A 41,027-nucleotide genomic window follows, 5' to 3' on the forward strand; every position below is an offset into this window, starting at 1 on the left:
TACAAACAAACCCCTCTCCAAACCTCTCCCCTAAGCGGGGAGAGGCTTTGAAACCCCCCTTCCCAGCCTTCGGCACGCTGCGCTAACGTAGGGAAGGGGGGCTGGGGGGTTAGGTTTTTGGAGATTATCGGTTTCATCTAATACTTTTCAAACAACCTCTTAGAGATCCCGCAGGGCAGACACAAAGTTTGAAATTGCTGATTTTTCAAGTTTATCTTCCAATTCAGCAACTCCACAAACAGTTAAATTAAGAATCTAAAGATTCAGTTATAATGGGACGATAATAAATTAGAAAAAATCCTCACAACAGGGAGTTAGAGTTATGGTGGCTACTCCAATCTCAACTGCTCCACAACTATCAACAATAGCAATCTCTTGGGAAGCATTACCCGAAGATTTTATCCTAGAAGAAGAACCTGTGGAAAACACTGCACAACCATTAATTGCTGGGGCATTACGAGAAAGTCTGGAACTAAGTGGATATATTGAATCCACCATGCTGATAGCTGCCAATTTAGGCATATGTGCCACAATGAATGACAAACTTGTTGTTAAAGCCCCAGATTGGTTTTTTGTGCAGACGGTTTTACCCTTGTCTGGGACAACAGATAGACGCAGTTATACACCTCATCTGGAAGGAGAAATTCCCCGCGTTGTCATGGAATTTTGTTCAGATACAGACGGGAAAGAATACTCAGCTAGACGCGCCTTCCCCCCCGGAAAATGGTTTTTTTATGAACAAATTCTCCAAGTCCCTACCTATGTAATTTTTGATCCCCTGACGGTTGAATTGGAAGTTCATCAAATTGAGTCAGGACAGTATAAATTACAGCCAACAGACGAGAATAATCGCTACTGGATTACAGATATGGGATTATTTTTGGGATTGTGGGAAGGAGAAAAAGAGGGGCGTATAGGTTACTGGCTAAGATGGTGGGATCAAGCAGGTAATCTGTTACCCTGGGCAGTCGAAAAGGTAGAACAAGAACAGCAACGGACTGAACAGGAACGCCAACGGGCTGAACAGGAAAGTCAACGGGCTGAACAGGAACGCCAACGGGCTGAACAAGAAAGTCAACGGGCTGAACAGGAACGCCAACGGGCTGAAAGATTGGCAGAACAATTACGCGCACTGGGTATTGATCCAATTGATTAAATGTGCGTTTTCTAAAATTGTTGTAGAGATGTTTCATGGAACGTCTCTACTTTTTTCACCAGATGTCTAATCAATCCCAATTGGCAAATTCATCACTAATATTGCGAAGTAGGGCAGTGATTTGAGTGCGTCGGGTTTCAAAGTTAGCAGCAATGTAAATTAACAAAATACCAACTAATAAACCAACAATCCATTTTAAGAAAGAATAACTCAGACTGAAAATTACTAATTGGTAAATGCTAGTAATTAAAAAAGTACCTGTACCAACATAAAGAAAAGCGCGGACTTTTAAACCTAAGCCAGCGAAAATAGTAATCAGACTAAAAACACCAGGGATAAAAGGCAGATTTTCATAAAACAAAATTGTCCAACCGCAAATTAAACCACTTCCTAACATTCGCAAACTGTGACGGAGAGGTTTGGTTGTTGATAATTTTAGTTGTTCATCTATTTGGGCAATATATAGTAAAGATAAACCAATTGGTATAACGTACCAAAGAGAATCTCTGAAGTTTAAATCATTAAACCAAGTAAATAATGCCCAATCAATTAATATTAAACTGATATATGTAAACCGGATTTGTGTGGCAGCGTTAGCTAAAAAGACGTAGTAAGCAGCAACGATAATTAAAGTAATAGGATAGGTTGTTAGTCCCGTTGTTCCTACAATAATTAATGGGAGAATGTATGCTGTGCGTTGCCAAGGCGTTTTTGACCAACCTAATCTTTGCCAAGGTAGAATATATAGGAAGTAGGCAAATAGGCAGGATATCGCTCCATTCCAAGGTAGTAATTGCTCAAATATTAATCTCCCTATTGGTAAATTTCGTAAATAAATACCAATAATTCCTACTTCTATTAAACCTAAATAAACCCAGATTTCTTGATTTGTTTCTTGGGAATTTTCTTTTCCTTGCCAAATCGCATAGCGAACTAAAAATAATCCTGTTCCTAATACGATAGACGAGTTAATTTGGATAGGTAAAGTCATAGCAAAAAGGAATAAAATACTACTCCAAACCCAATGAAGATGGGCAATATTTTTTAATTCTTGAGAATTTAAACCCAGATAACTAATCAGCCAGGGTGTGAGGATACGGTAAGCATACATGATGCTAGTACCAAGGGCTGACATGGCAATTAAACCATCACCTAAAGCCTCTCCTTTAGATAGGGACATTTGATAAAATAGGAGTTCGTAGGCGGAAATTGATAGGCCGATAATACCAAAATAAAGGAGGGGTTTAAATGCTTCCCGTCGTCTTCCTACTCCAATGAGAATTAAGGCTACACCCAGGGAACAAAAACCTGTAAAATTGGCAAAGGTATTTAATCGCAAAATGACGCTAAATGCACCATAAATAAGGGGGAGAATATGAAAACTATTGGGTAATGTTTGTAATTGATGTTTGCGTCGCCACCATTCACCAAATAGCTGAGTTGTTAAACCGAGAATGATGTTTGCTATGGCGATTCTAATGATTGAATGTTCGCCAAATCCTAAGATTTCTGCTGTTAATAATTCTAAACACCAACCGATTCCATAAAATGCTGCTTCTTTAGATTGTCCCCAACTGCGATAGACAATTGCCCCTAAAATTATGGCTGTGGTGATAATATAGAAATATTCGGTTTTGATAGTTCCTTGATAAATTAAGCTGGAGTGCAAAGTTAGGGCTGATAGTTCTATTGTACATAATGCGATCGCCCATTTATCACTTGCGGCTGCATAAATTATTGCCAATTCTGTACCTTTGCGTAAAAGTACACCACGCCATAGCCATAAACTCAGTATTGTTAATGCAGTAACGACAAACCAACCTGATATTTTTAATTGGATTAAACCAAATACACCTTCACCTAATAATGCAGTCAGGAAACTTAATCCAAAACCAATAATTATTCCTGCATATATTTGGTTTCTTGAATAGCGAGTATGGACTAACATTACCGCTATACCCACACCCAAACCGATTAATCTTATTCCTGGTAATGGTAAAGTTAATAATTGAGAAATCCCTACAGCGAAGACACTTAAAAACCTGTTATTGGTGCGAGTTGGTTCAGTGTTACGAATAGCTAAACCTGTTAATGCTAAAGGTGTAATTAACCAAATTACGCCTAAAGAGTTTTGATTTTGCCAATTACCAGCCCAATAATTTTGAGCATTTACCCATAATAGAGAAAAACTGATTGCAGCTAATACTAAACCAATATACCATGCACTCCGTCGCGTTATGCCTTCACCAAGACTAAATCCCCATTCAGCTATCATGATAGCTAATAAGATACCAGCCCAAATTTCTTGATTTAAACTCGGTAAAAACCAATTAATGCTAGAAATTAGCGTCAATACTCCCATACCATGAGTTAAGTATATCAAGGGAGGATAAAAAGCTGCACGACGTTGGATAAATGTGGCTAGAGTAATAGTAGATAATAAAAAATTAGCCGTTCTTAATGTCGGATTTACTAAGCTAATTATTGTTAAACAAATCCCTAAAAATAAAGTTAGATATTCTCCAAAATCTGCCAATTCTTGATTTTCTTGATCATGTAATTTATCTGTTAACCATAACATTAATATGATGTAGGGAAATAAAGCAATACTCAATAATACCCAAGGGTGATTTTGAGTATTGGTTAAATGGGTAGCGGTGCTAATTAGTAATGTTTTTAATTCATTAGGAATTAATCTCCAACCTAGCCAAATTGTCTGTAACCCAATTAAGAAAATAGCTAAAAAATCTTTTTGTAAATTATATTTTTGTAAACGACGACTAAAAACCCACAAACTTAAAATGCTGACTATTATAGCTTGGACTGGTTCTGTTATGACTGAAACTAACCAACCTAATAAAAGTAAACTTCTTCCTAATTTTCCCCAAAGGATAGAAGGATTTGTAGAAGAATTTTTTTCTGATAACCAAATTACTAAACCACCGCAAATCCCAATTGCTAAACCTAATTGAGTAATATTAACTCCAGCTATAAAAATAGCCCTTGTCAGTAAAGTTAATAAAGCGTAAATCAGGAAAGTAAAATATAAACTAATTCCCCATTGTGGAGTTTCTGTATTTGTATTTTCTTGGGGTTGGGTGAATTGATTGTAAACAGTAATAGTAGTTGTGCCTATCATTGCTAAATAAACAGCAATTAGGGGAAAAACTGATAACTTCCAACCCCAATGTAAATAACTCAAACCGATAATATTGATTAAAGGTAATTTACTACTGGGAAAATTAGTAATAATATTGCGGTTTTGACAAAGTTGATTAGTAATAAATGTGAGAGTCAGAGATGCAATTCCTATCACAATTAAATTCAATGGATTTTGCCACAAACTAAAGCTATCCATTGCCCAAAAGTTGATAGGCACTAATAACAATGTGACTATTAATAATGTCTGTGCAGTTAACCTTAAATTGCTTTGTTTACCCGCCCAAAATGTAAATCCACAAAAACTCAAAGTATACGCAAATAAAACCCCATACTGTCCAACTGCGGGGAATCTTTCCCACTGACTTGCAGCGAGAACACCGGAGGAAAGCACTACTAAAAATATACCCAAAAACAGCAACCACCGCACACTTAATTCTTCACCAAAAGATTGCAGCATCGAATTAACAAAGCTGGGTTTTTTAGGTACTGTTGGTATGGGAGGTAAAGTCGCAATTAATGGTTTTCGTGGGGGTGTGCTAGGGGTGAAAATTTCCTCTGGTTCTGATGCAGTTTGAGGTGTAAATACTACAGTGCAAGTGAGATATTGACGGGATATTTGTTTAACTTGATCATCAGATATTAAACCGAGATTTAATAAATCATCTAATCCTAATAATAAGTCAGGATGATTAGATGGTAGTTTAATGGGAATTTTCTGGGATGGTTCAAAAGGTGATGTCATAATCTGCAACCCTGTAAATGTATATCAGAAATAGCCCTTTTAAGATGACTGGATAATTTAAAATATTTCAGTCACATTAATACTGACATCAGGAAAAGCTAAAATTGATAAAGTCTGATTTTTTACTAACTTCTGTATATCTTGATAAACTCCCTGGAGAGGATTTCGATATACTTCTATAACTTCCTGATTAACATCTATTAACCAAACTTCAGGAATATTTGCTTCTGCATATAAAGGAATTTTTACTTCTCTGTCATATTTTATCGTTGTGTCGGCAACTTCTATTAACAAAAATATATCTTCTGGTTGGGGGTGTGCAGTTCTATAAAAATCTGCACGGGGTTTTAATAATGCTATATCTGGTTGAGGTTCAGAAGTTTCATCTAATTCTACTGGGTTTTGGACATTAATTAAGGCCAGACCTCCTAATAGCAACGCTAGTAAGTTACTTAAAAATAAAACACAACCTGAGTGTCTTGTACCAATAGGGGACATATCAATCATTTCTCCGCGAATTAATTCTAATCTTTCATTTTCTGACAAAATACCAGATTCAGCCATTTGGTGAAATTGCTTAACTGTAAATTGGTGTCTGAGTAATTGTAAAACCATTGTCGCCTCTATGGGAATTTTAATTAATAGGGGTGAAACTAGGGAATCTATTAAATATTCTACATTTATTTTAGATCTTTTTTATCTGTGATGTAAATACCACATACAGTATAAACGAGATATTTCAATTGCTTCTCTCAAAATATGCGATAAACTAATTGCCCAAGTATCAAAATATTGATTTTTATCTTTAAGAATATGTTCCGTATCAGTAGTTATTAAAAGAATATCACTATAGGAAATATCTACATTATCTTTAAACTCCTCAAAAGCTTGGATAATTGTACCACATATACTATCTCTTAGTTCTACTGCTATTTTATTGGGTAAGTAATACCCTTCAGGATTTTTGCGACAGGCATTTTTGTATTTTTGAACATGATCAAAAATGTTTTTTCTAATCAGTGGAATAATATCAAATTTGACATTTTCTGATATTTCTTCTAATAAAATACATTCAACAATTTTTCCAAACACTTTATAGTCAGTTAGCCCGTCTCCAACAATTCCCACATTGATATTATTCATGATATTTTACCCAATTGTCCCTGTGTACCAAAGTTCTGCTAACTGATATTTTGGTATTTTTATTAACTTTTTATTTGTGTCTTCTTCAATTTCATATTCTACTTCATCATCTTTAATTGCTCCAATTCCTACAAGGGTATCAAGTGCAGTATTTAAGTTTCTCACATCGCTTTGACGACTACGTTTATCTAAACGAACTGTATAAACATGATCAGGATGTTGATTAAATTCTCTCAAAACTGAAGGGCTGTGAGAAGTTAAAATAAATTGTGTTTTTACAAAACCATCTTGACTAGGTGATGTTGCTTGCCAAATCCAATTCATCAATTGTTGTATATTCCCTGGATTAATACCATTTTCTATTTCTTCCAGCATAATAATAGCAGGTGGTCTTCTCAATGATGCAAGCAAACTTATTGCCGCAATTTTCATAAAGCCGTCTGATACAACTTCTGGCATAAATTCTTCTACAGAACCTTTACGTCCTAAATCGAATTCCCAGATTAAACTGGAACGATTTGGATCATAACGAACTCCAATAAAACTTGTATCAACAGTTCTCATTTTAGCAATAAATGATGAAAATATACGTTGTTCTTTTTCTTTTACATGGCGTAGAAATGACTGAAAGTTACTTCCTGTTTCTCCTAAATATTCTGGTATTCTCCTTTGTTCTATTTCAAGACTGTTATTAAATTCATTGTGTTGTTCTTCATCTATATCCTGATTGTTTTTTTGTTTGAGGAATGCAGGTTGAAAATGATAATTAAATGTATTAGTAAAATAAAGAAAAAATAACTCACATAGTGCTTTTTCTTTTTCATCTAAAAATGTATCTGATTGTATTTTTTCTCTTAATTCTAGTATATTTGTTGGTTGATTATAGCCACTGTCAACTTCTTTGGGTGTTGGATTATTAAGTAATTTGACAGTTATTTTCTCTTGACAACTAGCATTACTTGTAAATTTATGGCTTTCATATATTTCTATTTTATAATTAATTTCTCCGTGTTCATGATTCCATGAAATTTCAAAAGACATCGGTTCATCATCTTTAGCAAGTCTGTATTTATATGGATATAAATCTATTCCAGTGACATTTCTATATTTATTATCAGGGTTTCCTTTTTTGACAAGATTACAAAAATGTTGTATTCCTGCTAAAAAATTTGTTTTACCAGAATTGTTATTACCAATTAACAAAGTTACTGGATATAATTCTATAGTTGTTGATTTATGAGTTCTAAAATTCTCTAAAGTAACTTGTTTAAACATCGTAACCTCCCAAAAATATCATTATTTTACCTTGCTCGTTATCTTAAGATTTTACACTATAATTTCAGGAATATATGAAAAATGGTGGGCATTGCCCACCCTACACTTAAGGAGTTTCAGAAATTGCCCCTTGCATTTTTACAAAAGTATCTATTAAAGTCTGCAATTGTTGGTCTGCTTTAAACACTCCTAAACCTCTCGCTGTTACCTTCCCAGGAGAATAAACAAACCTTGCTTTCATTGTGGGAGTGAGGTTTTCTGCTAAGAGATTCCAAGCTGGTTCTTCCATTGGTGTTTCTAAAACAATGTGCTGTTTATTCTCTGGTTTAATGCGGCTAAATCCCAGATTTTTAGCTAATTGTTTGAGTTCCATAACTCGTAATAACTGACTAGCTGGAACTGGAATAGTCCCATATCTATCAGTCCATTCAGCAGCAATTTGTTTTAATTCATATTTTGATTTTACTGTAGCTACAGCCCGATAAGCACTCATTTTTTGATCAAGGTCAGTAATGTAAGTTGCCGGAATAAATGCGGTGAGATTAAGGTCAACTTGGGTATCTTCAACTTTGGGTATTTCTTGACCTCTAATTTCTCGAATTGCTTCTTCTAACATTTCCATGTATAAGTCAAAGCCAATTACATCCATTTGACCAGATTGTTCTGCACCTAGCAAATTTCCCACACCGCGAATTTCCATATCTCGCATTGCTAATTGATATCCAGAACCGAGTTGAGTAAATTCTTGAATTGCTCTTAATCTTTGTCTAGCAGCATCAGATAATTCTCGTTGTTTGGGGTAAAATAACCATGCGTGAGCTTGAATTCCTGCCCGTCCTACCCGACCTCGCAATTGATATAATTGAGATAACCCAAAACGGTGAGCATCTTCAATTAAAATTGTGTTAACTCGCGGAATATCCAAACCAGATTCAATAATTGTCGTACAAACAAGAATATCAGCATCATTATTGCCAAAAGTCAGCATAGTTGATTCTAACTCGCTTTCGTCCATTTGACCATGAGCGATCGCAAATCTGCCTCCAGGAACCATTTCTCGCAATTTTGTCGTGGTTTCTTCAATTCCGTCTACTCGCGGAACTACATAAAATACTTGTCCACCTCGATCTAATTCTTGTCGAATTGCACTTCTAATAACATCGGAGTTGAGCGGTGAAAGATGGGTTTGAATTGGTCTTCTGGTGGGAGGTGGTGTGGTAATTAAACTCATTTCCCGAATTCCCGACAATGACATATATAAGGTTCTGGGAATGGGAGTTGCAGAAAGAGTTAAAACATCAACTTGAGTTTTTAAGCTTTTGATTTTTTCCTTTTGATTAACTCCAAATCTTTGTTCTTCGTCAATTACTAAAAGTCCTAGATCTTTAAATTGGACACTTTTACCTAATAATTGATGCGTCCCCACAACTATATCTAATTCTCCTGTAGCCAGTCGTTTTTGAATATTACGTTTTTCTTCCGCACTGCGAAACCGATTCAGTAAACCCACATTTATAGGATAAGGGGCAAAACGTTCTTTAATTGTGTGATAATGTTGTTGAGTTAAAATTGTTGTTGGGGCTAAAAGTGCAACTTGCTTTCCTGCGGTAACAGCTTTAAAAATCGCCCGAATTGCTACTTCTGTTTTCCCAAAACCCACATCTCCACATACTAACCTATCCATCGGTCTTTCGCTTTCCATATCCCGTTTCACATCTTGTACCGCTTTGAGTTGATCTGTGGTAGGTTGGTAAGGGAAAGAATCTTCCATTTCTTCTTGCCAAGGCATATCATGAGGATAGGAAAAACCTTGTTGTTGAGAACGGGCTGCATACAATTTTAATAAATCTACCGCTAATTTCTTAATGGCTTTGCGAACTTTACTCTTCGTATTTTCCCAAGCTTTTCCGCTCATTTTATGTAATTCTGGGGCTTGATCTCCACCAGTGCGGAAACGAGATAAAGAACCAACTTGGTCAGCCGCAACTCTTAACAAACCATCTGCATATTGAACAACTAAATAATCACGGGTTTCATCATTAATTGTCAGACTTTCTAATTTGACAAATTTACCAATTCCATGACTACGATGAACTACATAATCTCCCTGACGTAATTTGTTAGGATCAACTTGTTTAGATGTCGCTTGACGACGTTTGCGGACATAGCCAAAATTAGCTAAGGAATGTTGTCCATAAAATTCTCTATCGGTGACAATAACCAACCGATAAGAAGGTAAAATACAACCTTCTAATTCTGCTAAACCGGAATATTTAAGAGCAATTGGAATATGATTAATTTGCAGTTTATCAATAGCTTGATAATCACGAGGATTGGGAATAAACTGCGCGGGACAATCATGTTCTTGCAGAAGAGAAACAGAACGGGAAGGTTGAGCCGAAAGTATCCAAACTGCAAAATTGCGTTCGCGTTCTTTTCTAATTGTTTCCCCTAATTTTGCAAATTGATGAGGTGTAACAGGTAAAGGTCTACTAGCTAAATTCAGTCCACTATTTTCTTCTGATAATTCCGATAAATATAACTTTCTAAAATTGCCAATTTCCGCTATACACTCATCAAAGTTTCGATGAATTTTCGGTAATGCAACTGACAACTGTACCGGCGAAGCATTTGGAAGATAAATTATCGGTGGTTGCAAAAAATGGTCTTCTAAATGTTTCGCCCCTACTGACCACTGACTATTAGCATTTTCCACCCAGCGATCGCTATGAGCATAACATTGTTCTAGTTCATCAATGGCGACAAGAGTATTTTCAGATAAATAATCTAATAATGAAGCGGGTTTTGCAAAAGCCAACCCCAAAAACCGCCGACTTCCTTCTAATGTTCCTAACTCTGAAGAAATTCCCTGGAACGTCTCTACATTTGGTAAATCTTTCAGTGCATCTGAAATAATAGGTGCAAAACTTGTAGGGGTGAGAGTAATTTTTTCCACCTTATCCAAGGCAGAACGTTGGGTAGCGGGGTCAAATTCTCGAATTTGTTCAATTTCGTCGCCAAACCATTCCAAGCGCACAGGCAACTCTGAGGACACCGGAAACACATCCACAATATCCCCCCGTCTACTCCATTGTCCCTCAGTTTCCACCAGAGGAACTCGTTCATATCCCAAAAGAGTGATTTTTTCCCCAAACCCATCTAAATCAAATTCCATCCCTTTTTCTAAGGTTACACAAAATGATTTAAACGCTTCCGGAGGTGGCAAATGTGGCTGTAATGCCCCCACAGTGGCAATTATGGCAGTTTTTTGCTTTTGCAACTGACCATTTACCAAATCCGCTAAAACCTGCATTTGACCCCAACTTAACTCATTTTCAGGGTCAAAAGGTTCATAGGGAGAAGCTTCAGAAGTTGGGTAAAAATGCACAGTTTTCCAGCCCATTGCTTCCATTTGGGCGAAAACTCGGCCAGCTTCCTCTAGGGTGGCACAGACCACACACAAATCCTGATCTTCATAGTTTGCTAATGCTGAAGCTACCAGTCCCTTAGGTAGCCGAGAAATCCCATTTAACCGCAATTCCCGTTGTTTGTTGAGTTTGGTAATTAGTTCGGCGGTAAGAGGCGATCGCGCCAAAGCACGCACAATAGAAGAAAAGGCCATATATTTCAAATATCTTACGCTAAAAAAGGAAGTCGCTGCTGATGTCAAAATCTAAAAGCAGTTTATATTAGCTATTTTAAAAGTTTTCATGGCACTCTAGAGGATGATTCCCAAAGAATCAAGCTTAACTACTAATAGATAGAAGAAATATAGCTACTACTTTGTGTATAGTCAAATTATTCAGAGAATTACCTAAAATAATGGATACTAATAAAATGTCTAAATAAACTGGATTTCTCATCCTGTGTATACTTTTACTCTTTATACCAGCAATTTTAAAAATGTCTTCCTTCACGTTTGAAATTTTAACGATTTTAGTGCTAATTTTCGCTAATGGTGTATTTTCCATGTCGGAAATGGCCGTAGTCTCAGCCCGGAAAGTTAGACTACAGCAGTTAGCCAATCAAGGAGATATCAACGCAAGGGCTGCATTAAAACTCGCAGAATCTCCCAACCATTTTTTATCTATTGTCCAAGTAGGGATTACACTCATTAATATCCTTAATGGTGTCTTCGGTGGTGCTACCATTGCCAAAAGACTGGAAGAGTATGTCAAATTAGTCCCAGTTTTAGCGAATTATAGCAATGCGATCGCCTTTGGGGTAGTGGTATTACTAATTACCTATTTTTCCCTGATTGTCGGTGAACTCGTCCCCAAACGTCTGGCTTTAAATAACCCTGAAAAAATCGCGGCTTTAGTAGCTATCCCCATGGGGACTTTAGCAAAAATAGCTTCACCTATAGTGAAAATTTTGAGTGCTTCTACGGATTTGGTATTGCGAATTTTGGGAATTACACCCTCTGCTGAACCGCAGGTTACAGAGGAAGAAATTAAAATACTCATAGAACAAGGGACAGAAGCGGGGACATTTGAAGAAGCCGAACAGGACATGGTAGAGAGAGTTTTCCGGTTAGGCGATCGCGCCGTCACCTCTTTTATGACACCCCGTCCTGATATAGTTTGGTTAGACTTAGACGACTCTCCTGAAGAAAATCGCCACAAAATGGTGGAAAACGGCTATTCTCGCTATCCAATTTGTCAAGAAGGATTAGATAACGTCCTGGGAATTATTCCTGTCACCGACTTATTAGCGAGAAGTTTACGGAATGAACCCTTTGACTTAACACTAGGATTACGTCAACCCGTATTTGTCCCGGAAAGCACCCGCGGTTTAAAAGTTTTAGAATTATTCAAACAAACCGTCACACACATGGCTTTAGTTGTAGATGAATATGGCGTAATTCAAGGCTTAGTCACTCTTAACGACATTATGAGTGAAATCGTCGGTGATGTTCCCGCAGAACCAGGACAAGAAGAACCCCAAGCTGTACAACGGGAAGATGGTTCTTGGTTAGTAGATGGAATGTTAGGAATAGAAGAGTTTTTAGAACTATTTGATCTGGAAGAATTAGAAACTGAAGAAAGAGGAAATTATCAAACTTTAGGCGGTTTTGTGATCACCCATTTAGGACGGATTCCCGCAGCCGCAGATCATTTTGAATGGGATAATATGCGGTTTGAAGTTATGGATATGGACGGAAATCGGGTTGATAAAGTGCTAGTTGTCCCGAAAGGAATGGGAAATGGGTAATTGGTTTATCTTTAATTCTGAAGATGCTTCCAATTCAGTATAAAATAGAATAGATTGTCAATAAATCAATCAGAGTCAAACATGGAATTAAAAAGTTTTTCATACTTAGAAGTTACCCAAATCAATAGAAAATTGATATTAACTAAATTGCCAGCAGGTATACTGGTTAATATTTTTAATCCTATCACTGAGCCTACTAAAAGAATAGAAATTTAATTTAAGTGACTCATCAAGCACAAAAATACATCACTCAAACAATATTTTCTGGTAATCTTTCAATTGCAACAGTTGAACAACATTCCCTCAATAAATCACAAGCATCTGGCTTATCTAGATGTTTAAAGAATGATGCTATTAGTTATCTATACTCATCTATAGTTTCTGTAGGTGATGCGACTTCTAGTATCAATAGAAATTTTTTAACATGGGCTACTGTTAAGTTATATTATGCTACTTTTTATGCACTTAGATCTCTTTTATCTCTAAATGGTATTTGTATATTTTATGTGCGAAGTTCCCCTAGTAAAAATACACCATTTATTGTGAATGTACAAGCATCAGTAATTCCTAAGAAAGCTAAAATACCAGGAACACATAAACTGGTAATTGATACATTTAAAAAAAATAATATAGAACCTATTTTAATTTCTCAGCCGATTGAATTCCAAGAGCCATTAGAATGGTTAATGGAAAAACGAGAACAAGCAAATTATAAAATTGCTAAATTTTCTGAACCTCACGTACCTGAACACTTTAGAGGATGTTTTAAAAGTTTTTAATGTGTAAACAGACCCCTCTCCAAACCTCTCCCCTACCAGGGGAGAGGCTTTAAAACCCCCATTCCCTTGTAGGGAAGGGGGGGAGGGGGGTTAGGTTTTTGGAGATTATGGGTTTCATATAATACTTTTCAAACAACCTCTTAAAAAAATTATCAACTCGGGATTGAGAAGAGTAATCCATGAATATTTAAATGACTCTGTAAATTTATATTTATTTGATCCAGATCATGCCATTCTTGCATATCCTCTCAAAACTATCCAAATTACAGACAATAAAATTCTAGCAACAGGAAATATGGCTTTTGTTGAAGATGAAATTAAATATTTATGTCGATTATTTCATGATGACAAAGGACAAATTTCTGATATGTACAACTTCCTTATGAATAAAAAATAACCCCCTCTACTATAAGTATGAGGGGGGTTTACAAAACTTAATATCCGCCTTCTTCTTCGTATTCCACCTGTCGTTCCTTGACCTTTTTGGGAATATTCACAGGCTTAGGGGCATCATCCCAAGCATCAGTTTCGAGATCATCATCATAGTCATCATACTGGTCAGCGTAGGTCTTTTTAGCAGGCTTGGCTGCGGATCTGGGTGCTTCCTGATAACTATCTCTGACTGTTTCGTCACTCCAGTTATCTTCTTCATCTTCATCATACTGAATTGACTCGTAGGAACGGGCTTTCATGACTTGCCGCTGGGGTCTTTCTTCCTCTACGTAGTCTTCCGTCCATTCCTCCTCCTGGGCTATAGGTTCAGGAATGCGAACTTTTGGCCGGGGTGCTTGGAGGGGTACACCGCTAGGTAATTGATTGCTGGGGGCAACTGTGCGGGGGGCAGTATAGCCAAATTCCTCTTCTGCATCTCGTTCCCAAGGGGCTTTACCAATTCCCAGCCGTTCTAAAACGCCTACGGTTAATTGGTTTACTCTTTCTTCAGCACCTTCAAACACAATTAAGCGACTCGGACCAGTGCTGACAACTTCATCTATGGACAGTTCATAGGTACTCAAAAACTGGTCAGGAATTTGGGGTAATCCCAAAGAAGCAATGACGATAGAGTATATTTTACCCGTTTCGCCATTAAATTTAAAGCCTCTCACCTTGCCTAATACTTCACCTGTTTCCGTGATAACTTCCCAGTTCATCAGGTTACTGAGAATCTCTACTTCCACATCTTCGATGACATCCTCGTTATCAACTAAGATAACATCACCGATTTGGTTGATGGTGTTGAGATACATATTGCGAGGCAAACTAGAAATAGAGATGAGGCTGTCTCGCAGACTAAGTGCCACAACCTCTCTTTGATCAATATCAACCCAGATTTGACTCACGATACCTAACCGCTTACCGTTGTCGCGGGTGATTACCTGAGTGTTTAATATATCTGAACGTCTAACTATTTGTTCTGAAGTCATTCTATAGTTCTTCCTGTTCGCGTAGCGTGCCGTAGGCAATCTCGAATCCGGTTTATGTATATCACTATTTTTAACAGAAATTTGTCATTGGTCAGTTGTCAGTTGTCAGTTGTCATTGGTAAACTTTTTTCCTGTTTCCTGTTTTCTGTTCCCTGTTCCCTGTTCCCTGTCACCTAACTTAATACCCAAAACTTGAGTATATGCACCTCTGGCTGGAATTACGCCAATTGTGCGCTGTGTTGATTTTATCATCGGATGGCGCAAACTCACAACTATAAAGCTTGTTCCGCCTGTCGTTTGATCATTCTAGCTAATCATTCCACCTTTGTCCCATTTAAAAACATATCAACTTCGTAATTGTAGCTGGATATCCTGATAATACATTTCCACCAGAACAGCCGGATTTATTGATATTAATATCTTTCTTTAGAAGGAAGAAGTAAAAAATTTTATTTTTAAAATTATAAGTATAGCTGTTTGGAGCTAAACGAATATGGCTTTATACAAAATTGAAGACTTCACTCCTGACTCTAACTATGATAGTCCAGGGTTGGATGACAGTGAAGTTGAAAAGATTAAGCATTTTGATGTCTATTCAGACATAGATGATGATAAAGTTGGCACTATTAAATACATATTAGTAGATGATTCAGGGCGTTTGCGTTATTTAGTTGTGGACACAGGGTTTTGGTTTTTTGGTAGACAAGTATTATTACCAATTGGACGTTCCCGAATTGACTATGATAAACGTCGGGTGTACGCGAATAAGCTGACAAAGCAGCAGGTAGAAAATTTACCAGATTTTAAAGATTTGCAAGAAATTGATTACGACTATGAGGAACGGGTGCGGGGTGTTTATCGTCCACCAATAGCACAAGAACCTTTAGAGTCATCAACACCGCTAGAGTCACCGATAGCTGTAGATTCTCCACTAGTTTCTCATGAGCGCACAATAGTTACTCCTGCTGTTCCTGTTGAACGGAATACATATAGGTATGAGGAAGAACCAAATCTTTACAATGTGAATGAGCAGGATCACCAAAACCTGAAACTATATGAAGAACGTTTAGTAGCTAATAAATCTCGTGTGAAGACAGGAGAAGTAACTGTTAGTAAGCAATCATATACTGAAATGGTAACAGTTTCTGTACCTGTGCAAAGAGAACGTATAGTCATTGAACACACTGATGCAGAAACGGGTGTTAAAAATGTATCACTAACTGAAGCTGATTTAGGTGAAGGAGGAGTAAAAATCAAGAAAATAGTTGAACAGGATACAGTTGAAGCGGAAGATACTATTCGTCGTCAAGAATTAGACGTGACTCGGAATGATCAACGAGTAACTGAGAGAAGAAACTAAGAAACCTCGAAACAGCAGTTCTGCGTCTTGGGAAAATGGCTCTCACGGAGCGCTTCGCTATCGCCTATAAATTTCTTGATTTTGCGATAGCTTCGCTCGCCGCAGGCATCGCACTCAACTCAATACCAAAATATCACAATATTATCCGCTCCAATGATTCGTTAGGCTGTGTATGTGTCTTATTTCTAGCCAGTTAAATTTCTGCTTTGACTGCTTTTTCTAAACGATTAGTTTCATCTTTTGCATCTTTGAGTAAGTCATTCCAATTATCTGGAGGATGACCACTTTCCAGCATTTTCTTAAAAACTCTATAAGCGTCTGTGTTACTGTCATAGGATCGCTTAGAGTTCTCATCGTTAACCCAGGCGAAAACAATTATTTTGCTCTCTTGATGATATCGAAAAAACAGTCGGTACTGCTGAAAAAATTTAGCTCTAAACCAGTGCTTGTAATCGTCAACAAGCGTATTGCCTTGGCGATAATCACTACGTGTTGGGTCTTGAGGAATAACATCAAATGCCAGCTTTGCTATGGCAGATAGACGCTTTGTGGCGTTTTTTTTCTTGTATTCTTGAGGATACTTTTGACGCAAATGTTCAACCTGGGTCAGAAGTTCTTCAAACTGGTTAAGGAAGAGAGGATGAGCAAATATGTTCCACTCATTAATCACTAGCGGTTGATTTACAGACAAACTTATTCATCCTCATCAGAGAGTGGTGCATCAAGATCAAGATCGACTTCAGCAACCAAGGACTGAACACGGCTGACTAAATCAGAGCTAATGGCTTGTAAGTGCTGAGGATTCTTCTCGATATCTCTTGCAATAAAATTTAAAAACCGCTTCGCTATCGCACTTTATCAATCCAAACTACAAGCGATTCCTGCGGAGCGCTTCGCTATCGCACTGATAGCTGTAATGCTTACAGTTAAAAGATTACAAAATATCTATTTCCCAGTCTTCCAATTGTAGTTGGGGAATGCGTGAAAATTCTTTAGTATTATGGGTAACTAATATCAAATTATTCGCTAAAGCAATAGCCGCAATTTGTAAATCGTAAGCTCCAATAAGTGTTCCGTTAGCAGCAAGTTGGGCGCGAATTTTGCCAAAAATTCTAGCAGACTGGTCATCAAAAGGCAAAGACACAAATTGACTCAAAAATCCTTGCTGTAACGTCAGATTACGCTCTGGGTTAGCACTACGAATTGATCCGTAAAATAATTCACCCTTCACAACTGAACAAACAGCAATTTCTGAAAGTGGGATATTATCCAGCTTTTGTTTTAAATGAATGTTTTTGCCCTTGAGATAAATAATACAGGCATTAGTGTCTAGCAGATAAATCATCAAAATAGCTCTCTTTCTGCTTGTTCTGGCTGTGGATGTCTGATAAATGTTTCATCTTGAATACAACCATAAAAATCACTCAATTTTGTTGTTGTTTTTGTTGGTGATGCTGATTCATAAACAAGAATAATATCTAATTCCGTTCCTTCTGTTGTTTCGGGTAATTGAATTTGTAAAAGTCCATTTTTACCAATTAGCGATCGCACTCTCATACTGTGCATAACTATTTACCTCTTTTGAATATCTGTTCTTTAAGTTCTTGTAACAACATAGATAGCTCCTATGCTGGAGTCGTTGTCTAATATATGTTGTCTATTCAGTATATTATAAACGATCTTGCTTTATAAGTCTAATTTGAGCGATTCCTAGGTCGCGCTTCGCTATCGCACTTCATCAATCTAACCTATGAGCGATTCCTGCGGAGCGCTTCGCTATCGCACTTTATCAATCTAACCTGTGAGCGATTCCTGCGGAGCGCTTCGCTATCGCAATTTATCAATCTAACCTGTGAGCGATCGCCCTCAACTCAAAACCAAAACATCACAATATGTGCATATCAAAAAAGACTTGGTTGAAAAACAATCTCATTGATTCTACCTTGTGCCATTTGCTGATAACTTTCTACAAGCTCACATCCTATAAATCTTCTACCATTTCTCAGCGCAACTACGCCAGTTGTGCCAGATCCTACAAATGGATCAAAAACAAAATCTCCTATTTTTGTGGATGCTAATAAACATATTTCAACTAGGAGTTCAGGGTAAACAGCAAAATGAACATCTCTAAACTTTCCTAGAGGAATTTCCCAGACAGTTCTTTTGTTTCTTCCATTGGGATGGAATGCCTGATCCCATCTCCCATTATGTAAGTTAGAATTACCAGAATTTTTTCCGTTTTCTGGAGTTCCATTCCGTCTTCCCAAGTGACTTCTTCCTCCTTTCATTCTAGATTTATCTGTAAATGTAACATGAGGCTCTCTTATGGAATTAGCATCATAATAATATTCACTTGACTTAGAAAATAGAAATATATATTCATGCTCTGTAGTTGGTCTACTTTTTACTGAAGAAGGCATAGCATTAGGCTTTTTCCAAATTATATCACTCCGTAGAATCCAGCCATTGTCCTTAAGAGCAAAGGCTACTCGCCAAGGAACTCCAAGAAGTTCTTTATTCCTGTATGTATCTCCCAAATTAAGCCAGAGTAGTCCATTAGTTTTGAGCTTTGGTTTTACTGCTTCAAAACAAGCAACTATATTAGTAATATAATCCTCCAGCTTTGACTCCCTGCCTATCTCTTCTTCGTTTGCATTTTCGCCTGAATAATTCCTATGCCCAAAATATGGAGGACTCGTTATTATGCTCTGAATAAGATCATCAGGGATAAGACTTGCTGTGGTTCTCACATCTCCAAGTATGACCTTTTTATCTATTGTATCGTTGCTAATCATTATTCAAAATACCTTGAATATATCTATTCAAATCTATTTGTGATGCGTCATCAAATCCTATGAACTTATTTGGATTTACATTAAAGTGGTAAACTTTATCAATCTGATTATTGATATTTTCTAATTCAGAAATAGACCAATTAAGTGCCACAATAACAGCAACTATATAGTATTTACTCTCATCCTCCTTAAGTTCTCTAACCGCAGCTATTATGTCTCTTGTAAATATATGGGAATGTCCACCACCTTCAGTTTCTCTTGTCTTAATGGGTATTAGCAATGATTCTGGCAAGCTATTGTCTAAAGGCGTAAGCTTAACGGAAACATCAATAGTATGGTTGCCTATTTTAATTTGGCTTTCGGCAATGTCAATTTTTTTATATTTTCCGTAGTTGCTATATATAGAAAAATAATTTTGAAAAGCTGTAATTATGGCAGTTCGCACGCTAGATTCAAGATGATGTCCCTTAATACTTCGTCTAGATCCTTCAAGACGATCAATAATCACTTCTCGTACTGTGAGCCAACTGAAACTTTTTACATATGATCTGTATTCAAGTATTAATTCAACTAGAGTATCGGTTTCTGCAACTAATTTATCTATCTTTTCTATCTGTCTCATTCGAGAAATCAGTGGTGCTAATCTCTGTTGAGGAGCATCTCTAATCATCCAAGCAAAGAAAAAGAAACACGCCTTGTTATGTGGGTATACTCTTCCTATACCGTCAAACAGTAGAGGACGCTTTTCTTCAACCTCCTGATAGCAACCATTTACAATAGCAGTAAGATCATCTCTACCCGTTAGCATGAGAATTTCACTTAATTCTCGATGAGATCCTGTAACCTTTTTGGCTGTTTTCTCTACCCAATCATAAAAAGGCTTGGCTTGATCCGCAAGCCTAGAAAGCTCAACCAAACGAAAGTGAGTGACATCTACCTGATGAACTATAAGATCATTCACTTTTTAATCTTGTTTTTCTATCAATAAGTTTAAGTAAGTAGAGCATAGCATATAACGGGTAAACTGAGCGGCAAGCGATTCCTGCGGAGCGCTTCGCTATCGCACTTTATCAATCTAACCTACAAACGATTCCTAGGTCGCGCTTCGCTATCGCACTTTATCAATTCAACCTACAAGCGATCGCTGATTACGCTTCCCCAACAGGCGAACTCGCACTAATGAATAATCAAACTATCTCTGGTCATTTCTAAAAAATCATAGGTCAAAAACAATTCGATTATTTGAGTAATATTTTGTAGAAAAAGTTGTTCAATTTGTTTATTACTAATATTACCTGTCGTTATTAATAGTAGTTTGTAAGGCTCTTGTTTGATTAAAAAAGAATCTAAAAAATCTTTATCTTTGGTAATAACAATTCTCTGTTCCAGGATTGATAGTTTGTTGATTTCCGAATCTGGAGTTGCATTTTTTAAAGGAAGATTTTTGGTATGTATAACATCACAACCTAAGTTCTCTAATAAATTGGCAATTCGCATTGGTAATTGAGCATCAATCAAGAATTTCATGAAACTAATTGGAGGATACTTTTAACTTGAGTGAGTCGAGTAGCAAAGCTGAGAACTGCTAAAATGTCTTCGTATTCTAAATCATCATAATCTTCTAAAATATCATCAATATTCATGCCTGAACTCAAAAGTTCTAAAATCATTTCCACCGGATAGCGCAATCCACGAATACAGGGTTTACCATGACAAATATCATGGTTAATTGTTATTCTATTTAATAGAAGGTTATTCATGATATTTAGATGTTATGTTGGCACTAAATTAATTGTACTTGATTTTTCGAGTTCTATGACAATAGAAAAAAGCGAACTGAAAGTCACCGTTGCACGACTCTTACAGAGCGCAACGCTTACGCACTTTATCAATCTAACCTGTGAGCGATCGCACTTAAACCCAATAGGTGATTCCTACGGAGCGCAACGCTTACGCACTTTATCAATTTCTCACGCTGCTTTCGCTAGTGGCATGAATATTTCAACGGATTCAAACGGTACAGATATTTTGTCTTCTTCTGTCCGTTCAATTAATCCGAGTTCTTCCAGGCGATTTACGTCTGTGTGTACGTTTGAATAGTTTCTTTCGGCTGTTTTTGCCAGCGCGTAAATACTGCATGGCTCTATTTTGCTTAAAGTATCAAGCAAATCAAGTCTAGCAGGTGTTAGCTCACTAAAAAGTGATTTTGCAGATTCAAATGAAAGTCTAAAATTTACTGGCTTTCCAATTTCGGAGTCTTTAATTTGTTGACGAGCGGCTCGGATTGCAGAACCACCTTTGGCTACTTCAATAATTGCTTTCATGATTCACTCCAGGTTTCAATGTCTTTTTCAAAATCGTCAAGCAATTTATCAATGCTTGTGAATTTGTAATCTATTTCGTGTGAATTTATATGTTTATGATCTCCTTTTTGTGCGTTCGTTGTCATATCGAATTCTACATTTTCCATATCAATCTAACCTACGGCTAAACTAACAAGTCAAGGTTCTTGAGAAAGAGATAAGATACGCTGATATAGCCGGGGACTGATGCGAAAACCAGCCTGGTTGATCAAAGCATCCATCACAGGTTGAACTTGAGGGATAAGACTTCTTTGTTTAGCAACAAGCAGAATACCCAGAATACCAATAATAGGTATCCCAAGCCGGAGAGCTTCTTGCCGTCCCAAGCGTTCATCAATGAGCAAATCATCGGCTTGTAACTCAAGTGCCAAGGCTATAGCATTTGCTTCTCCAGCATCAAGTCCGCGTTCCTGTTGAAGCTGGTTAGCAAGTTGGGAGTTGTTAAGGAATTGGGTTTGAATCCAGTCCAGTTGGAGAATAGCTGAAATAGTAGGATTGCTGGCGGCTACCAATTCGCTGGCAACCACGTCAGGAATGATAACCTGATGGTAAATAGCTTTTAGCAACCCAAGATGATCAACAAGGGCAAGATTCGAGAGAGCAGAAGTATCACTAACGACAATCATAGCCAGCCCCGACTCCGCAAGTGTTCAACATCCTGCTCAAAGTCTTCCACATCGTAATGGACACAAATATTCCGATCTGCCAGCAGCTTTTGAAAGTTCATTATGTCTATTCCCGCAATTTTGCTGGCGCGGCTGAGGGAAATCCGCTGCTGCTGGAATAGGGCAATGGCTATTTCCTGAAGCCATTCACTCTGGTTAAAAGTTTCAGTTTTACTGAGGCTATCAGGTAGGTTCAGGGTAATTTGCATCAAGTTGTCCTCACGCAGTCACTTCTAATTTTAACTTTATCAATCCAACCTACGAGCGATTCCTACGGAGCGCTTCGCTATCGCACTTTATCAATCTAACCTACAAGCGATCGCACTTCATCAATTTAACCTACGAGCGCACTTTATCAATCTAACCTACGAGCGATCGCACTACAAGATCAGCGATCACACCAAATCAGATTGATGAATGAGCGTATTTTCATTCCATTCTCCACTATCAAATTTATCAAGAATATACTTAAGATTAGCTGGAATGTTCTGCGAAAGTGTAGTTAATTCTTCTTGACTGATTAATGATTCCTGTTTAGACACAGCAACTATTGTACTAAAGAATGAGATCTGAACTCCTATTCTCTTCCTTATGACAGAAATTTCATTTGTTTCTAAAGCATCATAAGTTTCTTTGATATTAGCCGCAATAGCAGCAGTTACACTAGCGCCAGCATCAGAAGACTTCTTACAAACAAGTGGTAAAGAGTTGATAGCGAGTAAACTTTCCGTAATGTTATTATAATTGCCTGATCCGCATTCCTCTAAGTATCGGATTGAGGTTAAAATCATGTTCTTGTAAAGCTTTTCACCTTGCTTCCATTCTCTGTCAATTATAAAGTACATTTTTGAAAATGTATTAGCCATAAGGGCACTCAAAGCTCGTTTAGATACTTTAGCATCACCAAAACGCTGGACAATTTTTTGTGCTATTTCGTCAGAATTTTTGTTTGACATATTAAACCCTTAAAAAGATTGAGATTAAAGCTTTACAGCAAATTTAGCAGTGGTCAGATGATTGTAACTTAATACCCAAAACTTGAGTATAAGCACCTCTAGCTTGAGTTACACCAATTGTCCGCTGTGCTGATTCTATCATCGGACGGCGCAAACTCACAACTATAAACTGTGCCTGTTCCGCCTGTTGTCTAATCATTCTCGCTAATCGTTCCACATTTGCCCCATCTAAAAACATATCTACTTCATCAAAGGCGTAAAATGGAGAAGGACGATAACGTTGTAGGGAGAAAATAAAACTTAATGCAGTTAAGGATTTCTCTCCCCCTGACATAGAAGCAAGACGTTGGACGGGTTTACCTTTGGGGTGTGCGACTAGGTTTAAACCACTGTTAAAAGGATCTTCAGGATTATCCAGTTGTAAATAACCGTCCCCATCTGATAAAATAGCGAAAATTGATTGAAAATTTTCGTTAACTGCATCAAAAGCTTCTTTAAATACTTTTTGACGTAACGTGGTAAAGTTCTCAATTCTTAATAATAATTCTGTCCGTTCCCCTTCCAAAGTCTCTAATTTTTCCGTAAGTTCTTGAAGACGACCTTGGACTTTATCATATTCTTCCAAAGCTAACATATTCACAGGTTCCATGGCCTGTAAGCGTTTACCTAAACTCCGTAATTCTTTTTGTAATTCTTCTAAATTAACTTTATTGGGAACTTCTGGTAAAGGACTGGGTAATTCTGCACCTAAATCTCGCAGTTGGTTTTGCAGTGCTGTTAAATCTTCCCGGCGTTTTTGTTGAGTTTCTTGCAGTTTCTCAATTTCCCATTGTAATTGTTGTTGACGCAATAAGAGCGATCGCAATTCTGTTTCTGCTGTATCCCGATTTTTCTTTTCTTCTCCTAAATTTTCTTCTAATTTCCGTAAATTAGCTTGATTTACAGTAATCAAATTACTCAATTCGACCACTTGACTATTAACTGTTGCTTGTTGCTGTTTTCCTGTGGTTTCTTCTTGTTGATATTGAATAACTCTGGTTTGGGATTCTTCTATTTTTTCTTGTAATCGTTGTTGTTGATTTTCGAGATTTTTTAATTGTTGTTGAACATCTCTTAACGCAGTTTCCCGTTGTTGTAATTCCTGTTCTTGGGTTTTAATGATAGCTTGGATTTGTTGCCATTCGCTGGGGGTTTGGGAAGATTCCAACTCAGCTAAAGTATGTCGTAATTGTTGTAATTGAGTTTCTTGTTCTGGTAATTCCCGATTTAAAACTTCTAACCGGGATTGTGCAGATGTAAATTTTTGGGTATTTTGGGAAAGTTGAGAACGAGTATTTTCTAACTGCGTTGTTAAACTCTTAATCTCTTTCTTTAACTGTTCTAAATATAATTGTTGTTCTCTCCGTCCTTGACGTGCTTCTGTTAATTCTAAAGTTAATGTTTTAGTGCGAGTTGCTAAAGTAGAAATTGCTTCTCCACAACGGTCTAAAATGCGATCAATATCTATTAAGCGAGATTTCAAATTAGCGACTTCCTGCGATTCTCCAGCTTCACCGCTATCAAAGCGTAAAGATGAACGTTGACTACTACTACCTCCAGTCATTGCCCCGCTAGTTTCTAATAATTCCCCTTGTAAGGTGACTATGCGATATAGTCCCATATTTTTCCGAGCTTGTGCCAGAGTCGCAAATACTACCGTTGCACCAAAAACATAGGCAAATACATCATGATAACGGCGATCGCATTCTACCAAATTTACCGCATAATTAACAAAACCATCAGCTAAACGCAGAGTTGCATCCTGGGTAAATTTCGGGACTTTAACCTTATTTAAAGGTAAAAAAGTTGCCCTTCCTGCCCGTTTTTGTTTCAACAGTTCAATTCCCGCAGATGCCACACTATCATCTTCAACGACAATATGCCCCAAACGTCCACCCGCAGCCATTTCCAACGCTGTTTGATATTTGGGATCTACCTTACCCAACTGCACCACTAAACCACATAAACCGGGCATTTCCGACTGTAAAATTACCTTACTTGCTTGTGTTCCTTGTATTTCCTGTTGCGCTTGAGTTTGTGCCTCTAACTTATCTAATTGACGTTGTTTATCTCGTTGTTCTTGTAAAAGTCGCTTTTGGGTATCTTGTTGAATTTGTAACTCTTGTTCCGTTGCAGCGAGATTTTCCGCTAAATTCTGAATAGGTTGAGTAGAAGCATTAAATTCCGTTTCCAAACTCACGCATTCAACTTGTTTTGCAGTTAATTCCGGTTCTAAAGTCGCAATTAACTGAGATTGTTCAGAAATCAATTCTTGTAATTGAGTATTGCGTTCCTGTAATTGCGCTTGTTCAGTGCGTTGGGGTTCGAGAATATGCAATAAAGATTCAATTTGCCGATTTAATGCCGTTTGTTGTTGTACCCAAGCTTCTGAAGCGGTTGCAATTTCCGCAGCAGCTTGACGAGAAGATTCTAAATTTTGTTGAGCGGTGTCACGTTCTGATTGTAGAGACGTTCCATGGAACGTCTCTACATTATGACTTTTTATAGCTTCCTCTAAAGCAAGTTGATATTGTTGAATTTCTTGATAAGTTTGATTTAATCGCTTTGTAGATTCTTGAATAGATGTTTCTAACTCCCGTTGTTGACGTTGGAGTTGTTTCCGTTCCGCTTCCTGAGTAGCGAGATTTGATTGAACAGACAGAAGTTCCTCTTCCCCCAAAGCCTTTACCCGGAGATTGAGTTGATCTAATTCAGTAGTTTTTTGATCAATTTGAGAATTAGTTATATTTAACTGAGTAGTAAAATCACTGAAATTGCGATCGCCCTCTTGAACTTGTGCAACCAGCTTTTCCTGCTGTGCTTGGAGAGAACGCCAAGATAACACAGATTCCCAAGACTGCTTTTGAATAAACTCAATTTTCAATAATTGATACTTTTCCGCCTTAGCCTTATCTTGAGACAGGCGATCGCATTGTATACTTAACTCAGTCTGAATAATCCGACAACTATCCTCCTTATCCTTCACCTCATCCAAAGTAGACCTAGCTTGGATAATCTTCCGATCATAAGTCGCCACCCCAGCCAACTCATCAATAATTTCCCGACGTTCCCGCGCATTCATCGAGATAATACTCGTCACATCCCCCTGCAACACTACATTATACCCTTCAGGATAAATCCGCAGTTCCTCCAAATCCTCATGTAACTCAGTCAAAGTACAAGCCACACCATTAATATAATAATTCGACGTGTACCCCCCCTGCTGAGACACCCGCAACCGCCGAGTAACACTCCACTCAGACGATTTTGGATTTTGGATTTTAGATTTTGGATTTTCCCCTACCTCCCCTACCTCCCCTACCTCCCCTACCTCCCCTACCTCCCCTACTTCCCCTACTTCCCCTACTTCCCCTACCTCCCCCACATCCTCCCTCTGTGCCTCCGCGCCTCTGCGAGAGACATCCGAAATATCAAAAGTCACAGTTACACTAGCTTCCAGCGCCGAACGCCCCTTATGTTTTTGGGCATTATTCACCAAATCCGGTAAACGTTCCGCCCGCATACCCTTAGAACTAGCCAGTCCCAAGCAAAACAGCAACGCATCCAGAATATTTGATTTTCCAGAACCATTAGGCCCAGATATGACAGTACACCCCGGTAGTAAAGGGACAGCAGTAGTCCCACCGAAGGATTTAAAATTGGTAAGTTCAACGCGCTTGACATATACCATGAGGCACTGGTTAACTGGAAACTGGGTTAAGCAAACAATTGTACCAATTATTTATCCTTTCGTGACTAGGAAAGAGGGGAAATTTGGTAATTGATATGCTGTGGGTTCTGGGTATTTAATTGGTCATACTCTAAATGTATGGCGACAATATATTTTAAACGAACCACAGAGACACAGAGGACACAGAGGGAAATACAAGGGGGTTGTTTACATCTGGTTTAAAATTGCTATATGTTAAGTTGCTCATAGATGTATTTATGGAAATTCAAACGCCAGATTGGGTTAAACACGCGGTTTTCTATCAAATCTTTCCTGATAGATTTGCCAGAAGTCAACGTTCCCGTCACAGCTTCTTAAATAATAGCAATTTGGAAGTCTGGGATGCACCACCTACATACCAAGGCTATAAAGGTGGTGATTTGTGGGGTGTGATAGAACGATTAGACTATATCCAAAGTTTAGGGGTGAATGCAATTTACTTTACACCCATTTTTCAATCTGCTAGTAATCATCGTTATCATACCCATGATTATTACCAAGTTGATCCCATGTTGGGGGGAAATCAGGCGTTACGAGAATTACTAGATGCAGCCCATTCACGAAATATCAAAATAGTTCTTGATGGCGTATTTAATCATTCTAGCCGAGGCTTTTTCTTTTTTCATGATGTGTTAGAAAATGGTTCTAATTCCCCTTGGGTAAATTGGTTTAAAATTCAAGATTGGCCGCTTGCCCCTTATGATGGTAGTTTACCCGCTAATTATGATGCTTGGGCGGGGATTCGCTCTTTACCAACCTTTAATCATGATCATCCAGATGTTAAAGAATACATTATGGAAATTGCTGAATATTGGTTAGAATTTGGCATTGATGGTTGGCGGTTAGATGTGCCTTATGAAATTAAAACTCCGGGTTTTTGGCAGGAATTTCGCCAACGAGTTAAAGGTATTAATCCTCATGCTTATATTGTCGGTGAGGTTTGGACAGATGCCCGTGAATGGCTTGATGGAACGCAATTTGATGGGGTATTGAATTATTTATTTAATGAGGCTGCCATTGCCTTTGCAGTAGGCGATAAAGTAGTATTAGACTTAGTTATATCTCAAGGTTATTCTCCCTATCCTGCCCTAGATGCGACTGAATATGCAGCCAAAATTCACAGTCTTTTAGAACTGTATCCTTGGGAAATTCAACTAACACAATTAAACCTTCTCAGTAGCCATGATACAGCCAGATTAATGAGTATTGCTGACAGTGATCAAGCAAGTGTAGAATTGTGTAATTTGTTATTATTCACTTTTCCCGGTGCGCCTAGTATTTACTATGGTGATGAAGTTGGTTTACCTGGTGCAATAGATCCCGATTGTCGGCGGGTTTTCCCTCCTGAATCTGACTGGAATCCCAAAATTTTAAATACTCATAAACAATTAATTGCTATTCGACAAAATTATCCGGCTTTGCGAATTGGTAAATACCAAGTTCTCTATGCAAAAGAAACAGTTTATGTATTTGCGCGAATTTTAGAAAGTGAAGAATTAATTATTGCTGTGAATGTAGGAACTGAAACTATTACAGTCAACCTAGATTGTAGTAGTTTACAAAGTCAACCAAATCAAGTTTTATTTGGGAATGGGGAAATTATCTGGAAAGAGGAAAATGTTTGTTTAATTATTCCTCCCCGTAGTGGCTTGATTTTGGGATAATTAAAAAATATTTATGCGTGATATTTTTTTGATGGTTGTGGGTAATCTAATTGCATAGGAGTAATGCTGAAATTGAGACAACAGCAATTTTTGATACATGGCTACTTCAGGGGATGATTATTTAGTTCAGCGCGGTAAGCAGATTGAGCGAAAGAAAAGAATTGTTACATATATTGGAATGGTTTCATTTGGTGGTTCAATGTTGTTTGGAGGGGTTAATACCATCAAACAGGCTTGGGAAAAACCTAAGCAAGCAGTAGTTCAATCGGCTGAAACTGAGTTGCAAAAACAGATTAAGGGGTATGAGTTAGTTTTGCAGCGTGAACCAAATAATCAAACTGCACTTGAGAAGTTGTCTATGATTCGATTGCGAATGGGGGATAATAAAAGTGCGATCGCTTTGATGGAAAGGTTGGTAAAATTACATCCAGATAGACAGGATTATCAAACTGTTTTAGCGAATACAAAGAAGACAATAGGAAAATAAAAATCATATCAGAATTGTTTATAATATAGTTTGATCGATATAAAACTATATCCCATCTTAGCTAACACCAAACATATTCTTCCAAAATGGAAAATTATGGACACCCTGAAACTTGCTCCTTTAACACAGTTACCAGATCATACTCAATTACCCTGTGAAGATGGAAATTTCGTGAAAAATTTCCAAGAACATCCTCAAAGTATTCTGTTAACAGAATCTATCTGGTCAAAATTACAAGCAATTCATCCAGATAAACAATTTTGCATAGGACAAGATAGCGGTATTTATTGGCGGATTACAGAACCACCAGAACGAGGTGCAGAAGCGCCAGATTGGTTTTATGTTCCTGATGTGCCACCGGCTCTAAATGGTCAAATGCGCCGTTCTTATGTGATGTGGCAAGAATTAGTTGCTCCCCTAATTGTCATTGAATTTGTATCAGGTAATGGTAAAGAAGAAAAGGACGAAACTCCATATCAAGGAAAATTTTGGGTTTATGAAAAAGCGATTAGAGTACCTTTTTACGGTATTTATGAAGAAAAGAAATCATCATTAGAATTATATCATTTAATCGAAGGACAATATCACCTGATGCCACCTAATGCAAGGGGTCATTATGTGATTGAAAAAATGGGTGTTGAATTAGGAATTTGGCAAGGAACATATAAAAATGTCGAGTTACCTTGGTTAAGGTGGTGGGATTTAGCAGGAAATTTCTTATTAACAGGAGAAGAACAAGCTGAACAGGAAAGACAACGGGCAGAACAGGAAAAACAACGGGCTGAACAGGAAAAACAACGTGCTGATAAATTAGCAGCGAAATTGCGAGAATTAGGCGTTGAATTTGATGATTGAGTAATCTTGATATGATGTAAAACCTCTATCCCGCAAGGAACTCAAGTTCCTTGCTAATAGCGAAAGTCATCTAAAGATGACTAAATATTAGGAAAGTTTATTAGTCCGTTTTAACGGACTTGAACTATGAGACTGGGAATTAATTCCCAGGCGGGTTATGGGTTTTACGTTAAGTTGACACCAATGAGCATTGTTGAACCCAGGTTGTTAAAAATATAGAGATATGTTTATACAGCACTTCCCGGTGTTATGAGGTACATATCTAGCGGGCAAGATGCCCGCACTACAAGAGTTTCATGATTCAAATTTGTACCTCATAAGAATAATTGTATCATAAAATATGGATAAATTATAGCAGGAGTCAAGGGATTGATACTGACATTTTCATGTCAATTGTAAAGATCTGTGAAAATTAACATTAGTATATCCAGAAAGTGATAGATTTCTGGAAATTGTGGGTACTCTCTATAGGTAGGGGTAATTGAGGGGGTTAAGGAGTGAAATAAGCGATCGCTTTGATGGAAAGGTTGGTAAAATTACATCCAGATAGAAAGGATTATCAGACTGTTTTGGCGGATGTGAAGAAGAGAATGGGGGAAGTAAGAGCGATACCGGCCGCGAGCGATGCTATCGCTCTCAGATTTGTTTACTATATAATCAGATGAATGTAATAGCTGGTAAGCAAGAAGAAAAAAATTTACTTCAGTCAGATCAACAACAACTTGATAATAGAAAAGAAGAAATTGACATTATGGATAATTCTAACTTATCAGCTTCATCGAAACTAATTTGTATAGATTTAGGATGTGGAACTCATAAAGCTGAAGGTTTTATAGGTGTAGATTTAGTTGCTGCTGATGGTGTAGATGTTATTGCTAATTTGAATGGACATTTTCCATTTCCAGATAATAGTGTTGATTTTATCAAAGCACATGATATTATTGAGCATCTGCCTGATAGAATCCACACAATGAATGAAATATGGAGAATATTAAAGCCAGATGGAATAGTTGACATTAGTGTACCATCAACTGATGGCAGAGGAGCATTTCAAGATCCTACCCATGTCAGTTTTTGGAATATTAATTCCTTTATGTATTATTGCCAAGAATTTCCTCCTTATTTAGCAGGTTGTCAAAGTCATTATGGTTTTAAAGGGGAATTTAGTATTGTTAGCATTGAAGAAATACATTCCCCAAATCAAGTTATTCATGTTCATGCTGTATTAAAAGCTATAAAATCAGAAGAAAATAACTATCAACTGAATTTAAAAAATATTAATTTTGTCATCTTCCCAGATTGGAGTCAATCTATAGAAGTAATATTTGCACAATTACTAAATGTATGTCAGTCCATTATTGATCACCCTAATAATAGTGATATTGCCTTACTTATTGATATCCAAAATACCAGTTTAGAAGATGCGAACTTCTTATTAGCAGATGTTGTACTTAATCTTTGTTATCAAGGAAATATAGAAACTGATGACGATAAATTACCACAATTTAATTTATTCAAAACAAATTCACGAGAAGAATATAAAGGCTTATTGCCAATTTTACACTCTAGAATTATTTTAGAAAGTGAAAACAAAGAATTTATTAATCAAATAGGATTAGAATTACCTTGTTGGACTTTAGAAGAGATAATCAAAAATTCACTAGATATAGAAAAATTAAACCTATTAGATCAGCTACAATATAATACGCTGCCACAACAAAAAGAAAGTAGCTTATCCAAAGCTTATCAAAAATTTGCTGAACAGAAATTTCCTCAAGCCATCGAATTATTTAAACAAACAATCATTGAAAATCCTCAATTTTCTGAAACTGGGTTAATACCCTTAGCTCATAGCCTAATATTAGCTAATGATTGGGAAGAAATTTCCAGAAATTTACCGCCAGGTATTAATTATTTACAGACTTCTGGATGGTTAAATTCTTTATATTCAGGAAAACCTATTAATCAAGAAGCAAAACCTATTCCTTGGTACACTTATCCTGCTATAGAATTTATTGAAAATAAAATAGATAGTGATTTTCGTATTTTTGAATATGGTAGTGGGAATTCGTCTCTTTGGTGGTCGGAAAGAGTAACACAAGTAATTTCTATAGAAAGTGATGCAAACTGGTTTGGATATATCAAAGAAAATATGCCTTCAAATGTAGAACTATATTTGATTGAAGATGATTTAAAATATGCTTCTGCTATTAATCAATATGAAGATCATTCCTTTGATGTAATTATTGTTGATGGTAGCAATAGAAATCAATGTGCAGAATTTGCTATATCCAAAGTCAAAAATCAAGGATTTATCATTTTTGATAATACAGATGATCACAGACACGCACCAGGTGTGGAAAAATTACAAGCATCTGGATTTATCAGGATTGATTTTTATGGAATGATTCCTAGTTACCTTTATAAAAACTGTACTTCCATCTTCTTTAAAGATGTTAATCTTTTGTCAAGAGGAGGATTACCTAGCGAAAAACGCTCTTGTTTAGGAAGATCATGTTTTCAAATTACCAGTCCTGTAATTGCAATTTAAAAAGGAAAATTTAATGCTTGAGCTAAATTTAAAAGATATAAATTTAATAATCTTTCCAAATTGGAATCAATCTAGAGATATAATATTTGAAGAGTTGGTAAAAGTATGTAAAACTATTATCAATCATCCAAACACTAGTGTAATAAATCTACTAATTGATACTAACAACATAGATTTAGAAGATGCACAATTTTTATTAGCAGATGTATTGCTAAATATTTGCTACGATCAAAATTTAGAAAGTGATGATAATAATTCACCAGAATTTAATTTGCTAAAAATTAATTCATTAGAAGAATATAAAGGTATATTGCCACATTTGTATTCTAGAGTTATTGTAGAAAATGAAAACAAAGAACTTATTAATCAAATAGGATTAGAACAGATACCTGCTTATACGTTGGATGAGTTAAATACTAAGTGTATTCATATAAGTAAGGATCAAAGCCTGATATCACAACAGGTTGAAAATGTAAATAATATACCTTTTCATAATGTTATTGTTAGACCAAATCCAGATGATGATAATCCTCTTTGGCAATACTTTTGTAACAACCAAAAAAGATTAATTTATAAATGGCATCAATATTTTGATATTTATCATAATCATTTTTCTCGGTTTCGAGGATTACCTATTAAAGTCCTAGAAATTGGAGTAGCACATGGTGGTTCTCTTCAAATGTGGAAAAGTTATTTTGGCGAACAAGCATATATTTATGGAATTGATATTGATCCAAGATGCAAACAATTAGAAGAAGAAAGAGTTGAAATTTTTATTGGTAGTCAGACAGATAAGTAAGTCGGCCCAATAAAATCGATATATGTTTAGTTTTGTAAAAACCGTGAAACACCCTATTTATAAGGTATTCGTTAATTTATATTTCGTTACATAGATTGATTCTTTAACGCCGGCCTACTTAGAGATTTTCTGCAATATGTAAGAAATACAATAGGAACAGTTGATATTATTATTGACGATGGTGGCCATACAATGGAACAACAAATATGTTCGTTTGAAGAATTATACCCGGCAGTTCAAGAAAGAGGAGTATATTTAGTTGAAGATTTACATACAAGCTACTGGTCAGGATATGGTGGTGGCTATAAAAAAGAAGGTACTTTCATTGAGTATGCTAAAAATTTCATTGATCAACTTAATGCTTGGCATTCACAAGATCACGAACTAACACCATCTTATTTAACAAAAACTTGTACTGGACTTCATTTCTATGATAGTGTGTTAGTAATTGAAAAGTATCCAAATCATTATAAACCAAAGACATCAATGACAGGAAAGTTTTCTTTTTAATTAGAATTTTTACAATTACCTAAGAATAAAATTTTATGAATGAATGGCAATTAAAAACTCCAGTATGTTTTATCATTTTTAACCGTCCCGATGTAACTCAGCGAGTTTTTGAAAAAATTCGTGAAGCTAAACCTCCCAAATTATTGGTTATTGCTGATGGTGCAAGAGCGAATAGAATTGGAGAACAAGAAAAGTGTCTTGCTGCTAGAGCAATTATTCATCAAGTTGACTGGAAGTGTGAAGTATTAACTAATTACTCTGATGTTAATTTAGGTTGTAGAAAGAGAATTTATACTGGACTAGATTGGGTATTTTCTCAAGTTGAAGAAGCAATTATTTTAGAAGATGATTGTCTCCCTGATCCTAGTTTCTTTCGCTTTTGTGAAGAATTATTAGAAGAGTATCGTCATAATACCAAAATCATGTTAGTTTCTGGACAAAATCTTCAGTTTGGACAAAAAAGACGAAATTATAGTTATTATTTTTCTCGTTATAACCATTGTTGGGGATGGGCTACTTGGAAAAGGGCATGGCAATATTATGATGATACTATGGAGCTTTGGCCTCTAGTTAAAAATGAAAATTGGCTATTTGATATTCTCCAAGATGAACAAGCATTTAGATATTGGTCAGCAACTTTCCAAGGTATGTATGAAGGTTTTGATACCTGGGATTATCCTTGGTTATTTGCTTGTTATATAAATCAAGGTTTAAGTGTTTTACCAAATATCAATTTAGTTTCTAATATTGGTTTTGGAAAAGAAGGAACTCATGCAACAGATACAAATAGTATTTTAGCTAATATACCAGTTGAAGAAATGCAGTTTCCTTTAAAACATCCTCCTTTCATAGTCAGAGATACCCAAGCAGATAATTTTACTGAAAGAACTTTTTATAGTGGATCTTTAGCTAAAACACAACAGACTATTAATATCACAGAATTATTGAATAATGCTATTCATTTACTGGATAAAAATACAAATAAAATCAATCTGCAAAATATAACTCTAGTCACCATATCTTCCGTAGAGATAGAACTTACGTTACTAAGCTTAGTAATTTCCAATTTAAACGCAAACTTTAAGAGAGTATTATTCTTTACATCTGAGGAAATTGATCAAAAATACCTCGAACTTTTTCCCCAATTAGAAATTATTAAAATTCATCCTATCAAGAATTTAGTTGAATATAGCAGATTTATAATCAAAGAGCTTAATTCATTTATAGAGACTGAATTTTGCCTAGTTACACAGGGAGATGGTTTTATTATCAATCCTCAGTTGTGGTCAGAGGAATTTTTAAATTATGATTATATTGGCGCACCTTGGCGGAAAAACTCTCATTTAGTTAACTCCCAAGGTCAGACAGTAGATATACTTGACTTAAATAAAAATAGAGTAGGTAATGGTGGTTTTTCTTTAAGAAGTAAAAAATTATTAGAAGTATGCTCACAGTTAGATTTTGATCATATAAAAACATCTTCATTATCAGAAGATTTGATGATCTGTCATTATTTTTATGACTGGTTTAAAGATCAAGGTATTAAATTTGCACCTTTAGAAGTTGCTATTAAATTTAGTTTTGAACAACCCATAGAAGAAATTGAAAACTTCTCTTGGGAAAACACCTTTGGATTTCATGGAAAACCTCATGTTATCTCTGTCCTAAATAAATTATCTCAAGATTTGAATTTAGACTTTTCTTCAGATAATCACGAAAACAGCGATTTTGTCAATGAGTTGAAATTAAGAGATATTAATTTAATCATATTTCCTGATTGGACACAAGCAGAAGATGAACTTGGTTTTGAGTTACAAGAGGTAATTCAAACATTAGCAAATCACCCTGAAAATCAAAAAATTACCCTGATTATCCACACAGGTAATATTGCTATTGAAGATGCAGAAATGTTTTTATCTAGTGTAGCCATGAATCTGTTAATGGAGGATTTAGATATTAGCGATACCATAGATATTTCTCTGGTAGGTAAACTAGGAGATATGCAATGGCAATCTTTATTACCCCGCATTTATGGTAGAGTTATCTTGAGTAATGAAGCTAAAATAAATTTAGCACAAATACCAGTTAGTAACTTAGAAAGTTATCCATTGGATAGTTTGATAAGTCAATTTTAAGCGTCTTAGAAATGTAGGTTGGGTTAAGCAATAGTGCAACTTTTGATTCTTTTTGATAGCTGAAGTCCTTGTATTTCACTCAACCAAGAACCGCTGTATCAAATCCAGTTACTTTTGAAGATACCAATTATCATCTAATAATTGTTCTAAAGAATAGGGACAATTATCAGGGAATAGATTTGATGCTAATCCTGTTTTTTGAACAACAACTTTCAAAGCAACATTGTAAATATGATCTAATTCTTGAACTAACTTATTTTTTAATGTACTAGTTAAGCTATTGTTTAAATCATCTCTAAAAGCGATTATTTCTCCCCGCCAATGCCGATGGTTTCGATCATATTCGTCGTGCCAATATTCTAATAGTAAAATATGAATTATAATTTGTCTTAATAGACTTCTAACTTTGTTTAAATCATTTCTTCCCAAACTTTCTAACTCCTCAATTAAATTTTCTAAGTCTAAGTTTTCTAAATTTTTTGCTTTTAGAAGCTTAATAGTTTCTTCCAACCAGAGATAATCGTCAATTTCATACAGTCTTTGTAGTTGATTTTGTGTTTTATTTAACATAATCACAATCCTTTTTTTGTTAGGATGGGTCATTTATAGCGTTTTCCGCTTTGATGAGGTACAAAGTTGAATCATGAAACTCTTGTGGTGCGGGCATACTTCAACAAGCTCAGTACAAGTCTTGCCCGCTAGATATGTACCTGATAACACCGGTAAGTGCTGTAAAATCAGCCTTTTGATTAAAGATTAACATAATTTCCGGTGCTTTGATTTCCGGCATTGCTGATTTTATGGATGAATATACCTTTGCCACATTTGCTGATACGCATTCTCCATTTCCCGGGCAAATTTCTGACCATTCCATAGGGGTGATGTTTGTCGTGATTTTCGCAGTTTCCAGACAATTTCTTGTCTTAATTTCTCGTCTTTACCCAACCTCACACCCCACTCTACATATTCTTCATCACTCCAAGCAATACCTTCAGTTACACCCACATTCATCATCATTGTATAGCTGTTCCGGGCTGCAAATTGTTCCCCCACTCTTGTCACTATGGGTACACCCATCCATAATGTTTCCAAAGTAGTAGTTGCACCATTATAGGGATAGGTATCTAAAACGATATCTGCAATGGCTAAATTGGCGCGGTGTTCCATCTCTGTAGGTGCAGAGGGTAAAAACCTAAAACATTCTAAATCAAGTCCTTGGGCTTCAGCAAGGGGAGCAATAAAATTTTGCAGATCTTCATGATTGCTGCGAAAACTTTTCAGCAGAAAATAACTATTAGGAACTTGTTTGATAATTTGCATTTGTAACCGGATATTATCGGGATTACGTTTTAATCCAGTTTGAGAACTAAAATAAATAATCCCATCATTAGGAATATCTAAAGATTCTCTACTGATAGTTGGTGTTCCCACAGTAAAGCCATCAATACCAATATAATTTTGCGGGAGTCGCCAAATCTTTTCTGTATAATCATTCTGTGCTGATGCAGGTAAAACATAGTTATCAGCAATAAAATAATCAACCGTCGGGAAACCAGTCGCATCATACCCTAACCAACTAACTTGAATCGGTGCGGGTTTCAAAGCTAAAATAACACAATTACTATAGGAAGTTAAACTATCTAAATCAACTAAAATATCTATTTCATCTTCATTTATTTTATTTGCAACTGTCACTGGCGGCGGGCATAATTGATGAAAATGATCACCAAATTCCTTTTTATAAGCTTGTTGTTGTGGATCATAAATATTCTGGCTTAAAGAATATAAATGAATATCAAATTCTTGGCGATTATGATATTTTAATAACCACCAAGCTAAATAACCGACAGAATGGGAACGAAAACACTCTGATACATAGCCTATCCTTAAAGGACGCTCACTCAAAGCAGGACGAGGTGAATTACAACGCTGTTGATAAATATTGATCTCTTCAGGAAACTCTTTCCAGATCGTTTCTTGACATAGAGCAGCTAATCTATTACGAATTAATCTATTTTCATGGGGATTATCTTCCATGTATAAGAAAAAGTGACCAAATGCTAAAGTTGTATTTATAAATAAACCTTTGCTTTCTGTTTCACTGCTGACAAGATCACATAAAAGTTGTTTATATTTTTGGTATGTTTGTAGAGCTTTTTCTGCACTTTCGAGAGACTCTAAAAATGCTACAAGTAAGCAGTGATTCCCATGTATTTGTCTAATTAGTTCTGGGGAAGTTACTAAATATTTGTTTGCCCAATCAATAGACTCTTGAAGATAACTTCCTCCTAGTGATTGTCCTAGTAATTGTAGGTTAGCAATTATTTTCATAGTAAAATATAGACTATTAGGGTCTAACTGCCAGCCAATTTTGCAAAAATAAATTGATATCCCATGGTTGAAACAAGAATAATAGCTATCAGCTTTACCCATCAATAATCTAATAATGCTTTCAGATTTTATTAAATGGGGTATAAAGGCTTCTACTAATTTATCTATAAAAGTAGGGGGGGTAACTGGCTGAGGACCAAGCAATTCCCCAATCACTTGCACTAATAAATTCTCATCAAAAATAGGAGGTTCTCTTACTTCGGATATAATCGCAATTAATTGATTAATATTCGTTTGCAAGTCTTCAATCTTTAAATCAATATTTAATTCAATTATTTTCAAAAGATTGTTAATATGACCAGGAACAAATTCTCGAATGTGTTGACGAATTACCCAAGCAAATTGAGATTGAGAATCTGTTTCCTGTTGTTGAGCAGCACTTAATAAAATTTCTGTTAATTGCAGTAGCCATTGTTCTGACTCTTCTTCTCCAAATTCTAACATTGGAGTCATCCAGGCTATCTGCGCTTCTTCTTCTCTTCCTGCTAATAACAAAGCTAGTCCTAAATACCAATAATTAGTAACTTCCTGGGGATTTTCTGTAATATTTTGTTCATATTCTTGAATGCTTAATAAGCTTGGGGTAGCAGGAATTTGAGTATTTAAGTTGGTGGTAATCATTGAAAAATTGAACTACTTTTAATTATCTTGTCAATGAATTTTTTGATTAGATTTGTAGGTTGGGTTGAGGAACGAAACCCAACAAATACGTTGAGTTTACGTTGGGTTTTACTTCGTTCAACCCAACCTACGGGAAAATGGCAAAGGTATTGATCTTGTCAATGAATTTTTTGATTAGAGGATGTTTTAAAAGTTTTTAATGTGTAAACAGACCCCTCTCCAAACCTCTCCCCTACCAGGGGAGAAGCTTTAAAAACCCCATTCCCTTGTAGGGAAGGGGGGGAGGGGGGTTAGGTTTTTGGAGATTATGGGTTTCATATAATACTTTTGAAACAACCTCTTAGACATCTGCTGGGAATTAGGCGTTACCTAAAACCTTTGTAGAGACGCGACCTGGGTAGGGATTCTCGTCTCTACAATCTTGCTCTCCAAATGTCTAGTCAGCAGTACCAAAAACTTTATGAGAGAATGACCATACCAGAGGGACAAGCTGTAGGATTATTAGGTACTGTCGGAGCAGTAGTATTCGTCTGCACTCCAGTTGTTTGACAAATGATACTCGGAGCATCACCAGTGGGAGCGGAGATAATAACAGCACCGCTATAGCCTCTGAGAGAAGTCGGATCTAGGGCCGAAGCTGAAATAGTCGCAGTGCTACCGGTAGCAGTAGCCGTTAAAGTATAGTCATAGTTAGCAGTCCTTGTGGCAGTCAGTCCAATTTGTAAAGAGGTAATAGAGGTAGCAAATGCGCCATTTTCTATCCGTTGGGTTTGTTGGGCCTTGTTGACTGAACTAATGGTGGTTTTTGCTTCTGTTTGTTTAGCTTTTGCGGCTTGGTTGATGAAAGAAGGTAGAGCAATAGCGGATAGAATACCGATGATAATAATAACAACTAACAGTTCAATAAGGGTGAAACCTTCGCTATCTTTCTTTTTGCTGAGGATTTGTTGGATGAATTTGGCTTTTAGTTCGGTTTTCATAGGATTTTTCCTTGATTTGGAGTATTGTTCGTTTCTTGATGGAAATAACTTACCCCATTCCGATCAATTTCATATCACTTCCAGGAAAAAACTTTTTTCCCATCTGTTCAACAGTTCTAACTGGGGGTTAAAAATAGGCTAAAATCCTTATATAGACGTACTTTCACTATCTAGAGGCTGAAAATAGACATTGCTACTATCCCTCGTTCCCTGGCTCTACCGGGGAATAGACTCCAAAAAGCTGTGGCTCTACTATACTTGATTCGAGGCAGAGCCTCACATCTACATTCCCAGTCAGAGACTGGGAACGAGTTGAATACTCCCAGTTATTAATATATGACGATTACCAAAAAGCAATCACCAAATTTCTGGAAATTTACGAAAAATCCGAGCCTATCCCAGCGATTAATGCTAATTGGGATTGGTATGACCCTATTTTTCATCTTCTTAGCCTTTTTTGCTCCTGTTTTCCAAAGTTGGGGATGGTTGCAAAATCCCAGAGAGTTTCTCTCTAACCCTATTCATGAACCACCTTCGGCCAAACATTGGTTTGGCACAAGTCGTTTGGGTTATGATGTCTTTTCTCGCAGTGTGTTTGGTGTACAAGCCGCGCTGCAAGTTGTGACTTTAGCAACATCTTTGAGCATGATCATCGGTGTACCATTGGGGATGGTCAGCGGTTATTTGGGAGGAAAATTAGATAAAGCTCTATTATTCCTCATGGATAGTATTTATACTTTACCTGGTTTATTACTGTCAGTAACATTGGCTTTTGTAGTGGGAAGAGGAATCTTAAATGCAGCGATCGCTATTAGTATAGCTTACGTTCCCCAATATTATCGCGTTGTCCGTAACCACACTGTCAGCGTCAAAACTGAAGTATATATAGAAGCTGCACAAGCCATGGGTGCTTCTACCTGGGTTGTCTTATCAAGGTATCTATTTTTCAATGTTATTCAAAGCGTCCCCGTCCTCTTTACCCTCAACGCCGCAGATGCCATCTTAGTTTTAGGCGGGTTAGGATTTTTAGGGTTAGGATTACCCGAAGACGTGCCAGAATGGGGATATGATTTAAAACAAGCTCTAGAAGCACTACCTACAGGCATTTGGTGGACTACCCTGTTTCCTGGTTTAGCAATGACAACTTTAGTTGTAGGGTTATCACTACTTGGTGAGGGGTTGAATGAATTTGTCAATCCTCGTTTAAGAAGAGAAAATAGGTAATTGGTAA

36 protein-coding genes and 1 pseudogene are annotated in these 41,027 nt (G+C 36.6%); 13 read left to right on the forward strand and 24 right to left on the reverse strand.

The features are described 5' to 3' along the window. Positions 1 to 325 precede the first annotated feature (325 nt). Complete coding sequence (locus FJR08_RS08920) at positions 326 to 1,156, forward strand: Uma2 family endonuclease (protein ID WP_371260404.1); 831 nt, start codon at positions 326 to 328, stop codon at positions 1,154 to 1,156. 70 nt (positions 1,157 to 1,226) lie between these two features. Here the strand turns inward: FJR08_RS08920 and FJR08_RS08925 are convergent, their stop codons facing one another. The 5 genes from FJR08_RS08925 to mfd form a co-directional block, all read right to left on the reverse strand. Then, complete coding sequence (locus FJR08_RS08925) at positions 1,227 to 5,060, reverse strand: DUF2157 domain-containing protein (protein ID WP_168632920.1); 3,834 nt, start codon at positions 5,058 to 5,060, stop codon at positions 1,227 to 1,229. Positions 5,061 to 5,117: 57 nt separating this feature from the next. Next, the gene (locus FJR08_RS08930) at positions 5,118 to 5,675 is read right to left on the reverse strand and encodes a Uma2 family endonuclease (RefSeq protein ID WP_053538791.1); all 558 of its coding nucleotides are present in this window, start codon (positions 5,673 to 5,675) and stop codon (positions 5,118 to 5,120) included. 81 nt (positions 5,676 to 5,756) lie between these two features. Beyond that, positions 5,757 to 6,203 carry a hypothetical protein gene (locus tag FJR08_RS08935; protein WP_168632921.1) on the reverse strand — a complete coding sequence of 149 codons (447 nt, stop codon included), beginning with the start codon at positions 6,201 to 6,203 and terminating at the stop codon, positions 5,757 to 5,759. 6 nt (positions 6,204 to 6,209) lie between these two features. Then, entirely contained in the window at positions 6,210 to 7,478 is a 1,269-nt protein-coding gene (locus FJR08_RS08940) for an AAA family ATPase (protein ID WP_168632923.1), read from the reverse strand. A gap of 106 nt (positions 7,479 to 7,584) precedes the next feature. Further along, the gene (gene mfd, locus FJR08_RS08945) at positions 7,585 to 11,100 is read right to left on the reverse strand and encodes a transcription-repair coupling factor (protein WP_168632924.1); all 3,516 of its coding nucleotides are present in this window, start codon (positions 11,098 to 11,100) and stop codon (positions 7,585 to 7,587) included. A 281-nt stretch (positions 11,101 to 11,381) separates the two neighbouring features. Here mfd and FJR08_RS08950 point away from each other — a divergent pair, with 281 nt between their 5' ends. The 3 genes from FJR08_RS08950 to FJR08_RS23175 all read left to right on the forward strand — a co-directional run bounded on the left by FJR08_RS08950 (position 11,382) and on the right by FJR08_RS23175 (position 13,868). After that, complete coding sequence (locus tag FJR08_RS08950; protein WP_148760026.1) at positions 11,382 to 12,692, forward strand: hemolysin family protein; 1,311 nt, start codon at positions 11,382 to 11,384, stop codon at positions 12,690 to 12,692. Between the two features lie 221 nt (positions 12,693 to 12,913). Further along, entirely contained in the window at positions 12,914 to 13,471 is a 558-nt protein-coding gene (locus tag FJR08_RS08955; protein WP_168632926.1) for a hypothetical protein, read from the forward strand. A gap of 163 nt (positions 13,472 to 13,634) precedes the next feature. Beyond that, complete coding sequence (locus FJR08_RS23175; RefSeq protein WP_217357495.1) at positions 13,635 to 13,868, forward strand: hypothetical protein; 234 nt, start codon at positions 13,635 to 13,637, stop codon at positions 13,866 to 13,868. A gap of 37 nt (positions 13,869 to 13,905) precedes the next feature. On the opposite strand, the gene FJR08_RS08960 is transcribed toward FJR08_RS23175, so the two are convergent. Together FJR08_RS08960 and FJR08_RS08965 are read right to left on the reverse strand one after the other, a co-directional pair. Further along, positions 13,906 to 14,895 carry a PRC-barrel domain-containing protein gene (locus tag FJR08_RS08960; RefSeq protein WP_168632927.1) on the reverse strand — a complete coding sequence of 330 codons (990 nt, stop codon included), beginning with the start codon at positions 14,893 to 14,895 and terminating at the stop codon, positions 13,906 to 13,908. Between the two features lie 105 nt (positions 14,896 to 15,000). After that, positions 15,001 to 15,248, reverse strand: a pseudogene (locus tag FJR08_RS08965) (hypothetical protein); the annotation flags it as partial. Positions 15,249 to 15,388: 140 nt separating this feature from the next. Between FJR08_RS08965 and FJR08_RS08970 the strand changes: the two are divergent. Then, the gene (locus FJR08_RS08970) at positions 15,389 to 16,255 is read left to right on the forward strand and encodes a DUF2382 domain-containing protein (RefSeq protein WP_168632929.1); all 867 of its coding nucleotides are present in this window, start codon (positions 15,389 to 15,391) and stop codon (positions 16,253 to 16,255) included. Between the two features lie 193 nt (positions 16,256 to 16,448). Here the strand turns inward: FJR08_RS08970 and FJR08_RS08975 are convergent, their stop codons facing one another. The 14 genes from FJR08_RS08975 to smc all read right to left on the reverse strand — a co-directional run bounded on the left by FJR08_RS08975 (position 16,449) and on the right by smc (position 26,764). Beyond that, a complete protein-coding gene (locus FJR08_RS08975) occupies positions 16,449 to 16,946 on the reverse strand; it encodes a type II toxin-antitoxin system YhaV family toxin (protein WP_015080103.1) in 498 nt (165 codons plus the stop codon). Positions 16,947 to 16,948: 2 nt separating this feature from the next. Further along, positions 16,949 to 17,104, reverse strand: coding sequence for a type II toxin-antitoxin system PrlF family antitoxin (locus tag FJR08_RS08980; RefSeq protein WP_083881508.1), 156 nt, complete (start codon positions 17,102 to 17,104; stop codon positions 16,949 to 16,951). 85 nt (positions 17,105 to 17,189) lie between these two features. Further along, entirely contained in the window at positions 17,190 to 17,600 is a 411-nt protein-coding gene (locus FJR08_RS08985) for a type II toxin-antitoxin system VapC family toxin (protein ID WP_168632930.1), read from the reverse strand. Then, positions 17,600 to 17,821: a hypothetical protein gene (locus tag FJR08_RS08990; RefSeq protein ID WP_168632932.1), complete on the reverse strand. Its 222-nt coding sequence runs from the start codon at positions 17,819 to 17,821 to the stop codon at positions 17,600 to 17,602. Before FJR08_RS08990 ends, FJR08_RS08985 begins: the two co-directional genes overlap by 1 nt. Positions 17,822 to 18,156: 335 nt before the next feature. Then, positions 18,157 to 19,050, reverse strand: a complete 894-nt coding sequence (locus FJR08_RS08995; protein ID WP_168632933.1) for a site-specific DNA-methyltransferase — start codon at positions 19,048 to 19,050, stop codon at positions 18,157 to 18,159. Further along, positions 19,043 to 20,011, reverse strand: coding sequence for a hypothetical protein (locus tag FJR08_RS23180; protein ID WP_217357496.1), 969 nt, complete (start codon positions 20,009 to 20,011; stop codon positions 19,043 to 19,045). Before FJR08_RS23180 ends, FJR08_RS08995 begins: the two co-directional genes overlap by 8 nt. Before the next feature lie 215 nt (positions 20,012 to 20,226). Further along, positions 20,227 to 20,577 carry a DUF5615 family PIN-like protein gene (locus tag FJR08_RS09005; protein ID WP_168632935.1) on the reverse strand — a complete coding sequence of 117 codons (351 nt, stop codon included), beginning with the start codon at positions 20,575 to 20,577 and terminating at the stop codon, positions 20,227 to 20,229. Then, complete coding sequence (locus tag FJR08_RS09010; RefSeq protein ID WP_015080100.1) at positions 20,574 to 20,810, reverse strand: DUF433 domain-containing protein; 237 nt, start codon at positions 20,808 to 20,810, stop codon at positions 20,574 to 20,576. The genes FJR08_RS09005 and FJR08_RS09010 overlap by 4 nt, the downstream gene beginning before the upstream one ends. Before the next feature lie 210 nt (positions 20,811 to 21,020). Then, entirely contained in the window at positions 21,021 to 21,374 is a 354-nt protein-coding gene (locus FJR08_RS09015) for a MarR family transcriptional regulator (protein ID WP_168632936.1), read from the reverse strand. Continuing rightward, on the reverse strand, positions 21,371 to 21,520 hold the full coding sequence (locus FJR08_RS24230) for a DUF6516 family protein (protein WP_323294517.1): 150 nt from the start codon (positions 21,518 to 21,520) through the stop codon (positions 21,371 to 21,373). Before FJR08_RS24230 ends, FJR08_RS09015 begins: the two co-directional genes overlap by 4 nt. A gap of 30 nt (positions 21,521 to 21,550) precedes the next feature. Then, entirely contained in the window at positions 21,551 to 22,039 is a 489-nt protein-coding gene (locus FJR08_RS09020) for a DUF3368 domain-containing protein (protein ID WP_168632937.1), read from the reverse strand. Then, positions 22,036 to 22,287 (reverse strand): UPF0175 family protein, encoded by a 252-nt coding sequence (locus FJR08_RS09025; RefSeq protein WP_168537962.1) that lies wholly within the window; start codon positions 22,285 to 22,287, stop codon positions 22,036 to 22,038. Before FJR08_RS09025 ends, FJR08_RS09020 begins: the two co-directional genes overlap by 4 nt. A 186-nt stretch (positions 22,288 to 22,473) precedes the next feature. Continuing rightward, complete coding sequence (locus tag FJR08_RS09030; RefSeq protein WP_168632938.1) at positions 22,474 to 23,034, reverse strand: hypothetical protein; 561 nt, start codon at positions 23,032 to 23,034, stop codon at positions 22,474 to 22,476. A gap of 43 nt (positions 23,035 to 23,077) precedes the next feature. Then, positions 23,078 to 26,764 (reverse strand): chromosome segregation protein SMC, encoded by a 3,687-nt coding sequence (smc, locus tag FJR08_RS09035; RefSeq protein ID WP_168632939.1) that lies wholly within the window; start codon positions 26,762 to 26,764, stop codon positions 23,078 to 23,080. 257 nt (positions 26,765 to 27,021) lie between these two features. Here smc and FJR08_RS09040 point away from each other — a divergent pair, with 257 nt between their 5' ends. The 7 genes from FJR08_RS09040 (at position 27,022) to FJR08_RS23560 (ending at position 35,804) form a co-directional block, all read left to right on the forward strand. After that, positions 27,022 to 28,467 (forward strand): glycoside hydrolase family 13 protein, encoded by a 1,446-nt coding sequence (locus FJR08_RS09040; RefSeq protein ID WP_168632940.1) that lies wholly within the window; start codon positions 27,022 to 27,024, stop codon positions 28,465 to 28,467. 97 nt (positions 28,468 to 28,564) lie between these two features. Then, positions 28,565 to 28,954 (forward strand): M48 family metallopeptidase, encoded by a 390-nt coding sequence (locus tag FJR08_RS09045; protein WP_168632941.1) that lies wholly within the window; start codon positions 28,565 to 28,567, stop codon positions 28,952 to 28,954. A 96-nt stretch (positions 28,955 to 29,050) separates the two neighbouring features. After that, positions 29,051 to 29,809, forward strand: coding sequence for a Uma2 family endonuclease (locus FJR08_RS09050; protein ID WP_168632942.1), 759 nt, complete (start codon positions 29,051 to 29,053; stop codon positions 29,807 to 29,809). Positions 29,810 to 30,470: 661 nt separating this feature from the next. Further along, positions 30,471 to 32,360: a class I SAM-dependent methyltransferase gene (locus FJR08_RS23185; protein WP_254435720.1), complete on the forward strand. Its 1,890-nt coding sequence runs from the start codon at positions 30,471 to 30,473 to the stop codon at positions 32,358 to 32,360. Positions 32,361 to 32,373: 13 nt separating this feature from the next. Beyond that, positions 32,374 to 33,159 (forward strand): hypothetical protein, encoded by a 786-nt coding sequence (locus tag FJR08_RS09065; protein ID WP_168632943.1) that lies wholly within the window; start codon positions 32,374 to 32,376, stop codon positions 33,157 to 33,159. A 192-nt stretch (positions 33,160 to 33,351) separates the two neighbouring features. Then, complete coding sequence (locus FJR08_RS09070) at positions 33,352 to 33,669, forward strand: hypothetical protein (protein ID WP_168632944.1); 318 nt, start codon at positions 33,352 to 33,354, stop codon at positions 33,667 to 33,669. 35 nt (positions 33,670 to 33,704) lie between these two features. Next, on the forward strand, positions 33,705 to 35,804 hold the full coding sequence (locus FJR08_RS23560) for a DUF5672 family protein (protein ID WP_254435721.1): 2,100 nt from the start codon (positions 33,705 to 33,707) through the stop codon (positions 35,802 to 35,804). Between the two features lie 108 nt (positions 35,805 to 35,912). On the opposite strand, the gene FJR08_RS09085 is transcribed toward FJR08_RS23560, so the two are convergent. The 3 genes from FJR08_RS09085 to FJR08_RS23565 form a co-directional block, all read right to left on the reverse strand. Then, positions 35,913 to 36,407, reverse strand: a complete 495-nt coding sequence (locus FJR08_RS09085; protein WP_254435722.1) for a DUF29 domain-containing protein — start codon at positions 36,405 to 36,407, stop codon at positions 35,913 to 35,915. 195 nt (positions 36,408 to 36,602) lie between these two features. Then, positions 36,603 to 38,816 carry a hypothetical protein gene (locus tag FJR08_RS09090; RefSeq protein WP_174783044.1) on the reverse strand — a complete coding sequence of 738 codons (2,214 nt, stop codon included), beginning with the start codon at positions 38,814 to 38,816 and terminating at the stop codon, positions 36,603 to 36,605. 458 nt (positions 38,817 to 39,274) lie between these two features. After that, positions 39,275 to 39,796 (reverse strand): type IV pilin-like G/H family protein, encoded by a 522-nt coding sequence (locus FJR08_RS23565; RefSeq protein WP_168632945.1) that lies wholly within the window; start codon positions 39,794 to 39,796, stop codon positions 39,275 to 39,277. A gap of 336 nt (positions 39,797 to 40,132) precedes the next feature. On the opposite strand from FJR08_RS23565, the gene FJR08_RS09100 reads away from it, so the two are divergent. After that, positions 40,133 to 41,020 (forward strand): ABC transporter permease, encoded by an 888-nt coding sequence (locus tag FJR08_RS09100; protein WP_168632946.1) that lies wholly within the window; start codon positions 40,133 to 40,135, stop codon positions 41,018 to 41,020. Positions 41,021 to 41,027 lie beyond the last annotated feature (7 nt).

Source organism: Dolichospermum sp. UHCC 0260, from assembly GCF_009711985.1.
GTDB lineage: Bacteria > Cyanobacteriota > Cyanobacteriia > Cyanobacteriales > Nostocaceae > Dolichospermum > Dolichospermum lemmermannii.

Coding starts and splice junctions, on each gene's coding strand:
- FJR08_RS08925 (WP_168632920.1), bottom strand. CDS start 5,060: ATGACATCACCTTTTGAACCATCCCAGAAAATTCCCATTAAACTACCA.
- FJR08_RS08930 (WP_053538791.1), bottom strand. CDS start 5,675: ATGGTTTTACAATTACTCAGACACCAATTTACAGTTAAGCAATTTCAC.
- FJR08_RS08935 (WP_168632921.1), bottom strand. CDS start 6,203: ATGAATAATATCAATGTGGGAATTGTTGGAGACGGGCTAACTGACTAT.
- FJR08_RS08940 (WP_168632923.1), bottom strand. CDS start 7,478: ATGTTTAAACAAGTTACTTTAGAGAATTTTAGAACTCATAAATCAACA.
- mfd (WP_168632924.1), bottom strand. CDS start 11,100: ATGGCCTTTTCTTCTATTGTGCGTGCTTTGGCGCGATCGCCTCTTACC.
- FJR08_RS08950 (WP_148760026.1), top strand. CDS start 11,382: ATGTCTTCCTTCACGTTTGAAATTTTAACGATTTTAGTGCTAATTTTC.
- FJR08_RS08960 (WP_168632927.1), bottom strand. CDS start 14,895: ATGACTTCAGAACAAATAGTTAGACGTTCAGATATATTAAACACTCAG.
- FJR08_RS08970 (WP_168632929.1), top strand. CDS start 15,389: ATGGCTTTATACAAAATTGAAGACTTCACTCCTGACTCTAACTATGAT.
- FJR08_RS08985 (WP_168632930.1), bottom strand. CDS start 17,600: ATGATTTATCTGCTAGACACTAATGCCTGTATTATTTATCTCAAGGGC.
- FJR08_RS08990 (WP_168632932.1), bottom strand. CDS start 17,821: ATGCACAGTATGAGAGTGCGATCGCTAATTGGTAAAAATGGACTTTTA.
- FJR08_RS08995 (WP_168632933.1), bottom strand. CDS start 19,050: ATGATTAGCAACGATACAATAGATAAAAAGGTCATACTTGGAGATGTG.
- FJR08_RS09005 (WP_168632935.1), bottom strand. CDS start 20,577: ATGAAATTCTTGATTGATGCTCAATTACCAATGCGAATTGCCAATTTA.
- FJR08_RS09010 (WP_015080100.1), bottom strand. CDS start 20,810: ATGAATAACCTTCTATTAAATAGAATAACAATTAACCATGATATTTGT.
- FJR08_RS09015 (WP_168632936.1), bottom strand. CDS start 21,374: ATGAAAGCAATTATTGAAGTAGCCAAAGGTGGTTCTGCAATCCGAGCC.
- FJR08_RS24230 (WP_323294517.1), bottom strand. CDS start 21,520: ATGGAAAATGTAGAATTCGATATGACAACGAACGCACAAAAAGGAGAT.
- FJR08_RS09020 (WP_168632937.1), bottom strand. CDS start 22,039: ATGATTGTCGTTAGTGATACTTCTGCTCTCTCGAATCTTGCCCTTGTT.
- FJR08_RS09025 (WP_168537962.1), bottom strand. CDS start 22,287: ATGCAAATTACCCTGAACCTACCTGATAGCCTCAGTAAAACTGAAACT.
- FJR08_RS09030 (WP_168632938.1), bottom strand. CDS start 23,034: ATGTCAAACAAAAATTCTGACGAAATAGCACAAAAAATTGTCCAGCGT.
- smc (WP_168632939.1), bottom strand. CDS start 26,764: ATGGTATATGTCAAGCGCGTTGAACTTACCAATTTTAAATCCTTCGGT.
- FJR08_RS09040 (WP_168632940.1), top strand. CDS start 27,022: ATGGAAATTCAAACGCCAGATTGGGTTAAACACGCGGTTTTCTATCAA.
- FJR08_RS09045 (WP_168632941.1), top strand. CDS start 28,565: ATGGCTACTTCAGGGGATGATTATTTAGTTCAGCGCGGTAAGCAGATT.
- FJR08_RS09050 (WP_168632942.1), top strand. CDS start 29,051: ATGGACACCCTGAAACTTGCTCCTTTAACACAGTTACCAGATCATACT.
- FJR08_RS23185 (WP_254435720.1), top strand. CDS start 30,471: ATGAATGTAATAGCTGGTAAGCAAGAAGAAAAAAATTTACTTCAGTCA.
- FJR08_RS09065 (WP_168632943.1), top strand. CDS start 32,374: ATGCTTGAGCTAAATTTAAAAGATATAAATTTAATAATCTTTCCAAAT.
- FJR08_RS09070 (WP_168632944.1), top strand. CDS start 33,352: ATGGAACAACAAATATGTTCGTTTGAAGAATTATACCCGGCAGTTCAA.
- FJR08_RS23560 (WP_254435721.1), top strand. CDS start 33,705: ATGAATGAATGGCAATTAAAAACTCCAGTATGTTTTATCATTTTTAAC.
- FJR08_RS09085 (WP_254435722.1), bottom strand. CDS start 36,407: ATGACCCATCCTAACAAAAAAAGGATTGTGATTATGTTAAATAAAACA.
- FJR08_RS09090 (WP_174783044.1), bottom strand. CDS start 38,816: ATGATTACCACCAACTTAAATACTCAAATTCCTGCTACCCCAAGCTTA.
- FJR08_RS23565 (WP_168632945.1), bottom strand. CDS start 39,796: ATGAAAACCGAACTAAAAGCCAAATTCATCCAACAAATCCTCAGCAAA.
- FJR08_RS09100 (WP_168632946.1), top strand. CDS start 40,133: ATGACGATTACCAAAAAGCAATCACCAAATTTCTGGAAATTTACGAAA.